Genomic DNA, 56845 nt, shown 5'->3' on the forward strand with positions numbered 1-56845 from the left:
CACTGCAATGCCCATGGCCTCGCGCATTTCAGAGCCAGCACCACTGGCCAAGACCAGGGGAACCACGCCGGCGGTAAATGCGATGGAGGTCATTAAAATCGGTCGCAACCGAAGGCGACAGGCTTCCACGATCGCTTGATAGTGGCTATAACCTCTCAGGTTCAAATCCCGGGCAAATTCCACCATCAGAATGGCGTTCTTGCTCGCGAGGGCTACCAGAACGATCAGCCCGATCTGGGTGAAGATGTTATTGTCCCCCGAGGTTAGCCACACTCCGGCCAGCGCTGACAAAAGAGTCATCGGCACAATCAGAATGATGGCAAACGGGAGCCGAAGACTCTCGTACTGAGCGGCAAGAACGATAAACACCAGCAGGATCACCAACGGGAATACGTACATCATGGTGTTGCCGGCCAATTCTTGCTGGTAGGTCACTTCCGTCCATTCGTAGGCCATACCGTCAGGCAGTGTTTCAGCCAGTACTCCCTCAATCGCAGCCTGAGCCTGGTCGGAGCTGAAGTTTGGTGCCGGTGAGCCGTTCAGTTCAGCTGTGGGGTAGCCGTTGTAACGCATAACCCGGTCCGGGCCGGTAGTGGCCTCGACATTCATAATCGCTGAGAGCGGAACCATCTGGCCCTGCCGATTGCGAACCTTCAGGTTCAGTATGTGCTCCGGATCAAGCCGCTTTTCAGCCTCCGCCTGGGCAATCACCTGATAGGTACTGCCAAACAGGTTTACGTCATTGACGTAGCGTGACCCAAGGTAAACCTGCAATGTGTCGAAGACCGACTCCAGGGGAATCCCCAGGAGCATCGCCTGCTCACGGTCTATGTCCAGGTCAAACTGGGGCACCTGAACCCGGAAGCTGGAATAAAGCCCGGTCAGCGCGGGGTGTTTGCGCGCCTCATTCAGAGTGGTCTGCAAACTAGCGAACAGTGCTTCGAACCCCTTGTTCCCGCGGTCCTCTATCTGCAGCTTAAAGCCGCCGGTGGTACCCAGGCCCAGAATTGGGGGCGGTGGAAACACCGCAACGAAGCCTTCGTCGATGCTGGCAAACGCTGCATTCAGCTTGCCTGCAATGGCGCCGGCGCTCAGTTCCGCACTCTTTCGATCACCAAAATCATCCAATGGCAGGAAAACTATGCCGCTGTTTGGGCTGTTGGTGAAACCATTGATCGAGAGGCCCGGGAAGGCAACCGTGTTGGCTACGCCCTCTGTTTTCAGAGCAATCTGTTCCATTTTGCTAACCACGGCCGTGGTTCGGTCCAGACTCGAGGCGTCAGGCAGCTGCGCAACAGCAACCAGGTACTGCTTATCCTGCTGGGGAATGAAGCCTCCAGGAACACTGTTGAACAAGTGGCCCGAGAAAGCGGTGAGGCCAATGTAAGCCACCCCGACAATAGCGCCGTAGCGAATGAGTTTCTTGACCAGCACTTCATAGGCTTCACCGGTCCGGTCGAAGAAACGGTTGAAAGGCTGGAACACGAAACGGCCGAATACCTTGTCCAGCGCGCGGGACAACCGATCCGGTTTTTCATCATGGCCCTTCAGGAGTAGCGCCGACAACGCCGGTGACAGCGTGAGCGAATTGATGGCCGAGATCACCGTCGAAATCGTGATGGTCAGTGCGAACTGCTTATAGAACTGGCCGGACAAGCCGGTGATAAATGCTGTCGGAATGAAAACCGCACACAGCACCAGCGCAATAGCAATAATGGGTCCGGTCACCTCATTCATGGCAACCCTGGTGGCCTCACGGGGCGACAGGCCGCGTTGAATGTTCCGTTCCACGTTTTCGACCACCACGATGGCGTCGTCGACTACGATGCCAATAGCCAATACCAGGCCGAACAGCGAGAGCGTGTTGATCGACACCCCAAGCCACTGCATCACCGCAAAGGTGCCTACCAGAGAGACGGGAACCGCCACCAATGGAATGATGGATGCGCGCCAGGTCTGCAGGAACAAAACCACAACCACAACCACCAGCAGGATTGCCTCGAGCAATGTGGTAATCACCGCGTCGATTGAGCCGCGAACAAATACCGTTGGGTCATACACGATGTCGTAGGTTACGCCCTGGGGAAATGATTCAGACAGCCGATCCATGGTCCCACGAACGCTGTCGGAGAGCTCGATGGCATTGGAACCCGGGCGCTGGAAAACCGGCATGGCAACAGCGGGATTGCCGTTTAACATGGCCCGTAGCGCGTAAGTGTTCTGACCCAGCTCAACACGGGCCACGTCCGATAACCGGGTAATCGCCCCACTCTCGCCAACCTTGAGCACGATATCCCGGAACTCTTCCAACGAGGTCAGGCGACCGCGCACATTCAGCAGAAGTTGGAACTGGCTATCAGTGGGCGCAGGCTGCGCGCCCAAGGTACCGGCCGCAACCTGACGGTTCTGTGCGCGTACAGCGTTAACAACATCCGATGCGTTCAGGTTGCGGGCAGCGAGTTCATCCGGCTGAAGCCAGAGACGCACCGCATACTCACCACCACCGAACAGCTGCACATCACCTACACCACCCAGGCGAGCTATTTCGTCTTTAACATTGAGCTCAGCATAATTGGACAGATAGGTGATATCGCGGCTGTCATCCGGCGAGTGCAGATGCACGACCATGGTCAGATTCGGTGATGATTTCTCGGTCACCACACCCAGGCGTTGTACTTCCTCTGGCAGACGTGGCAAGGCACTGTTGACGCGGTTTTGTACCTGGACCTGGGCTTTGTCCAGGTCGGTACCCAGCGCGAAGGTCACCGTTAGCGTCATGCGTCCGTCGGCGGTTGCCTGGGAGGACATGTACAGCATGTTTTCGACGCCATTGATTTCGTCCTCAAGGGGCGAAGCCACGGTTTCAGCGATAACTTTCGGGTTTGCTCCCGGGTAATTAGCGGTGACAACAACCGTTGGCGGAACCACTTCGGGATATTCACTGATTGGAAGCTGGAACAGTGAGATGCCGCCCCCGATCAGGATGACCAGAGACAGCATGGCGGCGAATATAGGCCGATCGATAAAAAAGTGGGGAAATTTCATGGTATCAGCCTCAGAACTCTAAGCCGGCAGTCTGCTGGACTTCCGGTGCGTGCTCTTCAAGTGTGAACGCAACGCCTGATGGCGATTCAGACAGCATGACCGGATCAATCGTCATACCAGGCCCTACCTTGGCCGTGCCATTGGCCACCAGTACATCGCCCTCAACCAGACCCTGCTCGACAACCCGGAAACTGCCGAATCGATCGCCAATTTTCACGGCGGTGTAGTTGGTTTCACCCTGCTCGTTCACGGTCAATACAAATCGGCTGTCCAGATCGGTGGCAATGGCACGTTCTGGAACCATGATCTTGTTTTCAGTTTCTGCTACGGCAATTTTCACCCTGGCGAACGCGCCCGGCACCAAGACGTCACCGGAATTGCCCAATACCGCCCTCAGCCGCAGAGTACCCGTGTTGCTATCAATGGTGTTGTCAACGAAATCAATCTGGCCGACGTGAGGGAAATCCTGTTCGCCGGTTAGTTGAATGCGAACCCGAGAGCCCAACGCTTTGTCTCGAGCAGTGAAGAACCGATACCAGGTGCCTTCGTCCATGTCGAAATAGGCGTAACGGTCTTGATCAGAGACAATGGTCGTCAGATGGCTCTGATTGGCAATTACAGTATTCCCAGCGGTAATGTTTGCCCGGGAGATCACTCCATCAATCGGTGAGCGGATGGTCGCGTAGCTCAACTGCAGCTGTGCTTCCCTAAGCTGGGCGTTCAAGGACGAAACCTCGGCTTCCGCCTGCTGCTGGACGGAGCCACGCAGTTCCGCCTGCTCTTCAGAAATGGCGTTGCTGAGCAACAGTCGGCCTGCACGCTCGGCTTCCGCTTTTGCCTGGTCAAGCGCGGCGCGCGAACGAGCCAATTCAGCGTTCAGTTGTTCAATGCGAGCTTTGAGATGGCGATCATCCAATTGGAGCAAGATGTTGCCCTTCTCGACCTTCTGGCCCTCGACGAAATGGACCTTGTCGATCACGCCCGACAGTCGAGGCCTGAGCTCAACACTTTCGGGTGCTTCAATGCGGGTTGTGTACGTTTTCTGGGGCTGAACCCGGGCACTGGCGGCGGCGATCACCTCAACCGACGGAGCCCTCGCTTCGCTCACAGTGTCCTGCGCTGCACTCTCGCAACCAGCTAGAACAAAAACTGCCGCACTCAGTACGGCGAGAATTCGATAATTCATCGGCTAGACCCTTTTTCTTTCATGATGGGGACTTCGGCGGGGACCTGAGAGAGGACACAGATCAGTGACTGCGAAAGCCCAAACCGGAGTTGTTCTTGCCGAGAATTATCTTTGCTTGGTGGATGTAGGAATAATCATCATGCCGTATTGGTTTTATCACTGGGCGTGATATTGCTCTAGCCCTGCCCACGACCGAAATCACCCATGCGCTTTAGGCCACAGTACCGAGCAGCTGGATCAAGCCAGAATTTCGGTTACTCGAACCCTTCCAGGACTATCTTGCCCACGGCCGTTCCGGCTTCCAGTTCAGTATGCGCCGAACGCAGATTGTGAGCATTGATTACACCAAGGTTCTTGCCAGCGGTGGTTCGAATATGGCCTTGGTCCACCAGACTGGCGACCTTTTCCAGCAGGTCGTGCTGAACCTTCATGTCATCGGCGTTATGCATGGAACGGGCGAACATGAACTCAATATGCAGCGACAGGCTTTTTGGTTTTATTTTCATTACATCCAGAGAGTCTGGATCGTCAATCATGGCGATCCTGCCGAATGGCTTAAGCACCGCCACATAGTCATCGAAGTATTGATCGGTCGCATTCAGGCTGGCCACGTGAGTGATCGAGGCAATTTTGCCCTCAGAAACCAGTTGTTGAATCTGCGCCTGCAGTGGCTCTCGGTGATTCACAACAAAATCTGCACCCAATGCTTCGACCCATTGCCGGGACTCAGGGCGAGAAGCGGTGGCCACCACCGTGGCACCCGTCAGGTTTTTGGCCAACTGAATCAGGATAGAGCCCACACCGCCGGCTGCTCCAACCACAAGGATCACATCGTTGGTCGGCGTTATTTCCCCTGCGGTCTGCTGCTCAAGGCCAAGATGATCAAAGAGCATTTCCCAGGCGGTGATGGTGGTCAGAGGAAGTGCTGCGGCCTCTGCATCGTTGAGGCTCGCAGGCTTGCGGCCGACAATGCGCTCGTCCACGGTCTGGTACTCTGCATTGCTACCTTGCCGGGTAACGTCACCGGCGTAGTACACTTGATCGCCCGGCTTGAACAGTGACACGCCCTCGCCTGTTGCCACTACTTCTCCAACGGCATCCCATCCCAATACCTTGACCTCACCAGGCTCCGGCGCAGCACGTTGACGTACTTTGAAATCAACGGGATTAACGCCGATAGCCCGGACTCGGACTAAAAGATCCCGTCCTTCAGCAACTGGCTGAGGCAGCTCAACGTCCTGCAAGGCGTTCGGATCATTGATGGGTAAAGATTCGGTATATCCAACAGCTTTCATGCTTGTCTCCACGGTGGTTGCTGGCAATTGGTCGCAATTACCAGTAGTTGAAAGTGGCGACCAGTGTGATCCCTCTTTACACTATGAAAAACAGCCTAATCCCATAAACATATTCAAAGATTTTTTGAAAATGAACTTTGACGATCTCACCGTTGTGCTCAAGGTGGCAGAGTTCCGCAATATCACTGCAGCCGCTACTAGCCTGGATATGCGTGCCGCAACGGCGAGCGCCGCCGTGAAACGCGTTGAACAGGAATTGGGGGTAGAGCTGTTCGTCCGCTCTACCCGCCAACTTCGACTGTCTGCGGCCGGTGAAAAATACCTGCCCCAATGTCAGCAGGCATTGGCTTTGATGGACGAAGCCCGCAAGAACATTCGTTCCGGAACAGAGGCAGTGGCGGGGGAAATTCGGCTATCGGTGTCATCCGATCTGGGGCGGAACCGGGTAGTGCCGTGGATCGATCAGTTAATGACATTGCACCCGGGGCTGAGTTTGCGGGTTCAGATTACCGACAGCAATGTGGATTTTTTCCGGGATTCAGTCGATATGGCACTTCGCTACGGATCGCCGAATGACTCCAATATTTACGGGTTCAAAATCTGTGATGTGCCTCGCCTCCTCTGCGCAACGCCGGATTACCTTGCACAGCATGGCACCCCGGTTCACCCGCACGACCTGGCAGGCCACAACGGTCTGTTTTACCAGTTGCAGGACATTCCCTTTGACTTGTGGACCTTTAAACGGAGTGGTGAGGAAGTTCGGGTAAAGATGAAAGGCAACCGGGCATCAAACGACGGCGATCTGGTTCGCCGCTGGTGCATCGCCGGCCAAGGTTTGGCGGTGAAATCTTGCCTGGATATGTCGGACGACCTGCTATCAGGCCGGGTGATGAACGTTATGCCCGACTATGCACCCCCGGTTTCGGAACTGTGGCTGATCTGCCCGACACGACAATCCATAACGCCGGCTATGCGAATGCTACGAGACCACCTGAAGCAGAGGTGTCAGGACTTAATAAACGCCATGACAGCCCGCGGCATATTCCCACGTTCTGATTAAACCGCTTCCAGGTGCCGACCACAGGGGGAATTGGCCATGATGTCTTGCCAGCGGTCCCGAAGCAGACGCTCGAGAAGTTCGCGCATCCAGATAATACCGGGGTCGCGATCATGGCGGGCGTGCCAGATCAGGTAAAGACTGGTGGGGTCAATCTCGAACGGCAACTCTCCCATCCAGAGGCCATTTACAAAGCCGCAATCCTGACTGATAAGCTCCGGCACCGCCGCGATCAGGTTCGTGTCTCTCAATATCTGCGGCACAATGGAAAAGTGATTTACCGTGGTGGCAATGCGGCGACTCTGGCCCTTCTGATCCAGGTAGCTGTCTACGAAGCCATGAGCTTCGCCTGACATAGACACCAGCAGATGGCGCGCGGACAGGAACTCTTCCATGGTGATGGGCCTGCCGGCCAACGGATGGTCCTCGCGCATCGCGAGAAAATAACCACCCTCGAACAGCCAGGTACTGCGCAGGCTGTGGTCATGCTGGGTCAAAACACCAACGGCCAGATCAATGTGCGCCTCTCGCAGATCGTCATGGCTGCCATCGGGAGTGTACGGAACCGCGTGCAGGTCCACGCCCGGCGCTTCTCGCTCAAGTAACTCTATGAGCGGGCGCCAGATCATTTCCACAATGACATCGGTCGCCGCAATTCGGAACTTCCGTTTGGAACTGGCCGGATCGAACTGGGTGGCGCTCACCGCGTTGGTTAAAGCGTACATGGGATTGCCAACCTGGTCCCACAGGCTCAGCGCGTAAGAGGTGGGCTCAATATTGCGCCTTTGCGCACGAACAAGGGGTCGTTCCAGATCTGTCGCATCCGGGAAATAGCATTCGACACCGCCGGCTGTGTCATGGCAAGGCGCTCTGCCGCACGGGTAACCGAGCGTTCAGTCATGATTGCATCGAAAATGTAGAGGAGTTGCAGCTCCTGCGTTTTCATCGTGTGGCTTCCTGGATGATGACGACTGTCGCCATTAAGTCTGCCCAGCAATTACATAGGGCGCAACTGAAACGCAAAAACGCCCTGTCGAAGTGGCAGGGCGGTCAAGCGGCTTGGGTTGTCAGATGTTGCCTTTAACGAAAGTTCGCAATTGCCCCAGGCTGCCAGCGCCAGTTTGCCGGGCGATAACCCCGCCGTCGCGGAACAGCGCCAGCGTCGGGATGCTCCGGATACCCATGCGGGCAGCCGTTTCGGGACTGTCGTCCACGTTCACCTTGGCTACAACCAATTCCTCGCCAAACTCATCAGCGATTTCCTCCACGATCGGCCCCACGGTTTTGCACGGGCCGCACCAGGGTGCCCAAAAATCCACCAACACCGGCTTGCCGTTTTGGCTAACTGCCGCCTCAAAATTGCTGTCGTTTACTTCAATAATGGCCGTCATTTCATTACTCCTTTCAATTTTCGACTTGCCCTAACCATGCAGTCTGGTTCGGATTAAAACCAATTGTTCAGACGTATACATGGCATTTCCTCAGATGATGACCGCGGCCACATCAACGACTACTCAGTCGTTTACTGAGCACCAGGCCACCCCACGCCAAGGTGCGATCCCCCGTGCCGCTTTTGATCTCCGAGCTCTGAACCCGAAGCACATAGCTCAGCTCCACACCGTCAGAGAGCGTGTGGGTATACCCGCCCCACACCTCGGCCAACAGGATATTCAGTCGTTAGCGCCAAGTTCATGGTCGGAATCCCGGAACTGCCCCTGTAAAAACGCGTTGTAGGCGCGGGCCTTTACCGATAACCCTCCCCAGAAATAGTTCTCCCGGCCGCCTGAGGCTGAAACACCTGGAGCCCGCTCCCCGTAGGCCATCAGCTCGGGGTTGAAGCGGTTATCAGGTGAGGAGATCAGCCCGTCACGAAACACCAGAGCGGCACCGAACTCGGTGAGATACCCCACGCTCCCGAAATAGGTCACCTTGAACTTGCTGTCCGGCTCGCTGGCATCGAGGTATTGATGGTAAGCGGCTGAGTAGCGAAGGGTCGGCTCGCCACCCTCTGAAACCTGATGGTCCCAGCCCTCCGCCTTGTCACTTCCAATGACCTTATGGATGGAATTCTGCCCGGATTCGAACAGATCCAGGCCAAGGGCGCCGACCGTCAGCGAGGTGGTCCAGCCTGACTTGCCGGTAAGTCCCTGATAGCTCTTGCTGGTCGACAGATACACCAGGCTACTGTAAGGACGGTCGTCATAATCAATCTGCCGGGCGGAGATTTCCTCGGGAGTAAAGCCATAAACGCCGAACTCCAGTGAGGTACTCGCCGCCTCCCCGGGAAATCCAGTAAAGCTGCCCAGCAAACCATGATCAATAGTTCCGGCCAGGCGCGAATACACGTTGTTGCCAAACTCAGGAGAATTCGATGCGTAGGTAAACGCCACGCCGGCGGTGTAGTCCCGGTCCGTTTGAGTTGGGGCAAACAGATCGTTGTCCGTAGACAAAGCGATCACCGAATCCACACCGGCAGCAAGACCAGTGGTTGAAACTGCGGCAAAACCGAGTGCAAAGGCGAGTGAAAGGTAACGCATGGCCAACTCCAGTACTTCGAGATCGTTAATCGAGTTGGCGGCTATTCTTGGGAGCTAAGGCGTCTAGGACTAATAAGAAGATCGTATTTGGAGTATCACTATTCGTGATGCGTACGTAGTTTTACTTGTTATTTTAAGGTAATTGAATTTTTTAAATCGTTAGGTCAGCGTGAAGAATGCGGCGTATCCTATTGTTTTAAAATTTATAATTAGTGAGATCAGCATGACGAATAAGTTCCAGCAGAAGACCGAGCGATCCAAATCATAACCTGGCGTGATATCACCCATATTGATTCCGAATTATTCAAGGCGCAACGCAGTCCGCATACTTCACTCCATCAGATAGCGACCTCCTAGTCGGTATCGATTGAAGCATTAACCAATTTGATTTCAGGAGAAGATGTTATGCGTAAATTTGCTCTGGTAACCCTCGCCTCACTTATCGCCGTAGCGGCCGTTCCTGCCCATGCAACTCTGGCAGACCGCAAATCCGACGAACTGAGTTCAGAAACTGCTCAGCCCGCGCCTTATAGTGGCCAAGTCGTCATTCGCGGCGAAGTTCGTTCTGAGGATGCCAAGAGGGACACTGCAGAGCCGGCACCCTACAGTGGTCAGCTCGTTATTCGTGGTGAAGTTAAGTCCGAAAGCCACGGTTAAGCTTTGAATATTTCATCTGCGTCTTCGCACCAGGGACGGTGCGTTTTTACGGAAACACTGCTTTTCGGTCTTCCCTCCAATCACCCACTCAGCCCTGCAACCATGGCGGTCTGCTCCCAATTCGTTCCAGCAGGAAATCAATGAACACGCGAACCTTCGCCGTCAACACATTGGACTTCGGATACACCAGCCAGAGCGCCGGTTCCGCATCCATCTGATAATCTGGCAGGACCTGAACCAGGGTGCCGTCAGCAAGTTCCCGATGAACGCTCCACAGAGCATGCATGGCAATCCCTGCCCCCTCCATGGTCGCTATCTTGTAGCTAAAACCGTCATCGATAATCAGCCGGTTCTGCGATGTGCGTGGATTAAATTGACTCTGCTCACTCTGGGGGCCGTTCAGGTTGATCGGAGCCTGGGATTTAAAAGCTATGATCTGGTGGGATCGCAAATCATCCGGGTGTTCTGGTGTTCCCCATTTCGCCAGATATTCGGGGGAAGCGCAGAATACCCGTTGATCGTCTGCCAGTTTCCGGGCTTTCAGGTTGCTGTCTGGCAGCACGGCATCTCTCAGGGCGAGGTCAAAGCTGCCCTGGATCAGATCCAGCTCCATGTCCGATAACCGCAAATCGAGATTAATGCCCGGGTGCCGGTCCAGAAACTCGGGTACCAACGGCATGATGTATTGCTGGGCGAAGGTGCTGGATGAGGCAAACCGTAAGGTTCCGGACACGTTTTCATTGCCAAACCCCATGGCCGCCAGCGCCGCATTCTCCTGCGCCAGAATTTCTTTTGCGAAGGGCAAAAACTCCGAGCCCTCGGTCGATAGTGCCACTTTTCGTGTGGAGCGCCGCAGTAGATCGGCTCCGACCGTTTTCTCCAGTTTGGCAAGCCTTGCACTGGCAACCGCCGGAGGCATGCCCAGTTCCCGCCCGGCGGCACTGATGTTGAGCTTCTCAGCGGCTAGCACGAACAGTTTAATTCCCTCAGTATCCATATGGATCAAGCCTCAGCAGGAACGCAGTCGATGTCCTTTTGGCCAGACTTCCGGGTCGACAGCCATGCCTGGGCAATACCCGACAAAATAATCAGCAGACATCCCGAAAGCTGCAACGTATTCAGGCTCTGGTCAAACAGGACCCAGGCAATTGCCACAACGGTGATGGGCTCGAGATAAGCGAGGGTACCGAACGTAGCTGCGGGCAACTCCCTTAAAGCGACAACGGCCAACATGATCGCGAGGAATCCTGGCACCAGACCCGCGGCAATCAGCCAGCCCCACTGCGCCATCGCAATGCCCTCACCTTTAATCAGCATCAGTGGCAACATGCACAAAGCCCCTGCCAGCATCTGGAAGGCGCTGCGACTCAACACATGGATACGATCGTCGATCAGGCGATTAGTTAACATAAACGCCGAGTAGCACAGCATGGCACAACCCGCGTAGACCAGGCCGATAGCATCCTCTGCTCTGCCACTCAGGCTGAAGTTAAACTCCATCATCATCGCGAACCCCAGTAACGCGAAACCAATCAGTCCGATACTGGCGGTGGTGAGACGCTCACCGAGGAAAAAATGGGCCACTACCGAAGCCGTCACCGGGGCCAGGTACATCACCATGACAGCGTTGGCCATACTGGTGTATTCAATGGCCAGTATGTAGAACATGACGAAACCGGCAAGGAAGGCACCGGTGACAAGTACCTTGCCTCCAGGCCACATCAAGACCTTACTGCGTTGTCCGCTTGCAAACAGGTAGGCCGCCATCAAAAGCGCACCGATGAAAAGACGATAGAAGGTGACGGTCTCAGCACCGGCACCAGCATAAAGAGAGATTGCACCGATGGTGCCCATAAAGATGGCTGACAAAGCTGCTGCCCAAAGAAAAACCACCGAACCCGACTTAACCCTCATATTCCCTCTCTAGCCAGAATAAACACGACGCCCATACGCTGAACCCAAACACGCCCATGGCCGCAGCGCACTGGGAATTATATTCATTTTCCGAACTCTGAAAACCATTATTGGCCATTTATTCTGATTTTACGAAGACCTAACCTGTTGGCTAGATACTTGGACAAACCACAGAATGAATTGGAGGCACACAATGAAAGCGATGGTTCTCAACCAGTACGGCGAGCAAGCAGCGTTTGAGCAGACGGAAATGACAGCACCCTCGGCGCAACCCGGCCAGGTGATCGTCCGCGTTGCGGCAACAAGCATCAATACCGTCGACACCATGATCCGCCAGATGGGCAAGGATCTCCCCCTCGCCCCGGAGCTACCTGCAGTACTCGGCATGGACTTCGCCGGAACCATTGAGGCCGTAGGTGAAGGCGTAACCGATTTTGCACCCGGCGACGAAGTTTACGGATGTGCTGGTGGCCTGGCCGATTTGCAGGGTGCCCTGGCTGAGTACATGCCTGCCGACGCACGGCTGATTGCCCACAAACCCAAGAGCCTGACGATGCGTGAAGCGGCGGCATTGCCGCTGGTCGGTATCACCGCCTTTGAAGGTCTGCAAAGGGCCGGCGTTAAAGCCGGACAAAAAGTTCTGGTGCACGGTGGCACCGGTGGCGTCGGCCATGTCGCGGTTCAGCTGGCCAAGCACCTTGGTGCCACTGTTTATTCAACGGCCTCCGGTGAACAGGCATTCGACATCATCAAAGGCTACGGCGCTACGCCGATTGACTACAAGACTGAAACCGTAAACGACTATGTCCAGGCCCACACCTCAGGCGCCGGTTTTGATGTGGTATTCGATTCAGTCGGTGGCGCAAACATGGCCAACAGCTTTGAAGCGGCAGCCTGAATGGGCACGTGAGCAGCACCGTGGCCATGGTTGATTTGGACCTGACCACAGCCCACTTCAAAGGGCTGTCTGTCCATGTTGTCTTCATGCTGATTCCCATGTTGCACAACCATCATCGGGAAGTGCACGGAGACATTCTGACTAAACTCGCGCAGATCGTGGATCAGGGTGGTGTTAAACCCCTCCTCGATGAACAGCGCTTTAACCTGGCCGAAGCGGGCAAAGCCCATGATCGACTGACTAGCGGCCAGGCCATCGGCAAGGTCGTCGTGGAGGTTTAACACATGCCGGCACTGAACGAGAGCACAGAGACATTTGCCAGGATCAATCGGGGCTACAATCAGGTCTTTCGGCCGAATCGATTGAGCATTGGCCTGGTAGCTCCGCTGGAGAGTTATACCAGTGGCCCCGTACCGTCGATGAATCGCCACCTTGAACGTGTGCGGTTGACCGAGAAGGCTGGTTTTTCCGCGGTATGGTTGCGCGATGTCCCATTCAATGTGCCCTCGTTCGGTGATGCCGGCCAAGTATTTGATCCGTTCGTTTACCTTGGCTTTCTGGCGGGGCAAACCGATCGGATCGCCCTGGGTGTCGCGAGTCTGATACTGCCACTCCGCCACCCTGCGCATGTTGCGAAAGCCGCAGCAAGTGCCGACCAGCTGTCCGATGGTCGTCTGATACTCGGGATCGCATCGGGCGACCGACCGGATGAATACCCTGCACTCAACGAGAACTACGCAAACCGGGGCGAGCGTTTTCGGGACAGTTTCGAGTACATTCGCAAGATGGCCGCAACTGCACCGGCATTTGAAAACCGTTATGGTCAAACGGACGGTGAGATGGACCTGCTTCCCAAGCCAGCGGCGGGAAAGATTCCGATGTTGATTACCGGCGGAAGCAACAGGAGCCGCAATGGGGCGCTCGCCACAGTGATGGTTTGATTACTTACCCGCGGAATATTGACGACCAGGCAAACGCCGTGAGGTCATGGCGTAACGGTATTCCCGATAAAACAGCGGGTTCAAAGCCCGTGATGCAATCCCTGTACATCGATTTGGTACCAGATCCCGATGCACCGCCTCAGCCCATTCATCTGGGCTTCAGATCGGGCATGAAGTTCCTCAAGACTTACCTGAAATCGTTGGAAGACATTGGTGTAAACCATGTGGCGCTGAACCTGCGGTTCAATCAGGCGGACATTGAGGAAACGCTGCTGTACCTCGCAGAAGACCTGCTCCCCGAATTCCCGGCATAAGGACACAAACCATGACCAAGAAAATCCTGATCACCGGCGCTACTGATGGCATCGGGTTGGAAACCGCAAAACGTCTCTACTCCGAGGGCCACACGCTGCTTTTACATGGAAGAAATGCAGAGAAGCTGGCGGCGACAGAGAGAACATTGGCGGACAGCAAAGGCGCCGGACTAATCTACACCTATAAGGCGGACCTGTCGCGTCTGGCCGAAGTGGATTCTTTGGCAGAAGCCATCGCCAAAGAACATGACCAGTTGGACGTCGTCATCAATAACGCTGGTGTCATGCGTGTTCCTGAAACCGTCACCCAGGACGGACTGGATGTCCGGTTCGCCGTGAATACGGTTGCACCGTATCTGCTGACAAAGCGCTTGCTACCCCTTCTGGCGCCCGATGCCCGGGTTGTGAACCTGTCATCCGCCGCACAGGCCACCGTGGAGCTTGACGCCCTGCGAGGTAAAAAACGCCTTCTGGACGACATGTCGGCCTACGCCCAAAGTAAGCTGGCGTTGACCATGTGGAACCATGCTTTGGCGCAGTCCACCAGCAATCAGGGACTCGTTTTCGTAGCGGTCAATCCCGGCTCCCTGCTCGCGTCGAAGATGGTTAAAGAGGGTTTCGGAATTGCCGGAAAAAGCTTGTCCATCGGAGCCAATGTGCTCGTCCGCGCCGCGCTTTCAGAGGAGTTTGCCAGCGCTTCGGGCAAGTATTTTGACAACGATAAAGGTGGGTTCGGAGCGCCACACGCGGACGCTCTCGATGACAGGAAATGCCGCGAAGTTGTAGCAGCTATCGAGGCGTTAATAGCCGCTCCCAGGTGAAATCATGACGAACAGCTGTAGTGCGACGACCCACCAACTCCAAAGAGTTCCAACGGCTTTAACCGGTAGTATTTTTCTTCCACGTCTTTCGATTGCTCGGCGTATGGTTGCGCAAAGACTTCCTGCAACTCTCGCAGCAAAGAATAGTCGCCCGCAGCCGCTTGTTGATAGGCAGGTACCACGAACCATTCCCTCAAACTGTATTTTGGATTAACCAGTTTCATCTGACGAGAAAGTTCCTCGCGAGACTGCAAAGCCGTCAGTGATTTCCATTTCCTAAGCCACTCTGACCAGGCTGCATCCATCGCTTCCGGATTGGCACCATTCCTCGCGCCAGTATAAAAGCTCTTCTTCAGGGGGGTAATATCATCAGGCACGCCGGAGAGCTCTCGAAAGAAAATGGTGTAATCAACAGGTGTGTTCACCATCAAGCTTTCGAGCTCGCTGAACAAGGTCGCGTCAAAGGTGGCAAGACCAAGTTTGGCCGCCCACATTAGCTCCATTTGCTCTGTCATCACCCTTGAAAAACCACTTTGAATCTCTCCGAGCTGTTGCAGATGCTCTGGATCTGCCGTCAGCAGGGGCCGGAGTGTCGAGCAGAACGTGTGGAAATTGCGCTCTGCTGCCGCCGGTTGATTCAAGAAAGAATAATGGTGTCCGCCACCCGTCCATGGCTGGTACTGCGGGTTAAAAACGTCACAGAATCCAAATGGACCGTAGTCGAGAGTGAAGCCCCCGGCGGCACAGTTGTCACTGTTAAAGTTGCCCTGGCAATAGCCGATGCGGATCCAGTTGGCCACAAGCGATGCGAGCCGGCCGCGGAACTCACGCGCGAGCAGTACCAGTTGTTCTGCAGTGGGCAATGTTTGGTCAATGACGTCACTGTACTCACGATCGATCAGATGCAGCACCATCTTCTCAAGCTCCTCCATGGCCTGAGGATGCTCATTCCTGCGAGCACGGCGACTAAAAAGCTCGAGTTGGCCAACCCGAATGAAAGAGGGTGCGACGCGGGTCGAGATGGCGACTGGTTCAGATATAAGTACGTCTGGATTCATCGAACGTGAAGCCTCTGAGTACCAGGGGCGCCTGACCTTCTCTGTTTTTGAAACGTACAAACTTAACGACCGCGACGTTGGAACCCCGAGCGCGTGCATATGCTCTTGTGCCAGGAACTCCCGAACACTTGACCGAAGAACTGCCCGGCCATCCCCACCCCGGCAGTAGGGTGTCCGGCCGCCACCTTTAAGCTGCATTTCCCAACTCTGTCCGTTGATAACCGCCTCAAGCACCGAAATGGCGCGACCGTCGCCGTATCCGTTGCCGGTTTGGAACGGGCACTGTTGGGTGTATTCGGTACCAAAGATGGAAAGAGCGTAGCCGCACGCCCACCCTACCCGACGCATCGGCTCCGAAACCTGCGATAGGTCGCCGGAGAATACGCGCACAAAGTCATCGGACTGCACCATGCTGTCAGCAAAGCCCAGTTCACGGAACAGAGTTTTGCCGTGCGCAATGTACTCGGGGTTCTCGATGGGTGTGGGATTTACCGGAACATAGTGGCCCGAGAACACTTGACGCGGCTCATGGTCCGCCCCGTTTGCTTTCGCCTCAGGGTCACAGTTGAGAGTGTCCATAAGGGAAAAATCTGCCAACTCTGCGACATCGTCGAAGTTCGAGATAAACGAATGTCTCTCCTGGGGAGATCGCTTTAGCATAGGGGCTCCTGGCGCGTAGATTTAATGACGGTCAGCAGTGTGCATGGATAAGTGAGTTCTGTCTTGCGTTGACTGGGTTATCTGACCTGCGTTTTTCATCGCCAACGCTTTGCCAAGGACTCTGTAGAAGACTAGATTAGATGGCCAAAGGAAGGGAAAACAAGACAGATGAAACCGCTCATTCTGATCGTCGGTTACCTGGTCGTTGTCACGTTGCCGTTGGCTATTTCCTGGTGGGTCGGAGGGCCGCCGCGCCAGTTCCAACAGGAGCTGGCATCCGGTATGGGCATTCTTGCCTTTTCGATGGTCCTCATAGAATTCATCTTGTCCGGCCGTTTCAAGGCCATTTCTAATGGCGTAGGCCTGGATGTAACCATGCGGCTCCACCAGATCATGGCCCGCACGGCACTGGTCTTCGCTCTGCTGCACCCGTTTCTATACCAGGGAACGCCCTCGGGTGGTCAACGCCCATGGGACCCCACGCGCGCATTGACGATCACGACTGATTTTTCCGCGCTTTCGAGCGGTATTGCAGCCTATCTGTTACTTCCGAGCCTCGTAGTGCTGGCCATCGGGCGCACCCAACTGGGCTTTAAATACGAGACATGGCGTCTTTTACATGGTGTCGGCGCGCTCTTGATCGCGATGCTTCTGTGGCACCACACCGTGAATGCAGGGCGATACGGATCGCAGCCCGTGATGAGCTGGGTGTGGCTGGCAATGACTGGACTGGCTATCGGGTCACTACTTTCTGTTTACCTCCTGGTTCCCCTTCTGCAAAAGGCCCGCCCCTGGCGGGTGACCTCCGTAGCCCGATTGACGCCCAGGCAGTGGGAAGTGACCGTAAAACCAGACGGTCATCGTGGTCTGGATTATAAAGCCGGGCAATTCGTCTGGCTCAATGTGGGAAACAGCCCATTCTCGCTGAAAGAAAACCCGTTCTCCATTTGCTCGGCGCCGGCGGCCGGACCGGAACTATCGTTCATGATCAAAGAACTTGGCGATTTCACACGAACAATCGGCCAGATAAGAACTGGAACAGTCGCCTATCTTGATGGCGCCTATGGCAATCTTTCTCTCGATGGTCGCACTGAACCTGGGGTCGCGCTCATCGCAGGGGGCGTGGGCCTTGCCCCGCTGCTGGGCATACTCAGGCAAATGCGCCTGACCGGCGATTCGCGCCAGGTAAAGGTGATCTATGGAAATCGCATAATCGATCAGATTGCCTATCGTGAGGAGTTAGATGCGGAGAATGTCTTTTATGTTCTTCAGGAACCGCCAGAAACCTGGCACGGAGAAACAGGCTTCATAGATTCGGCGCTAATCGATCGCGTATTTACAGAGATAGAATTCAGCGAATGGGTCTTCGTGATGTGCGGGCCGGCAATCATGATGGATACCGTTGAAGACCACCTGATTGAGAGGGGCACGCCCTCTCAACGTATCCTGTCGGAGCGGTTCAGCTATGACTAATCCAATCAAGCGCCTGAGCACCCGGCAAAGGGTTTCATGGATGATATGGGCCCTCAACATCACACTATGCTCGATACTTCTCGTTTTCGTATTGCGCTAGTGAGAATCTAGATCTTGACCTTAATAGCCAGCTTTCCCGAAAAGCGCTTGGCCATGAAGTCCTCCTGAGCCTGCACCACATCGCGCAAAGCGTAGGTTTTTGCTACCACCGGTCGAATTTCATTCCGCTCGATGTAGCCGATCAGGTTCTCGAATACTCGCTTTGGCTGCCAGGTAGACCCGAAAAAGCTCAGGTCCTTCAGGTACAGAGTGCGCACATCCAGTTCCACGATGGGGCCGGCGATCGCACCGGATACCACGTAACGCCCGCCTCGGCTCAGCACCTCCAGAAGCTCCGGCCACTGCGGGCCAGCAACCAGATCCGCCACCACATCAACACTGTCCTTCTCAAGCGATTCAAGCAGAGATTGACCTCTGGGGATCACCTTATCCGCTCCCAGCTCACGAACCTCATCGAACTTGGCTTCCCCACACACTGCGATGACCTCGGCGCCACGACGCTTGGCCAGTTGAACCGCAGCCGATCCGACACCGCCGGAAGCACCGGTAATCAGAATGCGCTCACCTGCCTTCAACCCGACTCTGTCCAGCATGCCTTCCGCCGTGGAATAGGCACAGGGGAACGAAGCCAGTTCAGTGTCAGTCAGATTGCTGTTCACCGCGAACACTTCACTGGCGCGTGCCACGGCGTATTCCGCGTAGCCGCCATTAAACTCCGAACCGAACGTGACCAAGTTGTAGGAAGAGGGATCATCAGGCGCCTGCTGCATAGGGCGAACGAGCACGCGTTCGCCAATCCGGCCCGAATCCACACCCTCACCTACGGCAACAATTCGGCCACAAGCGTCCGCGCCCTGAATCCGCGGAAAGCTCAGAGGCTGTCCAGACCAGCCACCGTCTTCCTCGTTGGCGGACTCAAAACCGGCTGCGCCCTGGTCCGTCCCGGTCGTCACACCTTTGGAGTACCAGCCAGTGCGGGTGTTGATATCGGTATTATTGATTGCGCTGGCACCCACTTCGATCAGCACTTCGCCTTTACCGGCCTTTGGTACTGCAAGATTGTCCCGGTACTCGAGCTTGTCCAGACCGCCATGACCTGTAAGTACCACGCCCGCCATTACCTCAGGAATGTCGCTCTGTTTCATGCTGTTACCCTCAATCATCGGTTTCCAAAAAAAGCCCGCAAGCGGGGAATGTCAGGCTGACATCATAAGAACGCCCAATAATTCATTCAAACGAATTAATCTGATACCGTAGTTCATTATTTGTGAACCATAACCGACTGCGCCGACTTTCCTTCAACCTCTTGCCTTGGACCATGCCATGAAGCCCTTGCTGGATCTTGAGTTACTGAACACCTTCTCGGTTGTCGTTGAAGTGGGCGGGTTCAAGGAAGCCGCTACCCGGCTCTACCGCTCGCAAGCAGCTGTGAGCATGCAGATCAAGCGTCTTGAGGAACAGCTGGAGCAACGTCTTCTGGAGCGAAGTAATCAGGGCATCAAACTGACCGATCCCGGGAAGACGCTCCTGGCCTACATCGATCAGCTGCTTCGCCTGAACAACGAGACTCTCAGTGCTCTCAGTGCAGAGCCTTTGCGAGGTCCGGTACATTTCGGCATTCCGACCGATTACGCCCAGACCTTTCTGGAACATTTCCTGCCGCGCATGCGGGATTCTTTTCCTGAGCTGGTTCCGCGCATCACCTGCGGCCGCAGCCGCAAACTTCGAGAGTTGGTAAACACCGGTGATCTGGATATTGCCATTGTGACCGGCGAGGCCCAATTTCCCAATGAAAAGAGCTTGTGGTCAGAAAGGCTATGCTGGTACGCGCCGACAGGGATGCCTCTTGAGCGACAAGGATCCCTGCCCGTGGCGTTACTGGAAAGCGATTGTGCACTGCGAGACCTTGCCCAGCTGGACCTGAAACAATCTGGTCTGGCACATCATTCGGTGGTCACAAGCCCGGATATGGCCAATCTTTATGCAGCGGTAGAAAGCGGCCTTGCGGTGGCGCTTTTGCCGGAGTCGTCAATTTCATTAGAGCGAGTCCGACCACTGCGTATAGACAGCATGCCGGACCAGCGCCTGTTCACCATGAACCTGATCGAGGCGGGAACACTGGGGAAGGCGTTTCTAGAGCCATTGGAGAACTGCATCCTCAATGCTGCCCAAGCTTTGCGTCAGCCCTAACAACTTTACCGCCTATGGATTGGCCTTCTGACCAAAAAGCAATTTTTTGCCCTCCTCTGTCACGGCTGGTCGACTGGACCAGGGAGCGCCCTTTTCATAGGCCTTGATGACGGCTGGGCGCTGTTGCATGGCGGTAAACCAGCGCTTTAGGTTTGGGAAGTCATCCAGCTTCTGTTGTTGAGCCTCATGGGGCACCACCCAGGGATAGATCGCCATGTCCGCAATGGAATACTCGTCTGCAACCCAGTCACGCCCTTCCAGCCGCCGATTGAGTACCCCGTAAAGCCGATTGGTCTCATTCACGTAACGGTCTATTGCGTAGGGGACCTGTTCAGGCGCGTAACGCACGAAATGGTGATTCTGGCCCGCCATCGGTCCCAGCCCACCCATTTGTCACATCAACCACTGCACAACCGAAACACGGGCGCGAGGCTCTTGCGGCAGGAAGCGGCCAGTTTTTTCTGCCAGATACATCAGAATAGCGCCGGACTCAAACACCGAAACAGGCTCCTCACCTGCTGACGGTGAATGGTCTACGATTGCCGGCATACGGTTGTTCGGTGCTATAGCGAGAAACGACGGCTTGAACTGATCCCCGGCACTGATATCAACCGGATAAATCTGATAGTCGAGGCCGGCTTCCTCAAGAAAAATTGTAATCTTGTGGCCATTGGGCGTCGGCCAATAATAAAGGTCTATCATGGTGTCTCACCCGCCTACAGTGTGTCAGTTGCCGGTTCATTCTCAGGGTAGTTTTGCGGATAGAGCGCCCGCTTGGCTGCCTCGTCCATCTCACTCTGGAAAGGGATATCCTGGCCCACTGTTCGTGCACGTGCGACAGCCGGACGGCTATTGATGCGGTCGAACCACTCTTTCAGATGCGGGAAGTCAGTCAGTTCTGGATCTCCAAGTACCGGGCCGGCTTTGTCTATCCAGCCCCAGGCCGCGATGTCGGCAATGCTGTAGTCATCCCCCACAATGTAGGTCCGATCAGACAGGTGGGTATTCAGCACGTCGTAATGCCGTTGTGCCTCACGTCTGTAGCGATTCATCGCGTACGGGATTTTCTCCGGCGCCGCGTGGTTGAAGTGAACGGACTGACCCGAATAAGGACCTAGACCAGACGCCAGGAACATCATCCACGACAGCAATTCAGCGCGGGTTTCAGGCGCCCCACCCAGCTGTCCGGTCTTCTCAGACAGGTAAAGCAGAATGGCATTGGAATCGAATACCCTAACACCGTCGTCTTCGATGGCTGGTGTTTTACCGTTGGGATTGATGGCTCGAAACTCCGGGCGGTGCTGTTCGCCTTTCAGGGTGTCGACAGGCACCAGCTCGTAGGGTGTGCCGGTTTCTTCCAGGAAAAGAGCGACCTTCATCGGGTTGGGTCTGGGGTGAAAATAGAATCTGATCATTGTGACCTCAGGAATCCATTGATATACGCCCGTCAGAGAAACCGAACGGCTCAATAGCGGGCATGAACCAACACCTTAGATATTTTTGAGTGATCACTCAACTTAATTGTCACAAATTTTCAAACACCGCTGTTCAGAGGCAGTTTCCCGGCTCTTGGCCATGATCAACAACAAGGCCCCCAGCACCATTGCTCCAGCAGCTGTATAAAGCCCCGCGGAGTAGTCTCCGTTGTACTCACGCAGTACCCCGGTGATCGCCGGTGCAATCATTTGGGCAATGCCATAGAAAATGGTCATCTTCCCCATGAATTTGGCGGGTCTGGAGGGATAGAAGCGGCCCGCCATGGTTAGCACCAGGCAGACAATGCCCACAAAGGTGCCTCCAAAAAGGATGGCGCCGATCATCGTGAACAGGAGATTGGGTTCAATAATCGGTAGCAGAATGCCTACAGCCTGCAGCAGGCTGGCGACAATCATCGCATTCAGATTTCCTATCCGACGTGCAATGAGATCCCAAAGCATGGCGCTCGGCGCTGCAGCGACCCCCATCACGAGAAACGCCCAAACGCCTTTACCTTCCAGTCCGGGTAATTCATCAACCAGCGCAACAATGAAGGTCGCGCTCACCACGTAACCAACGCCGGCACAGAAATAAGCAACGGCGAACAGTCTCATGAAGGCGGCACTGGGTGGCGAATCTTCCATGGATTTCTGATTCGACCCGACAGGTACAGGAACCGGTCGTGGCAGCCATCCCAATGCCGGAATCAGAATGACGGCACCAATCGCGGTCAACACAAGCCATTGCTCGCGCCAATCAAACACCGTGTTCATCAATTCAACGGCAGCAGCACACAAAACCATGCCCAGGCCAACGCCACTGAACTGAATACCCAACTCACTACGATGGTTGTTCCGCATCAGCCAGTTCAGCACCAACCCGGAACCTATCAGCATACCGGCGGCACAGCTCAAGCCAGCCACCAAGCGAAGGATCGACAAAAGCCAGAAGTTATCAGTCAGCCCCATGCCCGCGGTTGTAACCACTGCCAGGAAGAGGCCTATTCGATAAAGCCGGTCTTTCAGTTCCAGATCACTGATCATCGAGCGATTAACGCGCCACACAGGTAACCCAAATAGTTAATCGCCGCCAACCAGCCGCCTTCCGCCGCTCCCAGCTCCGGGCTCTCCAACATGGCCGGCAACAGCGGCGTGTAGGCAAAGCGGGAAATGCCCATTACCAGAATCAGGTTCAAAACCCCTGCGGTGAGGACCTTGTAACGTTGAGCTGAGTCATTCATGGGCACCTCAGGCATTGGCAAAATGGGACTGGTCAAAGCGTATCTCAGCCAATAACCTATAGGAAATAGATTATTTGGATGCTAACAACAATCAATGGCCAAGCCTCATCATGATCCCATAGAGCCAGTGTTGCATTGGTTGTTTTAATCGCTTTCAAAATTGATGCAGACTGAAACTTCTCAAGGGAAAAATCAGATGACAATGCAATTAGTCTGGCTTCATGGACCGCCAGCGGCGGGGAAATTGACCGTCGCCAAAGCCTTGCAGAGCAAGCACAACTTCAAGCTCTTTCATAATCATTTGGCGGTTGATCTGAGCATGGCGATCTATGACGCCTTCGGCGACAAGGATTTCCACCACTTCACTAATTCGATCAGGCGCCAAACGCTATCCAAGGCCAATGAACTTGGCGTTGAGCGCATGGTAATGACCTTCATGACGTGCGCGCAGGAAGATCGAAAGGAAATCCGTCGATATCTCGATTTCTTTGAATCAGAAGGCATAGAGGTATACCCGGTTCAGATACTTCCCAGGCATGACGTGCTATTCAGCCGTTCAGTGTCACCAGAGCGACAGCAAAGCCATAAGATCTCCTGCCACAAGCATCTTTCCGATTTGCTGTCCGAGTGGAAGTTCCTTCCCATTGAGCACAAGAATGCCCTTCAGATCGATAATTCTGAGCGGTCACCCGACGACGTGGCTCAACAGATCATGAGCCACTTGGCACGCCGTTGAACTCCACAGCAATTCAGGATTGGGTGATCATACCGGCCGTCATGGAGCCAAGAGCCACCAGGTGGATCAGCATGATTGCCTTGTCTTTCCAGAAAACCCCCACGGCAAACCACCCAACTACGCCGACAATGAATAGGTACAGATTCCACGGCGTCCAGCCAAAACCTGTCGCGGCATAGCCTAAGATCTGGATGATCGAAGCGACCCATTTCACAACGAAGGCCAATGAAACCGAGCTTTCCGAATTCAAAGGATTGAGCACTACTTTTTCTACAGTCATTCAGTTCTCCATTTAATTCGATGTGACTCTAATTGCGATAAGCGAGTTACTAATTTAAGGTGTTAATAGACGTTGAGCCATCCATCGGAGCTGCTTTAAGACTGCAGATTTACTACTGTGTCCACGAAACTGAATCTTCCATCAATGAACGGGTTACGTGCTTTCGAATCCGCCGGCAGACACCTAACGTTTCGTGCAGCAGCAGAGGAGCTTGGGGTCACTCAAGGTGCCGTCGCCCAGCAGGTGCGAGGATTAGAGAGCGATCTGGGCATTCGGCTTTTCCTCAGAGAATCTCGCGGTTTAGCACTGACCGCTCAAGGCCGTGACTACCATGCAGCCGTGTCCCGTTCTCTGGCCCAAATTTCGAGTGCAACTGAGCGCCTGCTACCTTCGCCTTCAAAAGTCACGATCAGCGCAACGCCGACATTTGCTTCCAAGTGGCTAATTCCACGCCTTGCCGAGTTCACCGAACAGCACTCAGATATTGATCTGCGCGTTACCGCAACTGAAAAAGTACTGAGCTTTCACACAGACGGAATAGATTTGGCGATTAGACAGGGGGAACCACCGCCAAGTGCCTACCATACAACTCACCTGCTCTTTCCACAGGAAATTGTTGCGGTGTGCTCACCTGCTCTATTTACTGACGGGCCAAAGCGATTAACTTTGGGTGAGCTTGCGAACTTTCCGCTCCTCCACGACACACACGATTTATGGCCCTCATTTCTTGAAATGCTTGGCGGACCAACAACGTCTCAGATTAGAGGGCTACGGCTCAGTCAGACAACGTTATGCATTGATGCCGCTTTGGCGGGACAAGGTGTTGCATTGGCAAGTCGGTTCTTGGTCGAGCGCGATCTTAACGACGGTCGGCTAATGCAGCCGGTTCTTGAGACGCTTAAGGGAGAGCAGAATTTCTATCTCTTGGCGCCTCGTCACGATCATTCCGTAGCGGCAAAAACAGTTAGTAATTGGTTAAAGAAGCATGTCTAACTCATTGATTAAAAGATCATAGGTGGCCCTTCAAAACTTCTTCGGCCCGGACACTCGCTTCATGCCTGGAAGAAACCGTCTCGGCCGGGGCACCACTGTTATCGTAGATTTGGATCAGTTGCTCGATAACGTCTTTTGGAATTCCCGGAGCCAGGATAATCACCTGCCGGATCATGCCACGCCTCACCGACCACTCGGCAATGTCCTTTCGGATATGCTTCAACTCGTCGGCGTACAACAAGCCCAAGAGATCGGACGTTTCGACGTAGTCAGTAAAGTCGATGATTTTGACCCACTCTCGGTGCGGGTGGTGGTTAACCATGGATTGGTAGGCGAGAAGATAATCGCTGACGCTGGTCTTCGCCCAGGTTCTGAAGAGAGTTACGACTAAGCTTTTGCCTTCCCACACAATCATGGTTCTTGGGCCTGTGGACGAGTCGTCAAAGATCCGTCTTATTATACGCTTGGACCAGGCAATCTGCTTGCATCTGATACCGCGTCATTTCACAACCAGATACAGGAGAGAGTGAGATGAGAGCGGCAATTTAGCCGCTCTCCGGCAGGATTTTACTGTTCGGCGGGCTGACGAATCCCAAGGGTTTTGTTCGCCGAATCACGAACCTCCCGGTAGCGTTCCGGGTTGTTAATCAGCGTGTCCAGATCATCCTCGGGGAAAATCTCTTTCTTCTTTTTCTGGGCCTCGTCCTTGGTAAAAATCGATGGCAACAGCTGCTCCAGGCAGCGCAACATAACCTCAGGGGAAACCGAGGCTCCGGGTGAAGCGCCCAGCAATGTCCCGTAGGTCTTGTCACTGGAAACCAGAATCTCGGTGCCCATCTGCAGATCACCGTCTTTGATGATTTGCACGCGCTGGCCAGCTTCGATGGCTTTCCAGTTGAACTTCTTGCTCATGCCCGGAGCGAAGCTCTCCAGCTCCTCGAACATGCTCTTCTCGCCTTTGAAGGTCTCAGACACCAGATACTTAACCAGCGGGAAATGCTCCAGGCGACGTTCAGCAGGCCAGGAATGTCATGCAGCCGCATGGATTTGAGGTAATCAAAGAAGCCTCGCCCCTTCTCCAGCACCGGTTTGAAGGAGGCAAAAGGACCAAACAGCAGATAGTGCTGGCCTTCGGCGACGCGTAAATCCAGGTGCGGTACCGACATAGGAGGCGCACCAACGGCGGCTTTGCCATAGGTTTTAGCGCGATATTGCTCGGCCTGTTCCGCGCTGATTGGCGCCTGCAGGAATCGACCGCCGACCGGAAACCCGCTGAAGCGGCTGCGGAACGGCAGGTGGCTTTTCTTCAATAGCGGGAAAGCACCACCCCCAGCGCCAACAAACAACACGTCGGCACGATGCTGGATTTCCGCCCCGTTCTGTTCGGCTTCAATCAGCCAGCGTCCAGTGGGGCTGCGGTGGACGCGTTTCACATGAGTGCCATACTCAATTTTGACGCCAAGTTCCTGCACCGCGTGGGCGGCCATCTGCTCAGTCAAGGCGCCGAAATTGACGTCGGTACCGGTTTCAATCACCGTCGCAGCCATTTTTTGGTCGCGCGGGCGCTCTTCCATCAGGTACGGGATCCAGCTCTTGATCTCGTCGAAATCCTCGGAGAACTGCATGTTTTCGAAGAAATGATGGGCTGACATTTCTTTGAATCGCAGTCTCAGCTCTTCAATCGATGCCTCAGACACAATCGTGCAGTGCTTGGTGCGGTTGATGAAGCTCTTGGGGTCTTTGATAGCGCCCTTTTCGATGAGGTGTGCCCAGAACTGCTTGGCAATATTGAACTGAGCGTGGATTTTTAAAGCCTTCTCAACCGAAATAACCTCTTCATCCACGGGGGTGTAGTTGAGCTCGCAGTTGGCCTCGTGGCCGGTACCCGCGTTGTTGAATACCCAGGAATTACCCGCCCCGGCATGATCCAGTCGTTCCAGAATGGTCACGTCCAGCTCGGGAGCCATCTCTTTCGCCAAGGTGGCGAGAGTGGTGCCCATAATACCCGCGCCGATGATGATCAGGTTCATAAACTTTATCCATCCGCCTGAATTTTTTGAGTTTGGTCCACGAAGGAGCCGTGCTAGAAAGTGCTAGTACCCGAAGGTACCATGCTTCGGCCATTCTCAGGGAACCTGATATGGCCGATACCCCAACAGCAACCAAACCACTTCGAAAACCGGGCGTAGAACTGTAGTGACCAGAGTCAGGAACAACTTCTCACCATGACCATTCCGCTGGTGTACCACCCGGATTACAGTTTCCCATTTCCTCCCCGCCATCGCTTTCCCATGGAGAAGTTTGCGCGATTGGCTGCCTACCTGCGTGGCCAGAATATCCTGACACCGGGCAACTGCTATCGTCCAGGCCCCTGCCGCCAGCAATGGCTGACACAAACGCACTGCCCCGAGTACCTCCAGCGCTTTTACCGCAACACTCAGTCCGACAAAGAGCGTCGGCAAATGAACCTGCCCTGGAGCGAGGGACTGGTAAAGCGGACCTTTCTGGCTCCCTCCGGTACTGTGCTCACAGCTCAGCTTGCCCTGCAGCATGGCGTTGCCTGCCATTTGGCTGGTGGCACCCACCACGCCCATCACGACTACGCCTCGGGCTTTTGCATCCTCAACGACTTGGCCATTGCCGCAAACGTGCTGGCTCGGCAGAACGAAGGTCTTCAGGTGTTGGTGTTTGATTGCGACGTGCACCAGGGCGATGGCACCGCGGCTCTTCTCCAGAACGAACCCCGCGCATTCACCTGTTCCATCCACTGCAAACAGAACTTCCCCTTCATCAAAAAACAGAGTGACTGGGACGTAGAGCTACCCGCCGCCACCCAAGATGAAGCCTATCTCGATACCGTTCGATCAACGCTGCTGGCGGCTATTGAACAGGTACAGCCCGACATTGTGCTCTATGACGCCGGTGTCGACGTGTTCGAAGGCGATCCGCTCGGCCAGCTGCGAATCACCGAATCCGGCATACGGCAGCGGGACAACCTGGTGTTGAGTGAGCTCAAAAAAGCACAAATCCCCGTCGCGACAGTGATTGGCGGTGGCTACGACGATGACCGGGCCACCCTGGCCCGCCGCCATGCCATTGTAATTGAAGAAGCTCAGCGAGTTTTCGGCCGCTAGAAATCCTTAAAATCCCGTCACAGGTCTACCCCATTTCGGAAGTTTACGTTAAGGTAAACGTGTTCCGATCCTGACACAGATCTCACCCGATCCGTCAGGCTGTCTTTCGAGACTTTAACTACACTCCCAAAAGGAGTGTTTTGTTCCTCAGGCCATCACCCCAGGAAGAGGATTATGACAACAACAAAATCCAAAGTTGTGTATTCCCCAGTATTTACCGATGGTGCGGAATTCCGGATTCCCACCTTCAAGTTACTGAAACAGGACGGGTCACTCTACAAGAGTGCCAAGGCTCCTGATCTTGATAAAGAGAAGGCCCTGCGTATCTACCGGGCCATGGTCACCACGCGGATTCTCGACGAGCGCATGCTTGCCGCTCAGCGCCAGGGGCGTTTGAGCTTTTACATGCAGTGCACCGGTGAAGAAGCCGCCGTTATCGGCAGCACCGCTGCGCTGGATGATGGTGACATGATCATGGCGCAATACCGGGAACAGGGAGCCCTCGCCTATCGCGGCTTCTCCATCGACGAGTTTATGAACCAGCTGTTCGGCAACGAGCTGGACTATGGCAAGGGCCGCCAGATGCCCGTTCATTACGGTTCCAAAAAACTCAACTACATGACCATTTCATCGCCCCTGGCCACTCAGATTCCTCAGCCACCGGCTACGCCTATGGCCAGAAAATGGCGGGCGAAGGTCATTGCACCATTACTTACTTTGGCGAAGGCGCCGCCTCCGAAGGCGACTTCCACGCGGCCCTGAACATGGCCGCAGTTCACCGCGTTCCTGTTATCTTCCTGTGCCGAAACAACGGCTATGCCATTTCAACGCCTGCCGCTGAACAGTTCGCGGCCGATGGTGTTGCGCCCCGGGCCTACGGCTACAAGATGGACGTAATCCGGGTGGACGGTAACGACATCCTCGCCATGTATCAAGCCACTCAGGAAGCACGCAAGCTCGCGGTAGACCATAACCGCCCCGTGTTGATTGAAGCCATGAGCTATCGCCTGGCGGCTCACTCCTCCTCCGACGACCCTTCAGGCTACCGCAGCAAAGACGAAGAGTCCGTCTGGCGCGAGAAAGATCCAATCCTGCGCATGCGCTTGTGGCTGGAAAGCTTGAAGTGGTGGAGCGAGGACGACGAAAAGCAACTCCAGGAAAACATGCGCCGCGAAGTTCTTGAAACCATGAAGCGCGCCCAGAAGCGGCCACCTCCCGCACTCGATACGCTGGTTACCGATGTTTACGACGAAGTTCCGCCGCACCTGGCAGAACAGTTCGAAAAGGTAAAAGCGCACATCCGCAAGTATCCGGATGAGTACCCAAAGAGTGCCGAACACGCGAAGGGAGGGGCCTGAGATGAGTAAGATGAACATGCTCCAGGCCATCAACAATGCCCTGGACACGGCCATGGCCGAAAACGAGAAAGTACTGTGTTTTGGCGAAGACGTCGGTGTATTTGGCGGCGTTTTCCGAGCCACCAGTAACCTGCAACAAAAGTACGGTAAGGCCCGCTGCTTCAACACCCCATTGGTGGAACAGGGCATTATCGGCTTTGCCAACGGCCTGGCCGCGCAGGGCTCGGTGCCCGTGGCCGAGATTCAGTTTGCGGATTACATCTTTCCGGCGTTCGACCAGATCGTTAACGAATCCGCCAAGTTCCGGTACCGCTCTGGCAACCTGTTTGATGTAGGTGGCCTGACCATTCGGGCGCCCTATGGCGGCGGTATCGCCGGTGGTCTTTACCACTCGCAATCACCGGAAGCCTATTTCGCTCACACGCCCGGTCTGAAGATTGTAGTACCGCGCAACCCCCACCAGGCCAAGGGTCTGTTGCTGGGCGCGATTCATGATCCCAACCCTACCCTGTTTTTCGAACCCAAACGGCTGTATCGCGCCTCCGTTGGCGAAGTGCCTGATGAGGATTACCGCCTGCCGCTGGGCGAAGCCGAAGTAATCAAGGAAGGCTCGGACATTACTCTGCTGGGCTGGGGCGCCAGATGGAAGTGATCGAGAAAGCCGTGGAAATGGCCGAAAAAGAAGGCATTTCCTGTGAGGTTATCGACCTGAGAACCATCCTGCCCTGGGACGTGGAAACCGTTGCCAACTCGGTGTTCAAAACCGGACGCCTGGTGGTCACTCACGAAGCTCCCCTGACCGGCGGTTTCGCCGGTGAAATCGCCGCCACCATACAGGACCGCTGTTTCCTGTATCTGGAGTCTCCGATTGCACGGGTTACCGGGATCGACACACCGTTCCCGCTGGTGCTGGAAAAAGAGCACCTGCCCAATCACCTGAAGGTCTATGAGGCCATCAGGGCGAGCGTCGATTTCTAGGCTGGTATCAGGACAGGAGAGTAACCATGAGCGATTTTATACTGCCCGATATCGGCGAAGGTATCGTGGAATGTGAACTGGTCAAATGGCTGGTCAGTGAAGGTGATCTGATCGAAGAAGATCAGCCGGTGGCCGAGGTAATGACCGACAAGGCCCTGGTGGAAATCCCCGCGCCCTACAAGGGCCGTGTAACTCGTCTTTACCACAAGGAAGGCGACATCGCGAAGGTACACGCCCCGCTGTTTGAGCTGGTTGGCGAAGATGACGAATCCGGCGCTGCCGCCGGGCAATCAAAGCCGGAAGCCAAAGAGCCTTCAGCGGGAGAAAAGCCGTCAGCGGGTAAAGAGCCCTCAGCGGGAGCAAAGCCGTCTGCCGAGCAAGCGCCCGCGGCCTCCGCAAATCAAGGCGATGATGCCACCGAAGACTTTATCCTGCCGGATATTGGCGAAGGCATTGTTGAGTGTGAAGTGGTGGAATGGCGCGTTGCCGAAGGTGACGAGATCGAGGAAGACCAGCCCGTGGTCGACGTAATGACCGACAAGGCAATGGTTGAGATCACCGCACCCAAGGCTGGCCGGGTCACCAAGCTTTATCATCAGCAGCAGGAAATGGCGCAGGTGCACTCGCCTCTGTTTGCCTTTATCCCTCGCGAGCGCGACGAGCCGGTCGAATCGAAGGCCAAGCCCAGCCAGGCTTCCGCCCAGGATTCAGCGCCAGCCGCTACGCAGCAACCGGCGGCGGCACAGAGCCGGCAACGCATTCCGGCCAGCCCGGCGGTTCGTCGACTGGTCCGGGAACACAGCCTGAATCTGGCCGACATCAAGGGTTCCGGCAAAGACGGTCGTGTACTGAAGGCCGATGTGCTGGCCCACCTTGATAGGCCGGCAACGCAGCCCGAAAGCCAGGCAGCTTCTGCGGAAGCCAAACCGGCACCCGCTAGCGGTCGCCGACAGGCAGCGGGCGAGCAGGAAGTTCGCGTTGAACCGATCAAAGGTATGAAAGCCGCCATGGCCCGCAACATGGTCACCTCGGCAACCACGATCCCTCATTTCATCTACAGTGAGGACATCGACGTTACCGACCTGTTGGCCCTGCGCGAGAAGCTGAAAGTAGAGGCCGAAGCCAAAGGCTCGCGCCTCACCCTGATGCCATTCTTTATGAAGGCCATGGCTCTGGCGGTGCAGGATTTCCCGCTGCTGAACAGCCGTGTTAATGACGACGTCACCGAAATTCACTACCTGTCCCAGTGCAACATCGGCATGGCAGTGGACGGCAAGGCCGGCCTGATGGTCCCCAACGTCAAAGGGGTTGAAAGCCTCACTATGCTGGGCGTTGCTGACGAAGTGGCGCGGCTGACCGAGGCAGCACGATCGGGCCGGGTCAGTCAGGACGACCTCAAGGGCGGCACCATCACCATTTCCAACATTGGCGCATTGGGCGGCACTTACGCCTCACCCATTATCAACGCGCCGGAAGTGGCCATCGTTGCCCTTGGCCGTACCCAGAAGCTGCCACGCTTCGACGCCAACGGCCAGGTCGTGGAACGGGCTATCATGACGGTAAGTTGGGCCGGTGATCATCGCATTATTGATGGCGGCACCATTGCCCGTTTCTGCAATCGGTGGAAAAGCTACCTGGAATCGCCGCAGTCGATGCTGCTGCATATGGGCTAACGGGCAATCATGACGCAGGCAAAACAGATTCAGCAGTTCTACATACCCGAAGAGCAATCTGTTTATCTGCTCAGTCATGACGATGCCAAAAAGCTCAAGGACTGGGTGGCGTTATGCGCTGCCCAGCTCCGCCAGCTTGGGTATCATGACATCGAAATGATCGGCAAAGGTGCCTACGGATTCGTGTTCTCTGGTCGCCTGACTCTGGCAGGCACGAGCGAACTGGAGCATGTCTTCAAGTTCACCCGCATCAATCTGCCCCAGCACCTGCAGGATCGGCTGGAAGATGAAGCCTATATACTCGAACAGGTTCGGCACCCGAGAGTCCCCCGACTGATTTCCTACCAACGCGCCCACAACCAACCCATTCTGGTGATGGAACGGGCCGCAGGTCTTAATCTTGAAGAAGTTTCCCTTCGTGAGGGTCGGCTGAAACCCCGGCTCATCATTCGAATTGCCGACCAGCTTGCGGACATTCTGCGCAACCTGCGGCGTGAATCCGGCCCAGCCGGACGCCCCATCGTGCACGGCGACATCAAACCCTCAAATCTGGTCTTTGACGCCAGCACCGAAAACATCGCCCTAATTGATTGGGGCTCGTCGGTGTTCGCCCAGCTGGATGCCAACCAGCAATTCATCACCGCCAACGTGATGGAACTGATGTCTGACAACCTCCAGCAGACCAATGCGCGGCTGGGCGATGTCTATTTCATTGGTTCGGAACAGTTGAACGGAGGTCTCTCCTCACCGCGTTTTGACGAACAGGGCGCGGCCGGCACCCTTTACGCCCTCGCCTCAGGCCAGTCCTGCCGGTTCGGGCACCAGGCTATTCCGGCGGCGTCCCTGGGATTGCCCATGGAATTCGCCCGCATGCTGGATGGCATGCTGTCACCGGACCCGGAAACCCGCCGCAAAGCCGGCGATTACTATCTGAATGAAATGCCGAGAATGGCACGCACGGTGATGATTGACCTGCCCGCCAATCCCGTCGCACCGCAGGTTCCGGTGTGGGTGCGGGCCTCGGATCAGGAGATTGATACAGTCGTTTACAGCTCTCGGAAGTCTTTTCTGAGAGAGGAAGGCGCGCCGGAAACCCTGAACGACGTTAACGACGTGCAGCTGGACCGTTACTACAAGAATTTCATGCAGGGCATGGGCGAAACCGAGAAAGCCTTCCTCGCCGCTGTCAGCCGATTGGGCCGATACCCGGTCGAAGGTGGCCTCGCGGTGCGCTGGGAGACCGACGGCGTGTACATCGACACCTCCCTGAACCTGCACGACCCGAGCCTGAAAACGGCCTTTGTGCGGGCGGTCAACAACATGGTGTATCTGGCCCAGGCAATCTATCGCAAGGGTATCTTCAAGAGCTGCCTGTTCAACGCCCGAAACACTCTGCACATTGATCGCGCCGACCCGGATCAGCCATTCCTGGTAACAGCCGACATGAGCCTGCACTACGAGGTCAGTGCGGCACCGGAGGTGGAAGACGAAACCCGCGTTCACTCTTACTTCGAGGACGGCCCCGATCCAGAAGAGTTCCTGGTGCTGCCTGAAACCATCATCCGGGCGTTGGAAGCGCTGAACAGAATCCACCACACCGGGATGATCATCTTCGAGGCTCTTCCCAAGCACCTGAAGATTCACAGCCATTACCGGCTGCTTGATCCGGATCAGGAGCCGGAATTCAGCCGGCTACTGGATGAAATTCTGTCGGCGGTGGAGGAGATCACCGGGTTGGGCGTGTCCGGCTTCATGAAAATGCCCTACAAAGACACCCGATTTTTCCCCCACATCGAGCACCTGCCCGAGAGTTATTACCCCCGGAATCCCAGATCCACCGGCGTTACTTCTTGACCGACTGCCTGCCTTAATGACCGGCCTGCCCTACAACTGTCCTGAATGAAGGACAAAACCTGTACGTAAAGCCGGACATTTGTATCCAGAATTCAGGACAAGTTTGCACGTGTTCACTGACAATCCCCTATAAATCATACACGTGCGAATATGGTGCAGTTTTTGAATAGTTTTTAGTCGCAACTGTTGGGATTTTCTGAAAATTCCAGGCACGCCTCAATAACAACAAGGAACATTGCATGCGACTACTTCTCCTGACCTTTTTGCTGTTCAGCCCGATGTGTTTTGGCAAAACCGTGGTCGTGATAGAAAGCTATCACGGCGGCTATAAATGGGATGCCGACTACGTTGCCGCTGTTAAATCGGTACTAGGAACAAAGCACGATATTCACGTTCTAGAATTGGACACCAAGCGGCTGAAAAAATCGGAATGGCCTCAGAAAGTGGCCGAGATTCAGCAGGCCGTTGCCAGCATTCAGCCGGATGTTGCCATTCTCGGCGATGACAACGCCTTTACCCTTATGGCCGAGCATCTGGTGAACCAGCACATTCCCGTTGTGTTCCTGGGTGTCAACGGCGGCCCGGAACAGCACCCGACACTAAACCACCCTCTAGTAACCGGTATCCTTGAACGGCCATTTTTCGCAGAGAGTATTCGACACCTGCGCAAGGTGCTGAAGAAGAATGAGCGCTTTCTGGTGCTGATGGATGATTCACCGACCATGCGCAATGCGGTGAACGAGTATTTCGGGGATGAACGCCAGCCTACCCTCTACGGTTCGCGACTCGATATTGTCCTGACCAATGACAAGCAAACCTGGCTGGAATCAGTGTTTAATGCCCATTACCGGTACGACGCGATTGTTGTCGGCACCTATCACACCATCCGCGACGAAAACGATAACTACGCGCCGCCGAAAGAAATCATGACCGAAGCCTACAACCGCGCCCAGGTACCGATCTTCTCATTCTGGGACATCTTTGTGGGTGAGCAGGCAGGCATAGGCGGCTTCACCGTATCTGCCCATCAGGAGGGGCTAACCGCAGCGCGCCTGGCGTCGATGATCCTGAATGGGATGAAACCGGATCGCATTCCGCAGATGAAATCCCTGAGCGGTCATTACGTGTACAGCCGCAGCGGTATGAAACACTGGGATCTGACGCTTTCCTCGCTGATCTCTAGCCAGTCCAATTTCGTGGATTAGACCGACCACCCTGCTCCTCGAATCTGATAGCCACTCATCATTGGGTGGCTTTCCATCAAGTCTGATCAGTCTGCCGGGTAGTTCGCTGGCTCTCCTTCGCCAACAACGCCTGTTTGCGCTCAAGCCCCCAGCGATAGCCTCCAAGCTGACCATCGCCCCTAAGCACCCGGTGACACGGAACCAGCAAGCCAATCCGATTTTTGCCGCAAGCTGTTCCCACGGCGCGGGTGGCCTTGGGCTTTCCAATGCCCTTTGCAACATCGCTGTAGCTAAGCGCCGCGCCCTCCGGAATCGTCTGCAAGAAATTCCAGACCTTGATCTGAAAGGCGGTACCGCGGATGTCGAGAGGGATATCAGGTTTTGGCGCCGCGCTATCAATGTGGCGATCCAGCGCTTCAATCCAACGATCCAGCTCCGGGGCATGTTGCGCCGACGAAGCACTCAGATTTGCCTTGGGAAATTCCCGTTGGAGCGCATCAAGCAGCAAATCAGCCGTATCGTCAAACTGGACAAAGCATACACCCTGGTCGGTAGCCGCCATCATCACCAGGCCCAGTGACGTGTTCCGATAGGCATAGCTGATGCGCTCGCCCTCGGCACCTGCCCGGTAAGCGGTTGGCGTCATGCCCATGCTGCGTTTGCCCTCGCCATAGACACGGCTTACAGAGCCATATCCGGATTCAAAAATGGCATCGGTTACGCCGCTGCCCTGCCTGAGCGATTGCTTGAACTGACGCATCCGGGCAGCGTCCTGATAGGTCTTCGGTGACACTCCCAGAACCTCCTTGAACACCTTTTGCAGGCGCGACGGGGACAGCCCCACTTCCCCAGCCAGACTTGCCAGGGTCAGTGGCTCGTCCGCTCGCTGTTCAATGGTGCGCGCCAGCTCAAACATCTGGGCGCGGCGCTTATCGGAGTCACCCCCGGAATTCGTCGTTTGCATTTTCATTTCACTTGGCATCGGCATCACCGGATCCTTTGTCCTGAAACCATACAACCATCAGAACCGGTTTCCTATGCTGATTCCATCCGATTCTTGCCCGATTCCTCGAGGCACAAATGCGCGAACCCGTCGCCATTGTTGGCACACTGTGTGGTGGTGCACCGAATACAGTAGAGATCTGTTCGATACTCAGCCAATTCACACAACCCCATCACATCCAGGGAGGGTTACCCGCATGAATTCCGCCAAACTCAGCATCGTCAGCAAGGGCCTGTTTTTGTCCGCTGCCCTCGCCGCCAGTTCTCACGCCCAGGCCCAGACCGACAGCGTTAATGTCATTTTTGCGGCTGAAAACGCCCTTTACGGCGCCGGCTATAACGTTGGCCGGGCCGATGGCTGGATGGACAAAGCCCTGCAACAGGCCGTTCGCGATTACCAGGCTCGCAATGGCGCACTGAAAGTCTCCGGAAGTCTGGACGCAGAGACGCTTTCCGCACTCGGAGTTTCGCACGGCTCAGGCCGGGCAGTGTCAGGCAATGTTGTTGCCAGCAAAACCGACGCCCTGGCGGCGCTGGGTATCTCTGAAACACGAACCAAGCTCAGACCCAGGCACAGACCCAACCCAAGGCTCAACCTCAGCGCCGTCTGCAACCCAAGCCACAGGTTCAACCCCAGAGCCGGCCCAGCAAACAGACAGAACCTGCTACTCCGGAAGCGACTCCCAAAGTGGCCTCCCAAACCAGCGTTACCCCGCCAGCCAAAGTAGTGAAAGAGTCGGCCCCAGTGCCCAAGGCAGAATCGGCACCTCAGTCCGTCGATAAGCCTGCGCCCAGTGCCGATATCGCAAAGGTGAAGTCCCCAGCCCCCGCAACTGCGGAGCCAACCAGCGCTGAAACCGTCGCCTGGATGAAGCAATTGCCAAACGAGGCCACTGCTTCCGAAAAGCCGGAAGACACGATAGAAAACGAGCCGGTTGCACAAGCTCCGAAAGCCGAAGCGCCGGAAACGGCAACCGCTGAGACCGCCCAGAAAGAACAACCCGCAAAGTCAGAGAATGACCGGAATATCTTCGGCAGCCTGTTCCACTTTTTGTTCGGTTGGATGGTTTAACGGTTTTGGTTTGTTCTGACGTACAGAGGTAGCACTTCAGGCTGACGATTTATCTGGCCTATCTCCTTCAGTTTGGTTCTAATCGGCCGTTAAGTTAGCAATCATTAGAAAAACTAGAAGGTAAAAAAATGGCTACCTCTGCCCTGGAATCTATTGAGCGAAAACTGGGTGTTCCCGGAAAGCTTCTCATTGCTCCCGTCTTCATTTTGTTGCTGTTTGCGTTCGTTACGTATTATTGCGTCCGTGAATTTCAAATACTTGATGAACGCATGAACACCGTAGCGAGAGATCTTGCTCCCGATACCGCCACTGCAACGGAAGCTTTGATTGATCTTTATCGCATGAGACTGCGAGTGTTCGACTACTACTCCACTGGCAATAGCGCGCTCCTTTCCTCTTTTGACGAGCTTGAAGAAGACTTTTCGGCCCGTATAGACGCAGCTCAGAAAAACATACAGAACCTGAGCGTGCCCAACTCGTTGATGACATTGACAGCTCGATGCGCCAGTACATTGCAGCCTTCAAAAATGAACTGGTACCTGCAAAAAAACAGGTCCTCTCCATTATCAGAGATGAGCTGGATGTATCCGGCCCTAACGCATCGAACGCGCTAAGGAGAGCGCTCGATGGTGTCGCTAACCGAGACCCGGAAAGCCGATTAAGAGCCGTGCTTGAGCAACTGATGGGCGATGCTCTAATGATGCGTATGGCCGCCCAACGATATTTTGCTGATGGTAACGAGTCTTCGCGCAAAGCTCTGGGCTACGCTATTGAGGACACCCAGGACGCGCTGGGGTTGATCGACAGCTCCGATGTTCCGGGTTTTGTCAGGGACTATTTTGACACTGCGGTGGCAGAATTGCGGAACTATCAGGCGTCGGTGGAGAAACTGTTGGTCCAGCAGGCAAGGGTCGTTCAGGTAAAAACCCAAACATTGGATACGCTTGGACCAGAAATCGCCGCCATGGCTCGGGATCTTGAGCACAGCGTTTTTGGCTCGCTGGAAGCAGTTGCAGATGACGCCGATGCTGAAACCGATAAGGCCCTGCAATTTACCGTCACTGCATTTGCAATTTCGGTTGTCCTAGGCTAATCGTCGCAGCACTAATGAGCAGATTAATGGGATCAAGCGTTAAACGCGCGCGCTCAGAAATCCTCGGATACCTTCAGGACATCGGAAATAATAAAGGTGATCTGTCCACCCGGCTGACCTCAGGCCGTCCTGACGAGGTTGGAGATTTCATTAACGCTGTCAATTCCTTCCTTGAAACACTTGAAGGCACGATTTCCAAAATCGTCACATCGTCGCGCCAGTTAACAAGCGAGTCCGAATCTCTCTCCAACATTACCGAGAGAACAACCGCCAACTCTGAGCAACAGAGGGACCAGATTACGCAAGTCTCAGCCGCAATGCAGGAGATGGTGTCCACATCTGAAGAGATTGCGTCAAACACCAACGATACGGACGAATCTGCGCGCAAGGCGGCGTCTTTGGCCGAAACAGGCCAAGAGACCGTGACAACTGCCATAAATGCCGTCTCCAACCTGGCAAGCCAAGTGGAAGAGGCGTCCAAACGCATACAAAAGCTGGAAAACGAATCCGGAGAAATCGGGAGCGTTCTCGAGGTCATTCAAAATATTGCAGAGCAGACCAATCTCTTGGCGTTGAACGCTGCCATTGAGGCCGCTCGTGCAGGTGAAGCAGGTCGCGGCTTTGCGGTTGTAGCCGACGAAGTGCGCGGACTGGCCAAACGGGTGCAGGATTCCACGGTTGATATCGAGCGAATTGTCTCTAACATCCAGCAAGGTGCAGCTGGGGCTGTCGTGGACATGAGCAGAGCCAAACAAATGGCAGGTGATGCATCGGAAGAGGCTGGTCAATCGGGTAAAGCGCTATCGGATATCTTGTCAGCTGTTCACCGGATTGTAGAGATGACCACACAGATCGCCAGCGCTACAGAACAACAACGCGCAACTGCTGCTGAAATGACCCAGAACGTTGAGGTTAGTAGTGGTGCGATTGATAAGCTCGCCGACGATATTGCGCAAGTAAACCAGTCCAGCACGTCGCTTGCAGATATGGCTGAAGATCTGACTGAATTGGTTCGTCGTTTCAAAGTCTGAGGGAGGAAGGCCGGAACTTTAGTTCCAAATCACGAATTCAAAGTCACGAATTCAAAGTCACGAGGCTGCCAAGCGTATCTGGCTTACCTAAAAGCGCCCGGAGCTGACTGAGGCTGTTGCCTCAAGTCCACTGAGTCCCCGGGCGCGACTGTCAGGGATTAAAACTTCCAGAAAGGTGTGTTCAACTTTTGATGAACCACGTCAGGTGAGAAGCCAACGTCATTCAGCAGGCGACGGTCAGTGGTCATCACCAAGTGAACGAAGTTGCGTTTCATGCGCCAGCCTTTGTAGAAAGAAGCAGCTCTTTTCATATCGTATCTCCAGTTTCAGTAGTCATGAGTTTCGAAATTTGAAACCCTATTTGAATAGGCACCTATTCTAATGACTTGACATTACAGTCTGAATACTTGGAAACACTTATCAGAGCCGTTTTACGGCCGTTTTTACCGCAATTTAATAAAAAAACCGGGCCTGAAATGGCCCGGCTTTACAGTGTTCGTGAGTATTCCTCAGGAAGCGTGTCCATTCTGCACCAGAGTCTGGTAAATCTGATCTTTCAGGTGTGCCCGTTTTTGCTTCAAACGATGGAGTTTGTCATCTCCAATTGGCGCATCACGCCTTTCCAGTCCCTCTATTTCCTGGTCCAGCTCTGAGTACTCCTTGAACTTGTCCCCGAACTTGGGGTCGTTGGCTTTCAGTTGGTCAATCAGATCGCTGTACTGAGGAAACTCTTCGTGAAGCTCGTGACTGGAAATTCCCATAACGGTTCTCTCCTCTCCGATTCTGAGTTTGGTTCGGTGGCTTCTTTATAATAGCTGAGGCTGCCATTTTCGGGGGGCCTTTGACAAATCGCTAATAACGCTCTGTGCTTGGTGGGTATAGCATGGGTTTACGAAATACAGCCATAGCTCGGGACACGCACGAATGACGTTTGCACGAATTGCCGGCACTGGTTCTTACCTGCCTGAGAATATCGTTACTAATCAGGACCTCGAAAAGATGGTCGATACCACCGACCAATGGATTCGGGAGCGCACCGGCATTGAACGTCGACACATTGCCGTGGAGGGTCAGACCACTGTTGATCTGGCCGAGCCAGCCGCCCGTCGCGCAATTGAAGCCGCCGGCATTGAGCCTGGCGATATCGATCTGATCATCTTTGCCACCTCGACGCCCGACAAAATCTTTCCCAGCTGCGCATGCATTCTGCAGGCCCGCCTCGGCATCCGTGGCTGCCCTGCCTTTGATATCCAGGCGGTGTGCAGTGGCTTTGTCTATGCATTAGCCACCGCGGAAAAGTTCATCAAGAGCGGAAGCAGTAAAAAAGCCCTGGTGATTGGCGCCGAAGTGTTCTCCCGCATTATCAACTGGGAAGACCGCGGCACCTGCGTACTGTTCGGCGATGGCGCTGGCGCGGTGGTTCTGGAAGCCAATGAGGAAACCGGCATTCTGTCCACCCATATCCACGCCGACGGCCAATACGAAGACTTGCTCCATGTGCCCTGCGGCATTGCCGATGGCTATGACCAGGTCAAAGCCGGAAAGGCCTTTGTAGAGATGAAAGGCAACGAAGTCTTCAAGGTAGCCGTAAACACTCTCGGGAAGATTGTCGACGAGACCCTCAGCGCAAATCAGATGCAGAAATCCGACGTTGACTGGCTGGTGCCCCACCAGGCCAATCTGAGGATTATCTCGCGACTGCCAAGAAGCTCAACATGTCGATGGATCGCGTGGTGGTGACCGTCCACGAACACGGCAACACCTCGGCCGCCTCGATTCCGCTGGCACTCGACGTTGCGGTTCGGGATGGCCGCATCCAGCGCAATGAAGTCCTGCTGCTGGAAGCCTTCGGCGGCGGATTCACCTGGGGTTCGGCACTGCTGCGTTACTGAGTTACGCCCGGCAAACCTGGTTTCGACCGGACTCCTTGGCCTCGTACAGCGCCTCATCAGCACGGTGCAAAAGGTCAGTCACATTCTGGTGCCAGGTCTGGGGGGTTAATACGGCAATACCAACACTGATGGTCACCACATCCGCAACCGTCGATGCCTCGTGTTGAATTCTGAGAGCTTCAATTGCCTGACGGCAAGACTCGGCAACCTCCGTACCATCGGCGGTGTCTGGCAGCACCAGGGCGAATTCTTCACCACCGTATCTAGCCGGCAAGTCGGCTGGCCGATGCACAACCTTAGCCAAGGCATCCGCAACCTGTTTCAAACAGGCATCACCGGTCGGGTGTCCGTAGTAATCGTTGTATTCCTTGAACTGGTCGATATCCAGCATCACCAGTGTCAGCGCCGTACCTTGCCTTACGGCTCGGCGATATTCCCGCTCCAGATAGGCATCAAACTGGCGACGGTTGGCAAGCCCGGTCAGTGAGTCTGTCAAAGAGATTTTCTCCAACTTCGCCTTGGCGTCACGCAGCTCAGCATTCCTGCGGTCGCTCAGCAGGACATACCCGAACACCAGTCCCGATAGCACGATACCCACCGAGCTGACGAAAAATGGAAAGACACCTCGCCTGCTTTGATAAAAGCTGATCGACGGCACTGCCCCAACTACCCACTGGCGACCGGCGATATCAAACACCGGTGATTCGTACCTTCCCTCTGAATGCCAGTTTTTATCCAATAGATTTTCGGTACTGAAAAGCAAAACATTATCGGAGCCTGAGCGATCATAGACTTCAAACAGAATGTCCTCGTGCAGCTCCTCACCGATCGCCTGGTCCACTAGCTCGCCGACCCGGAAGACACCGTTAATAAATCCGTAGTGCTGCACGCCGTCACTAAGCCCGCGAATGTCGGCTGGTTCCCGGTAAAGCGGTGCAAACACCAGGAAACCTTTCTGGTTATCCGGTTCCTGTACAAGGCGGATACCTGCGGTTGCCGCAATGTTACCCGAATCCCTGGCGGCGAGAAGCGCCGCTAGGCGCAGGGTTTCGCTGGCAAGGTCAAAACCCAGGGCGGAACGATTTTCGGACAGGGGTTCGATGTACTGAACAGGAACGTACCAGGGGCGTTCCTGTGCCTGCCGCAAGCCGGACCCAGAGACTTCCATGATGACAAAGTTCACGAATTCATCACGCTGGCGAAGCGTAAACGCGGGCACATCGTCATTCAGAACCAGTGGCGCCCATGCAAAGGCCTGAATCGCAGGCGAACGCTCAAGAATTCTGCGCGTGAGCAGTGCAAAGCGCTGGGAAGTCATCTCGGGCAGTACGGCGACTGCATCCTTGAGAGCATTCAGGATCTCAAGGTTGAGCAGCACTTCACGCTCGAAAACCGCTGACAGCTGGTTGATGTCGGCCTTGAACTCCTGGTTAATGGCGCGGGATTCTTCCGTGTACAAAGTGCGGCCCAATATGAGGCTCAGGCCAATTCCCGCAACAAGAGCAATTAGAGCCCACCATAGCTTGCTCGATTTCGTCATCGCACGATCACTTCATAGAACAGATTAAGCGCCAAAACCATAAATAGCCGAGCCCCCGCCCAACATTGAATTCAACCGAGCTCTGTACGTTTTAACTCTAGAACGGGATGTGAAATTTTGTAACTTCTAAATGACGACTTCAGCTCCAAAACTTTATTGTCGGGACCGCCCAGCTTCCTGTACACTGTATTTTTATACAGCATTACGCATTCACTGCGAGGAGTGACCATGGCGGTACAAGCAGTCTATTTTTCCGAGAGGGACGGCCTTGATATGGCGCTTAAACATCCTGACACCATGCTCTTTACGTCTAAAGCCGATGCAGATGCTCGGGATAAGATTCTGGAGCTGGCGGAAGAAATACAGGTATTTCTGAGCCGGAAGGTTGAAGGATTGAGCGATGACCAGGCAGAGCAATGCGCCATGGCCATCGCCGAAGAGCGGGATTTGTTTCAGAAAGCCCTGAAAAAGCCGGAACTACTGAACGCGGCCGAACAGGACTAAAAAACAAACGGCGGCCTTTTCCCTTTCCCAAAAGGCTGCCCACTAATCTCTCCCCATAGCCTCTCCCCCAGAATAGTCTCTCCCCAAATTTACTGCCGATCCGTCCCCATTGGTCGATCTGACTACCCTCGCTGGTACAAGAAGTCATCCAACCAATCTGAACAGCCCCGTATACTCAAGATCAAACAATTCCAACAAGAAACGTATCGGGCCCCTTACATGACCAGATCCAACACCGCGTCGTACCCATCCATTATTATCATTGGTGCCGGTTTTGGCGGGCTCGGAATGGCCATTAAGCTCAAAAAAGCGGGGATCGATTCGTTCACGGTGCTTGAGAAAGGCTCAAGTGTAGGTGGCACCTGGCGCGATAACACCTATCCGGGCGCAGCTGCGATGTTCAGTCCCACCTCTACTCTTACTCCTTTGAACCCAAACACGACTGGACCAGAAAATTCGGACTTCAGCACGAAATTCTCGGGTACATGGAGCATTGCGTTGAAAAATACGCACTGTCGAACCACATCCGCTTCAGCTGCCCGGTCCATAAGGCCCGTTTCGACGATACCCGCAATCAATGGAAAGTCGAGTTAGCCAATGGCGAGGAACTGACGGCGAATGTGGTGATCACGGCCACGGGGCAACTGAATCAGCCCGCCTGGCCCCGGATTGAAGGCATAGATCGATTTGCAGGAAAGCTGTTTCATTCCGCCCGCTGGGATCACAGTTACAACTTTGCCAACAAACGCGTCGCGGTAATCGGCACCGGCGCCAGTGCCATCCAGTTTGTGCCGGAACTGGCGAAAACCGTTAAATCCCTGAATCTGTTTCAACGTTCGGCCCCCTGGGTGCTCCCCAAACCAGACCGGCCTTTCAGACCGTGGGAGCAATCACTGTTCCGCGCCCTACCGGCCTGGGATCGCCTCTACCGTTATCTGATTTACTGGAAGAACGAAAGCCGGGCCCTGGCCTTTACCAAGTTCAACGGCATGTTAGAAATCTTCGCCCACCAGGCCCGTCGAGAGGCTAAAAATACGTCACCGATCCTCACAAACTGAAGCACGTAATTCCGGATTACCAGATCGGCTGCAAACGCATCCTGATTTCCAATGATTGGTATCCAGCCATCAACCAGACCAATGTCAGACTCGTGACCGATGCTATCGATCATATTGATACCGACGGTGTCGTCACCCGCGACGGCGAGCACTACCCGGTCGACGCCATTGTTTGCGGCACCGGATTCAAGGCCTCAGATTTTCTGGCGCCGATGGAAATCACCGGTCGCGCTGGAATCAACCTGAACGAGACCTGGGAAGCCGGTGCGTCGGCTTTCAAAGGCATTACCGTGAGCGGCTTTCCTAACCTGTTCATGCTCTATGGCCCGAACACCAACCTTGCCCACAACTCGATTGTGTTCATGCTGGAATCACAGATTCGCTATGTTGTGGACGCCATGGAGGCGCTGAAAAAATATCCCGGTTCCGCCATGGATGTGCGACAGGATCGGCAAGAGCGGTTTTCGTCAGTCGTGCAGGAAGGCTGGAGCACAGTGTCTGGAGCTCTGGCTGTACCTCCTGGTATCTCGATGCCAACGGTAAGAACACCGTGAACTGGCCCGGATTCACCTTCACCTACCGGCTGGCCACCCGCCGTGTGGACACCGCCGATTACCAGTTTATCGACCCGCCCCGAAACGCCTGAGCACGCGCACTGGTCTCATTGTTCCGATTCAGCATAAACGGCGGCTTGCAGACTCATATAATTCATAGGATGATTGGGCTATTGGTTATAGGATGATTGACACATGCTCGAAAAGATACGCAAAGGCTCGCTGGTTGATACCGCCATCGAAAGCCTCAGACAAGCCATTGAATCTGAGCACTGGCCCCTTGGCAGCAAGCTGCCGGTGGAGTCCGAGCTCTCCGAAGCGCTGGGTGTAAGCAGAAACACCGTGCGTGAAGCGGTTCGGGTTCTGGTTCATGTGGGAATACTGGAGACACGGCAGGGCGATGGCACCTACGTTCGCTCTACCCGCGATGCAGGCGAAACCCTGAGAAGGATTAGCAGGACTCACCTTGCCGACCAGCTGGAAGTGCGCCTGATGCTCGAGACCGAGGCTGCCAAACTCGCAGCTACGCGACGAACCGATCGGGACTTGCGTGTGATGGAAGAAGCGCTGGATGCCCGCGCGAAAGCGGGTGCATCGGTGGCGGACCGGGTTCGACACGATCAAGCGTTTCACCATGGCCTGGTGGCGGCATCCCATAACTCCGCCCTTTCTGAACTCTACGATTACTTTTCCCATGGCATCCGGGAAACCATCGAGCGCACGGAAACCGAAGCCGATTTGCCAGAGCCTCCCAGGAAGACCACGAACTCTTGCTGGCCGCTGTTCGTCGCCGGGATCCAGTAAAAGCAGAACAATTGGCCAGAGCCCTACTCCAACCCAGCCTTCAAGCATTGCAAGACCGGGAATCCTGATTCATGAAATTCAAGATCGACACCTTCACCCTACTGCTGCTTGGCGCCATCGTTCTTGCCTCAGTGCTGCCAGCCACGGGTGACTTCGGTGACGGGCTGGCAATTGCCGGAACCGTCGCCGTTGCCCTGCTCTTCTTCTTCCACGGTGCTGCGCTATCGCGGGAGCAAATTATTGCCGGAGCCATGCACTGGCGGCTCCACATTCTCATCACTGCCATGACCTTTGTATTTTTCCCGTTGGTGGTTCTGCCGATCAACGGCCTGAGTGACCTGGCACCGTCCTGGATGCCTAAAGATCTGGGACTTGGATTCTTGTACCTGGGCGTGCTGCCCTCGGCGGTTTCGTCTTCCATCGCCTATACCGCTTTGGCCAAGGGTAATGTTCCTGCCGCCATCTGCAGTGCTGCGGCGTCCAACGTGTTCGGGATGATGCTGACGCCGTTCCTGTTGTTATTGCTCGTCAGCACATCAGGCGCAGGTGATTTTTCTATTGCGGAGGCGTTCAAAGACATCATGCTGCAGTTGTTACTGCCCTTCGCCGTAGGCCACGCTATGCGGCCGTGGCTAGGTGGCTTTCTGGGGCGCAATGAGGGACTGATGGCTCGTTATGATAAATGCGTTATCTGGCTGATTGTCTATTCAGCGTTTTCATATTCCGTGGAAAGTGGGCTCTGGCAGAACCTGCCGGCGAAAGCATCATCCTGACGATTGTTCTCTGTGTCGCTCTGCTGACTTTATTCATGATCATAGCGAGGCTGCTTGTCCGCTATTTTGGGTTCAGCTTGCAAGATGAGGCGGCGGTTGTTTTTTGCGGGTCTAAGAAGAGTCTGGCTTCTGGTTTGCCGATGGCGAAAGTGCTTTTCTCCGGCCATCCGGGTTTTGGAATGATCGTGCTGCCGATCATGTGCTACAACCAGATCCAGGTGATTCTTGGAGCTATTCTGGCCCAGCGCTACCGGGCCAAAATGGATGCGCTGAACGGCACTGTGGAGGATTAACCTCCTCCACCTATGCCACCAAACAGACTGGCAAGGATAGCCAGACCAACAATCCAGCCGATCACCGCAGGCCAGAAGTTAACCAGTTGAGGGGGCTGATCTGCTTCCTCGGCATTCATCTCTGACTGTTCGGCTTGTGGCTCATCGGCTTGCTCAACCATGTCCTGAAGACTGGTCCAATCAAACCAGTCACCCAGAAACTGAGCTACCGGTGCCGGCAAGCTCCCATTTTCAGCCATAGGGCGAACCTGCGGCTCAAGTTGACGGGCAATTTCACGGCGCACCGGCGCCTGGTCTGCAGGTGGTTCACAGAGGATTGCCTTCCAGATCCCCACATCCCGACTTCGTCCTGAATCATTCAGCAGAGCGTTGATCTGAATCACAACCTCGCGAACAATCTGGCCCTCATTGGCATCCAGTGTGCGATCAGATTCCGGTATTTGATCGCTCACCGGAGCTTGCGGGGCTTCAGGCTTCGGCGCGCCTCCGGTGGCTTCCCGAAATGCGCGGTCCAGTTTTTCAGCTTCCTCGCCCGAGGCAAACTTCAGCTGCTGCTCGTAGGCAAGCTGTATTCTTTGGTGGTCTTCCGTCGGTTCAATTCCCAATACTTCCCAGCAATTCATAAAGCTGCAGCTCCCAGCTCTCAGATTCATTACATTTTTGAGAGACAAACCGTGTGTAGTCCCCTACGATAGACCAAAACATGATCACGGTGTGCCCCCTCTTTGGCTTGGCAGAGTATAGATCCTCACCCATGACCAGTTCGACAACAACGTCACCAAAAAAGCTATTCCTGGCTGCCAGCGCCGCCAGTTGCACGCTTTTCCTGTCTTTAAGCCTACCCGCCCTGGCCTGGGGACAGACTGAAGAACCCGAGTTGTACCCGGAATTACTGACCAAGGAAGGCGAGCAATCGCAGATCCCGGAGGTGCTGACAACGACCCGACTGCGCCAATCGAAGCTTAAAGTACCGGGCACCACAACCATTATCACCGGCGACATGATTCGTGATCTTGGCATCATGAATCTGGTGGAAGTGTTCCGACTTGTACCCGGCATGGTGGTCGGCGAGTACGGTAGCAACAATCAGGTGACCAGCTACCACGGAACCTCCCAATACGAACAACGACGGCTTCAAGTTCAGATTGACGGCCGAACAGCCTACCGCGCAAGCCTGTCTGACGTTGACTGGATTGCAATGCCGGTTGCGCTCGAAAACATTGAGCGAATCGAGGTTAGCCGCGGTCCGAATGCTGCTGCCTATGGTATCAATGCCTTTCTCGGCAGTATAAACATTATAACTCGCTCCCCATACGACACCGCGGGTGCCGAGGCATACACCTCAATAGCTCCCGGGGCCACCTGCGCACCTTTACCTCAGTCAGTGACAGCACTGAAGATGGCGCCTGGCGCCTATCCTATGAGAAACGCAAATCTGACGGGTTCGACCGGCAGAAGGATGAGGAGAAAGAGAAGTTTCACGACGGCTTCGACATCAACAATTTCAACTTTGACAGCATGCTGGCCATCGACAACATCCATTCAATCGACGTTCGGGCCGGCGTGGTCGACGGCGTAAATGAAGAGGACAGTGCGAAGTCGGGCAAGCTGCAAGCTACCACCAATCCAGACATCATTCTCGACAACTACTATCTGCAAACCCGTTTCAACGGCGCCATTTCTGACAACCACTTTTATCACCTCCAGGCCACCTATCAGAACCAGCGGCGGCGACAGCGATGGTCGGTCTCAGTGCCTGCCGACGAGTTTATCCAATTGCTGCCCCCGGGAGCACCATTCCCGACCGATCAGGGCCCCTTTGTGGCTGACCTCAATGAGGATGCCGAAGAATCGCGTCTCGAGTTCGAGCTGCAAAACACCGTCATTATCAACCTGAGTTCAAACTGGTGTCAGGCCTTGGCTATCGCAAAGACACTTTTGACTCCGAGACCTACTTCAACGGCCGCGGCAACAATTATCAGAGCCGGGTATTCGCCAATGCCGAGTACTCGCCGTTTAATTGGGTCACTTTTAACGCCGGCGGCAACTGGGAGACCACCACCACGACCGATGAAAGTTATTTTTCACCGAGGGTGGCGACCAATTTCATCATCAATGACAACCACGCCATTCGCTTTGTGTTCTCCCGAGCCGTGCGAACACCGGATGCCTTTGAGCAAGACCCGGATTGGTCCTACCGACCCCGCAATGTGCAGCCGCCATTCGAGGCCTTGGAGGGCGTCCGTTTCGAGGTTAAGGACCTTGTAGACCAGACCACCTCCACATTTGGCGAAGAACTGGAAGAAGAAACCATTACCTCTCGCGAGATCAGTTATTTCGGGCAGTATCATCTGGACTCGGCATTGATGAGCGTTGAAGTGCGGTATTTCAATGACTATCTTCGAGATATGATCAGCGGAGTGATCAACGAAGAGGACTGGTACATCGACAACAACGTCGCAGTGGATCAGGAAGGAGTCGAGCTCGAAGGTTCACTGGAGTTCTCAGGTACGCTGTTGCGCGCTACCTACGCCTATCTCGATCAGGAAAGCCGCTACACTGGCGATCCTGATAAGCTTCCCCCCAGCACCCAATCCCGAGCCGTAGCTTTGATGGGGCGACTTTCCGCTCGCCATTCAGGGAGCGTGGCATGGATCCAGGAGCTACCCTGGTCGCTGACTTCCTCCGCAGCGTTCTATCTCACACATGAGGTACGCAAAACCCGGTTCAAGCGCGCTGATTTCCGACTAGCCCGCCGGATAGACCGGCCCAATTTCAGCTATGTACTGGCATTCACCATGCAGCACTACATCAATATGGAGCCGTGGATGAGCCCCGACAACATCATTGATGAATCCAATCAGTATTTCGTTGAGGCCGGAATTCGCTTCTGAACATTGACCAAGGAAAGTATGTAACCCAGGATGGTATGACACCACACAGCAGATTCAGATGGCGAAGCTTGCTACACATGACCCGCTCTATTTACAGGCGGGCCGTGGGTACTCTTTTCGGCCTCGTTTTCCTGGTATCGGCACACGGCCAGGAAACGCCCAACCGCCTCGTATATCTAGCCGGATCTGGTAGTACCGCCCTTGATCAGCACATTCAATCGTTACTCACCGACCAATTAAGGAGTGATATCACCCTTACCCCGATTTCTCACGATCAGATCCCGATGATCAAGAATACCCCCATTATTTCCATTGGCCCTGCGGCATTCTCCCGAGTGCGCCAGGCCAATCGCTCGATACCCATTCTGGCCATGCTGGTGAACAAATCCTTCATCGACGGGTTTGCGGCCAGAAGCCCGGGCCAAATCTCCGGCGTCCTTTACGATGTCCCGCTACTGCGCCAGGCCCTGACGGGGAAGGCGATATTACCGCAATCGAACACAGTAGCAATCCTCGCCACCACGGCTCTGTCGAACTTTACGAACCCCTGATTGATGAACTTCCAGCACACGGCATGCGTGCACGGGTTTTCGTCGTAGACAACGAAGACGATCTGATTCCAACGCTGGTGAGAGCACTTGGCTACGGTGACTTCCTGCTTGCCGCGCCTGACGATGCCATCTATAACCCTCGCACTATCAAACACATACTTCTGACTGCTTATCGGCGTAACAAGATCGTTATTGGCCCGAGTCAGGCTTATGTCAAGGCGGGTTCATTGGCCTCAAGCTACGCGCCCTTTGCGGAAATGGCGGCCCTGGGCGCCAATATGATTGAACAGTATTTTTCTGCGGGTGAATTGCCCGCCCCGTCATACCCGCAAATCTATCGCGTTGAAGTTAACGATCAGGTTGCCCGCTCGATGAATATCCCGCTTCCTGAGCGAGCGTTTTTGAGCCGGACCATACAGCAGGAACTTACCGGACATGGGGGGCCATTGAATGAATAGTCCAGCGGTGACCCGACCGACCCTGACTCGCAAGCTCCTGCTACTCGGCGCTCTTCCTGCGATCGTCATGTTTATAGTGTTGATTGCATTTTTTACTTCGGCTCGACTGCAGGATGCCCGCCAGCAGTTGTCCGACAGCAGTCAGATGTTTGCCGACAATCTGGCCCCGGTTTTGGAGTACGCTGTGGTTTCGGGCAATAGTCAGGCCCTTGAGGAGGTTTTATCCAAGGCACTGAAACAGAGCAAAGCAGACTGGATTGAGGTGACCAACGTCTCGGGTGATCCAATCGGCTTTGTCGCAACCGATTCAACCAGCATCCCGATTAATCCGTATTTACGAGGTTTTTGACACGGAGATATTGCAACAACCGCTGGATCTGGATTCCGGGCGGACTACCGAGTGGTTCACGCCGGAGTCGGGGTTGCGGGCAAGTGCGTTGCGAGTGGGTACGGTTCACGTTGGGGTCAGCCGGGATCTGTTGGCGGACCGGCAAAGGGACATTCTCTGGACCTCTCTGGCGGTAGGAGCCTCGCTCCTACTGTTCACAATGCTGATAATTCAGCATCACCTGAACACCATACTCTACCCCGTTCGACAGATATCTAGCCGAGTTTCGCGCTTGATCAACCGGGACTATACCAAAGGGCCTACCGGCAACAGGAGTAGCGCGCAGGAAGTTGTCGACATTGAGCGACAGCTGAATGAACTGGCAACCCACCTGGCAAACCTGGAGACTTCCCGGGAGCAAACCCTGGCTGCCTCAGAGAGCGCGCGCCAGAAAGCGGAATCAGCCAATCAAGCGAAGTCGGAATTCCTGGCAACCATGAGCCATGAACTGCGCACCCCGCTCAATGGTGTGCTAGGTATGATCGACCTGATTCAGGAGGACCCCCTTACACCTCGTCAGCGGGATTACCTGACCACCGCCCGTCAATCTACCGAGGATCTCCTCACGGTTATCAGTGACATCCTTGATTTCTCCCGTATGGAAAGCGGCGTTCTTAAACTATCCAACCAGGAATTCGACCTTCAAAATCTGATCCGCAACTGCACTGCGACCTACCGTCAGGTCGCGGAGGAACGGGGATTATCACTCAGCGTGAAATTCTTTGGCGATTGGCCCGACAAACCTCTGGTGATAGGGGACGCCCCCAGACTGCGCCAAATCATCGCCTGTTTGATCGACAACGCCATCAAATTCACCAGCGACGGTTCTATTATCATTCAGGCAGGCTGCTTTGGGCTGGAAGACCACTGCATCGTGCTTAATTGCGCGGTGAGTGATTCAGGATCGGGCATTCCCATAGAAAGACTGCCAGATATCTTCAACTCCTTTGAACAGCTGCAGCACGGCGACGACCGGAGCATGGCGGAACCGGGCTCGGGCTGGCCCTGGTGCAGCGGCTCGTGGAGCTGATGGGTGGCCACATTAAAGTTGAAACAGACCTTGGAAGAGGGTCGTCTTTCCGGTTTGAATTACCATTTGAACTTGCAGCCAGTAAGGACGCCCCGTCCCATGACAGCCAGCCAACCATAGAGCGAAGGTCTGGTGTGGCCCACGCCCTGGTTGTAGAGGACAACCTTGTTAACCAACGCGTAGCAAAAGCCATCTTAACCAAATTGGGTTACCAGGCCGATTCGGCGAACAATGGAAAAGATGCCCTTAATATGATTCGCAACAATCATAGGGGTTACGACGTGATTTTGATGGACTGCCAGATGCCTGTGATGGACGGCTACGAAACCACCCGTCACATTCGTGAGTGGGAGCAGAGCAGCGGGCGGTCGGGCACTCCCATCATTGCACTTACCGCCGACGTATTGCCGGGTACTGACAGAAGCTGCCTGGAGAGTGGCATGAACGATTACGTAGCCAAGCCGGTAAGAAAAGAAATGCTAAAAACAGTTTTGGGACGCTGGATCCCGAACTGAGGCCGAGAGTACCCACAAAGAGAAGCAGCGCCCTTCCCTGGGCGCTTGAAGTTGTCAGCCCACAGCTTCTCTCATGGTCACAAATTCCTCGGCAGAGGTCGGATGAATCCCCAGGGTTGAGTCGAACTGAGCCTTGGTCGCACCGGCCTTGATAGCCACTGCCAGGCCTTGGGTAATTTCGCCAGCGTCCGGTCCCACCATGTGAGCCCCCAGCACTTTGTCGGTCTGGTCATCCACCACGAGCTTCATCAAGCTGCGCTCGTCACGACCACTCAGGGTGTATTTCATCGGCCGGAATTCGGAACGATAGATACGCAGCGAGTGACCGGCAGCACGGGCCTCATCTTCCGTCCAACCCACGGTGCCGATATTGGGCTGGCAGAACACCGCCGTCGGAATAGCCGAATAGTCCATATCGCCCTGGCCATCACCGAACAACCGGCGCGACAGGACCATACCCTGGGCCAGAGCCACCGGCGTCAGCTGCGGTGTGCCAATTACGTCGCCCAGTGCAGTGATGGAGGGTACTGCGGTCTGAAAATGATCATCCACGACCACATGCCCGGATTCACTCAGCTCCACGCCCAGCTCGGTTAATCCAAGCCCTTCCACCAGCGCTTTGCGGCCGGTTGCCGCCATCACCAGACCCGTCTCCAGGGTTTCGCCGTTGTTCAGATGCACCCGGTACTGATTGCCTTCAGGCTCCACCGAATCGATGTTGACCCCAAACTGAAGATTGATGCCCTTCTTGCGCATCTCCTGTTCGGTAAAGTTCCGGATGTCGGTGTCAAAGCCTCTGAGGAACAATTCTCCGCGATACAGCAGCGTTGTCTCAACGCCAAGCCCGGCCAGAATGCCCGCAAACTCAACGGCAATGTAACCACCGCCCCAGATCACGGCGCGCTTCGGCAGTTGCGGCAGGTAGAACATTTCATTGGAGGTAACCACACATTCCTTGCCGGGAATGTCCGGAACCACCGGCCAGCTTCCGGTGGCAACGGTTACATGTCTTGCGGTGTAGGAGGTATCGCCAACCACGACTGTATTGGCATCGGAGAACGACGCCGTGCCTTCAATGATGGTTACGCCCGCGTTCTGCAGCATGCGGCCGTAAATTCCGTTCAGCCGTTCGATTTCCGCGTTCTTGTTAGCCACCAGTGTCGGCCAATCAAACGTCACGTCTGAAGTGGGCACGTTCCAACCGTAACCGGCGGCGTCTTCGAGCTCGTCGTGGACATGGGCGCCATACACGAACAGTTTTTTGGGGACACAACCCACATTGACGCAAGTGCCGCCCAGATACCGTGATTCAATCACGGCAACCCGTGCACCCCGCTGGGCCGACATTCTCGCCAGGCGAACGCCGCCTGAGCCGGCTCCAATTACAATCAGATCAAAATCGTGGTGTTCAGACACAGTGTCTCCTGTAAGTCATTCAGATTCGGTGGCAGCCTTCCCAGTGGCTAATTTGGTCTCAGGATGTACTTCGCGGAACAGAACATGGTCCTCGAAGTCACCGAGCCTAATTTTGCCCAGACTGCGAAACCCCTCGGACTCGTAAAACGGCAGGTACCGGCTGTTTCCGGTGTCGAGTACCAACCCACTGCCGCGAGGATTCTCCGAGCAGAGTTTTTCGACGGTTTTCAGAAGCAGGCGGCCGTAGCCACGGTTCTGGTATTTCGGGTTTACTCCCATCAGGGGCAATTGGTGCGCCAATGGCTGCGGCAGCATATTCCGGATTTTCTCGTGATAATCGAGGTAACGCCGAGTGGACGCAAACCCCGTTGTCAGAACCATACGAATGCGCCAGCTAAACTGATCTGCCAGATTCATCCGTAATTCAGGGTCGCCGATGAAGGCCACGGCGACCAGGGTATCATCGACCATGACGCCAATGGCTTCCTGATCAAGGTCGAAATACAGATCAATCAGCTCCCGGATGGTGGCCCGAATTCGCTGATCGTAACCCGGGCGCCGGTAATCAAACAGATACTGAAACGTGGGCTCATTCCGGTAAGCATGATACAGAATAGAGCGCGCCTCGTTGGTCGCGGAGCCATCAAGACGCACAATCACGGGTTCTGATTGACTGCTGTTGCCACTGCCGTTAGCCATTCTCACACTCTCCTGCCGGAACTACCCATTCAGATGGTCAGTGTTAAACGAACAGAAACCCGGCCTGGTTCATCGGCCCGGTCCATGGCCGCCTGATCAATGATGACGCCATTGCCGGATTTCAGCTGCTCCAACCAGGCCGCAACTTCAGCAAAGGGGGCATCCTCAAGCCAGACCCGGATTGCGTTTTCTCCACTCGGCTCAAACCTTTGCAGCGCCAGCCCGGATTCCCGTGCTGATCGAGTGACCAGCGCCATAAGCGCTCGGCCATCTGGCAGATCGGAGGTGCCCGCGGAGCCATCGCTACTAGCGCTGCTCAGGCGTTTGATGGTGGATTCATTGGCCTGCATCCAGGCCAGAAGCTCAGCCGCATTTTCACGATCAGCAACCGCCGAATCATGGAAGGTGGTGGCCGGGCGCCAAATCGCGAAATAAAGCAGGCCAACCAAGACTGCCACTATCAGCACCAGCAATGCCTGCTGATCACGCTTTGCCAGCTGGTCGTATTGGGCGATCAGTTTGCCAACCGAGGGTTGGTCCTTAAGTTTCTCAAACATTGCCTTAACCTCCGGAAACCGTCAGTCGGCCACGGGCGCCACTGGACTCATTAACCACCGAACCGATCTGGCTTCAAGCCCCTGATTGGCTAACCCATTGCGTAGCGCACTCAGGCGGTCATAACTGTCGGCCCTGACATCCACCACCAGTTCGCCCCGAGACTGGCTGAAATTCACCGAATTGAAGGTCACCGACTGGCCTCCCGGAAGCTCCGCGTATTCCTGACCGGTGTATTTCATCAGGGTGATAAAATCCAGATCCGGGCCATCGGAGCCCGCGACCCGCAGCTGACCCTGGATAACCCGCCGGACATTGCCCGCATGGGTGCGCCGATCGCCAGGAAACGCTTCCTGGTAGATTGCCATTGCCCGCTCCTGCAAATCACTGGCTTTGCGCTCGTGATACATCCCCATACCCACTTCCAGCGCAATCTGGACGCCGAACCAGACCGCCGCAACAGCGATCAAAGGCTTCCAAGGCTTGAACGGGCTCGCCGTGTCTGACCGGTTGGAAAACCGGCTCTGGCAGAGATTAATCGGGTGTGAGAGATGGTGATGATGAGCATGAGCCAGCAATTCCAACGGCATCAATTCAAGAGTCTCGCGACGCACCAGCAATCGCCCTGGCGCCTTGAATTCGCTCACGATGGTCTGCTGCGCATCAAACTCCTGCTCGGTGGCATAGAGAGTCACCGGCACCTCTGGGACCACTTCCTCTGAGGGCGGGACGGCAAGCGTGTGAGCGAACATGCCCAGATTGACGGAGTGCATACTTAGCCACTCACCACGATCACTGACCATCAGCGCAATTTCGCCATCCAGACAGGCGGTCCAACCGCCTTCGGTGACCGGCAGCAACGACGCATCCGGGTAAATCGCGTCCAGACGAACGTGTTCCCAGTTGCTGAACAGACTGACCCAATTGCGCATTCGCTCTTCATCAATGGCAGCCACACGATAGCCATCGTCGGTGTGCCGGCCCAGGGCCAAGTGCACCGAATCAATGTCTTGGGCAATCTGCTCTTCCACGGCGTAAGGCAGGGCCTGCTGGATGTATCGGCTTTGCTTGGCCGGGATGTCCGCCAGGCAAAACAAGGCCTCATCGCCAGGAATCAGACCAATCAGCAAGACGTTGTCGAGGGCGTTCTGCCCCAGTGTTTGCTCAATTTCCCGCTGGGTATCCCCGGTGCCGCGCGCCTGGGTATCGCCGCTGGCATCATGCAGCACCCAGTTATACGAGAACGCCTCAGGGTTCTGCGCGGGGTCGGCCAGTGGTGGTACTGGCCGCACGTATAGGCGATAAGACATGGCTATCCTTCTGAAATGGTGAACGGCTCTTTGGTAATTCGGTTTTTTTGGCCGGTATCCCGTCGAACCGTCCGAATTTCGCCTTCCGGGTTTCTGAAAACAGTGCTGACCATGTTCACAACCCGGTCATCGTAGGTAATCCTGGAAACGACTTCAAAAAAGCGCGTTTGCAGCCCAAGCCCTGCTGAGGTTAACCCTAGCCCGGCAAATTCTGGTAGCGCGAGAAAGTCCTGGAGGTTCACAAATGGCTCCTCCTCTCTCTTTTCCAGAATAGCGGCCGCCTGCGCATCCGTCAGCTCTTCACTGAGCGAACGTAACACCGCAGCGGTGGCAGTGTTCACGTTTATCCCCAGCCCGGAAACCGGAAGTGTCGCCACATGGGGGCGTAGTGCCTGGTAGAT

55 protein-coding genes and 10 pseudogenes (2 of these 65 only partly in view) are annotated in these 56845 nt (G+C 55.0%); 37 read left to right on the forward strand and 28 right to left on the reverse strand.

The genetic code is table 11. The features are described 5' to 3' along the window. From AU14_RS02070 to AU14_RS02080, 3 genes are all read right to left on the reverse strand, one after another. Nucleotides 1-3045: the 5' portion of an efflux RND transporter permease subunit gene (locus AU14_RS02070; protein ID WP_041338494.1), read on the reverse strand. It extends 147 nt beyond the left edge of the window; 3045 of the gene's 3192 nt are visible here — the first part of the coding sequence; its start codon is at nt 3043-3045; its stop codon lies off the left edge, out of view. Nucleotides 3046-3055: 10 nt separating this feature from the next. After that, nucleotides 3056-4231 (reverse strand): efflux RND transporter periplasmic adaptor subunit, encoded by a 1176-nt coding sequence (locus tag AU14_RS02075; protein WP_041338497.1) that lies wholly within the window; start codon nt 4229-4231, stop codon nt 3056-3058. A gap of 254 nt (nt 4232-4485) precedes the next feature. After that, nucleotides 4486-5526, reverse strand: a complete 1041-nt coding sequence (locus AU14_RS02080) for a zinc-binding alcohol dehydrogenase family protein (RefSeq protein WP_041338500.1) — start codon at nt 5524-5526, stop codon at nt 4486-4488. 130 nt (nt 5527-5656) lie between these two features. Here AU14_RS02080 and AU14_RS02085 point away from each other — a divergent pair, with 130 nt between their 5' ends. Further along, nucleotides 5657-6586, forward strand: coding sequence for a LysR family transcriptional regulator (locus AU14_RS02085; RefSeq protein WP_041338503.1), 930 nt, complete (start codon nt 5657-5659; stop codon nt 6584-6586). Here the strand turns inward: AU14_RS02085 and AU14_RS02090 are convergent. The 4 genes and pseudogenes from AU14_RS02090 to AU14_RS02100 form a co-directional block, all read right to left on the reverse strand. Beyond that, entirely contained in the window at nt 6583-7308 is a 726-nt protein-coding gene (locus AU14_RS02090) for a LysR substrate-binding domain-containing protein (protein ID WP_236744293.1), read from the reverse strand. The two genes, AU14_RS02085 and AU14_RS02090, sit on opposite strands and share 4 nt — an antisense overlap. A gap of 26 nt (nt 7309-7334) precedes the next feature. Next, the gene (locus tag AU14_RS20240) at nt 7335-7529 is read right to left on the reverse strand and encodes a LysR family transcriptional regulator (protein WP_236744294.1); all 195 of its coding nucleotides are present in this window, start codon (nt 7527-7529) and stop codon (nt 7335-7337) included. A 121-nt stretch (nt 7530-7650) separates the two neighbouring features. After that, a complete protein-coding gene (gene trxA / locus AU14_RS02095) occupies nt 7651-7974 on the reverse strand; it encodes a thioredoxin (RefSeq protein ID WP_041338508.1) in 324 nt (107 codons plus the stop codon). 112 nt (nt 7975-8086) lie between these two features. Continuing rightward, nucleotides 8087-9120, reverse strand: a pseudogene (locus AU14_RS02100) (lipid A deacylase LpxR family protein). Between the two features lie 405 nt (nt 9121-9525). Here AU14_RS02100 and AU14_RS02105 point away from each other — a divergent pair. Continuing rightward, nucleotides 9526-9777, forward strand: a complete 252-nt coding sequence (locus AU14_RS02105) for a hypothetical protein (RefSeq protein WP_041338511.1) — start codon at nt 9526-9528, stop codon at nt 9775-9777. Between the two features lie 88 nt (nt 9778-9865). On the opposite strand, the gene AU14_RS02110 is transcribed toward AU14_RS02105, so the two are convergent. Together AU14_RS02110 and AU14_RS02115 are read right to left on the reverse strand one after the other, a co-directional pair. Further along, nucleotides 9866-10774 carry a LysR family transcriptional regulator gene (locus AU14_RS02110; RefSeq protein ID WP_041338514.1) on the reverse strand — a complete coding sequence of 303 codons (909 nt, stop codon included), beginning with the start codon at nt 10772-10774 and terminating at the stop codon, nt 9866-9868. 5 nt (nt 10775-10779) lie between these two features. Then, the gene (locus AU14_RS02115; protein ID WP_236744297.1) at nt 10780-11646 is read right to left on the reverse strand and encodes a DMT family transporter; all 867 of its coding nucleotides are present in this window, start codon (nt 11644-11646) and stop codon (nt 10780-10782) included. A 238-nt stretch (nt 11647-11884) separates the two neighbouring features. Between AU14_RS02115 and AU14_RS02120 the strand changes: the two genes are divergently transcribed. The 5 genes from AU14_RS02120 to AU14_RS02130 all read left to right on the forward strand — a co-directional run bounded on the left by AU14_RS02120 (nt 11885) and on the right by AU14_RS02130 (nt 14665). Further along, on the forward strand, nt 11885-12589 hold the full coding sequence (locus tag AU14_RS02120; RefSeq protein WP_236744298.1) for an alcohol dehydrogenase catalytic domain-containing protein: 705 nt from the start codon (nt 11885-11887) through the stop codon (nt 12587-12589). Nucleotides 12590-12597: 8 nt separating this feature from the next. Further along, entirely contained in the window at nt 12598-12870 is a 273-nt protein-coding gene (locus AU14_RS20250) for a zinc-binding dehydrogenase (RefSeq protein WP_236744299.1), read from the forward strand. 3 nt (nt 12871-12873) lie between these two features. Further along, the gene (locus tag AU14_RS02125) at nt 12874-13530 is read left to right on the forward strand and encodes an LLM class flavin-dependent oxidoreductase (protein WP_201773500.1); all 657 of its coding nucleotides are present in this window, start codon (nt 12874-12876) and stop codon (nt 13528-13530) included. An 89-nt stretch (nt 13531-13619) separates the two neighbouring features. After that, nucleotides 13620-13844, forward strand: coding sequence for a hypothetical protein (locus AU14_RS19750; RefSeq protein ID WP_201773501.1), 225 nt, complete (start codon nt 13620-13622; stop codon nt 13842-13844). An 11-nt stretch (nt 13845-13855) separates the two neighbouring features. Continuing rightward, nucleotides 13856-14665 carry an SDR family NAD(P)-dependent oxidoreductase gene (locus AU14_RS02130; protein ID WP_041338520.1) on the forward strand — a complete coding sequence of 270 codons (810 nt, stop codon included), beginning with the start codon at nt 13856-13858 and terminating at the stop codon, nt 14663-14665. 2 nt (nt 14666-14667) lie between these two features. Here AU14_RS02130 and AU14_RS02135 read toward each other — a convergent pair whose 3' ends face one another. Continuing rightward, nucleotides 14668-16383 (reverse strand): protein adenylyltransferase SelO, encoded by a 1716-nt coding sequence (locus tag AU14_RS02135; RefSeq protein ID WP_041338523.1) that lies wholly within the window; start codon nt 16381-16383, stop codon nt 14668-14670. A gap of 168 nt (nt 16384-16551) precedes the next feature. Between AU14_RS02135 and AU14_RS02140 the strand changes: the two genes are divergently transcribed. Continuing rightward, nucleotides 16552-17856 carry a ferredoxin reductase family protein gene (locus AU14_RS02140; RefSeq protein ID WP_041338526.1) on the forward strand — a complete coding sequence of 435 codons (1305 nt, stop codon included), beginning with the start codon at nt 16552-16554 and terminating at the stop codon, nt 17854-17856. 107 nt (nt 17857-17963) lie between these two features. On the opposite strand, the gene AU14_RS02145 is transcribed toward AU14_RS02140, so the two are convergent. Beyond that, the gene (locus AU14_RS02145) at nt 17964-19061 is read right to left on the reverse strand and encodes an alcohol dehydrogenase family protein (RefSeq protein ID WP_094191269.1); all 1098 of its coding nucleotides are present in this window, start codon (nt 19059-19061) and stop codon (nt 17964-17966) included. Between the two features lie 178 nt (nt 19062-19239). Here AU14_RS02145 and AU14_RS02150 point away from each other — a divergent pair, with 178 nt between their 5' ends. Continuing rightward, a complete protein-coding gene (locus AU14_RS02150) occupies nt 19240-20106 on the forward strand; it encodes a LysR family transcriptional regulator (RefSeq protein WP_041338531.1) in 867 nt (288 codons plus the stop codon). A gap of 12 nt (nt 20107-20118) precedes the next feature. Here the strand turns inward: AU14_RS02150 and AU14_RS02155 are convergent. The 4 genes and pseudogenes from AU14_RS02155 to AU14_RS22535 form a co-directional block, all read right to left on the reverse strand. Further along, nucleotides 20119-20808 (reverse strand): annotated as a pseudogene (locus AU14_RS02155) (glutathione binding-like protein). Between the two features lie 14 nt (nt 20809-20822). Further along, entirely contained in the window at nt 20823-21521 is a 699-nt protein-coding gene (locus AU14_RS02160) for a glutathione S-transferase family protein (RefSeq protein ID WP_041338534.1), read from the reverse strand. A 102-nt stretch (nt 21522-21623) separates the two neighbouring features. Then, nucleotides 21624-22625 (reverse strand): YbfB/YjiJ family MFS transporter, encoded by a 1002-nt coding sequence (locus AU14_RS02165; RefSeq protein ID WP_269079084.1) that lies wholly within the window; start codon nt 22623-22625, stop codon nt 21624-21626. Then, complete coding sequence (locus AU14_RS22535; protein ID WP_269079085.1) at nt 22622-22822, reverse strand: YbfB/YjiJ family MFS transporter; 201 nt, start codon at nt 22820-22822, stop codon at nt 22622-22624. The genes AU14_RS02165 and AU14_RS22535 overlap by 4 nt, the downstream gene beginning before the upstream one ends. A 196-nt stretch (nt 22823-23018) precedes the next feature. Here AU14_RS22535 and AU14_RS02170 point away from each other — a divergent pair, with 196 nt between their 5' ends. Beyond that, complete coding sequence (locus AU14_RS02170) at nt 23019-23558, forward strand: P-loop NTPase family protein (protein ID WP_201773502.1); 540 nt, start codon at nt 23019-23021, stop codon at nt 23556-23558. Between the two features lie 13 nt (nt 23559-23571). On the opposite strand, the gene AU14_RS02175 is transcribed toward AU14_RS02170, so the two are convergent. Beyond that, nucleotides 23572-23838 (reverse strand): DUF6552 family protein, encoded by a 267-nt coding sequence (locus AU14_RS02175; protein ID WP_041338537.1) that lies wholly within the window; start codon nt 23836-23838, stop codon nt 23572-23574. 117 nt (nt 23839-23955) lie between these two features. Here AU14_RS02175 and AU14_RS02180 point away from each other — a divergent pair, with 117 nt between their 5' ends. Continuing rightward, complete coding sequence (locus AU14_RS02180; protein WP_041338540.1) at nt 23956-24831, forward strand: LysR substrate-binding domain-containing protein; 876 nt, start codon at nt 23956-23958, stop codon at nt 24829-24831. A gap of 16 nt (nt 24832-24847) precedes the next feature. On the opposite strand, the gene AU14_RS02185 is transcribed toward AU14_RS02180, so the two are convergent. Beyond that, the gene (locus AU14_RS02185) at nt 24848-25246 is read right to left on the reverse strand and encodes a hypothetical protein (protein ID WP_041338542.1); all 399 of its coding nucleotides are present in this window, start codon (nt 25244-25246) and stop codon (nt 24848-24850) included. 152 nt (nt 25247-25398) lie between these two features. Next, nucleotides 25399-26861 (reverse strand): annotated as a pseudogene (locus AU14_RS02190) (malate:quinone oxidoreductase). A 195-nt stretch (nt 26862-27056) separates the two neighbouring features. On the opposite strand from AU14_RS02190, the gene AU14_RS02195 reads away from it, so the two are divergent. The 6 genes and pseudogenes from AU14_RS02195 to AU14_RS02220 all read left to right on the forward strand — a co-directional run bounded on the left by AU14_RS02195 (nt 27057) and on the right by AU14_RS02220 (nt 35033). Next, nucleotides 27057-27965: a histone deacetylase family protein gene (locus AU14_RS02195; RefSeq protein ID WP_041338544.1), complete on the forward strand. Its 909-nt coding sequence runs from the start codon at nt 27057-27059 to the stop codon at nt 27963-27965. A gap of 174 nt (nt 27966-28139) precedes the next feature. Then, nucleotides 28140-29323 (forward strand): annotated as a pseudogene (locus tag AU14_RS02200) (thiamine pyrophosphate-dependent dehydrogenase E1 component subunit alpha). Between the two features lies 1 nt (nt 29324). Next, a pseudogene (locus AU14_RS02205) lies at nt 29325-30301 on the forward strand (alpha-ketoacid dehydrogenase subunit beta). 26 nt (nt 30302-30327) lie between these two features. Beyond that, nucleotides 30328-31974 (forward strand): dihydrolipoyllysine-residue acetyltransferase, encoded by a 1647-nt coding sequence (locus tag AU14_RS02210; protein ID WP_041338547.1) that lies wholly within the window; start codon nt 30328-30330, stop codon nt 31972-31974. A gap of 9 nt (nt 31975-31983) precedes the next feature. Continuing rightward, nucleotides 31984-33828 (forward strand): protein kinase domain-containing protein, encoded by a 1845-nt coding sequence (locus tag AU14_RS02215; protein WP_041338550.1) that lies wholly within the window; start codon nt 31984-31986, stop codon nt 33826-33828. Between the two features lie 239 nt (nt 33829-34067). After that, nucleotides 34068-35033, forward strand: a complete 966-nt coding sequence (locus AU14_RS02220; RefSeq protein ID WP_041338552.1) for an ABC transporter substrate-binding protein — start codon at nt 34068-34070, stop codon at nt 35031-35033. Nucleotides 35034-35088: 55 nt separating this feature from the next. On the opposite strand, the gene AU14_RS02225 is transcribed toward AU14_RS02220, so the two are convergent. Further along, complete coding sequence (locus tag AU14_RS02225) at nt 35089-36000, reverse strand: bifunctional transcriptional activator/DNA repair enzyme AdaA (RefSeq protein ID WP_052471938.1); 912 nt, start codon at nt 35998-36000, stop codon at nt 35089-35091. A gap of 211 nt (nt 36001-36211) precedes the next feature. Between AU14_RS02225 and AU14_RS19490 the strand changes: the two genes are divergently transcribed. The 5 genes from AU14_RS19490 to AU14_RS20275 all read left to right on the forward strand — a co-directional run bounded on the left by AU14_RS19490 (nt 36212) and on the right by AU14_RS20275 (nt 39210). Continuing rightward, a complete protein-coding gene (locus tag AU14_RS19490) occupies nt 36212-36742 on the forward strand; it encodes a peptidoglycan-binding domain-containing protein (RefSeq protein WP_041338555.1) in 531 nt (176 codons plus the stop codon). Nucleotides 36743-36759: 17 nt separating this feature from the next. After that, the gene (locus AU14_RS02235) at nt 36760-37086 is read left to right on the forward strand and encodes a hypothetical protein (RefSeq protein WP_041338558.1); all 327 of its coding nucleotides are present in this window, start codon (nt 36760-36762) and stop codon (nt 37084-37086) included. 128 nt (nt 37087-37214) lie between these two features. Then, nucleotides 37215-37700: a hypothetical protein gene (locus AU14_RS20265; RefSeq protein ID WP_236744304.1), complete on the forward strand. Its 486-nt coding sequence runs from the start codon at nt 37215-37217 to the stop codon at nt 37698-37700. Nucleotides 37701-37753: 53 nt separating this feature from the next. Continuing rightward, on the forward strand, nt 37754-38179 hold the full coding sequence (locus AU14_RS20270; protein ID WP_236744305.1) for a hypothetical protein: 426 nt from the start codon (nt 37754-37756) through the stop codon (nt 38177-38179). A 26-nt stretch (nt 38180-38205) separates the two neighbouring features. After that, nucleotides 38206-39210, forward strand: coding sequence for a methyl-accepting chemotaxis protein (locus tag AU14_RS20275; RefSeq protein ID WP_236744306.1), 1005 nt, complete (start codon nt 38206-38208; stop codon nt 39208-39210). Between the two features lie 158 nt (nt 39211-39368). Here the strand turns inward: AU14_RS20275 and AU14_RS19600 are convergent, their stop codons facing one another. Together AU14_RS19600 and AU14_RS02245 are read right to left on the reverse strand one after the other, a co-directional pair. Continuing rightward, entirely contained in the window at nt 39369-39521 is a 153-nt protein-coding gene (locus AU14_RS19600) for a hypothetical protein (RefSeq protein WP_169745954.1), read from the reverse strand. Between the two features lie 198 nt (nt 39522-39719). After that, nucleotides 39720-39971 carry a YdcH family protein gene (locus AU14_RS02245; RefSeq protein WP_041338560.1) on the reverse strand — a complete coding sequence of 84 codons (252 nt, stop codon included), beginning with the start codon at nt 39969-39971 and terminating at the stop codon, nt 39720-39722. A 163-nt stretch (nt 39972-40134) separates the two neighbouring features. On the opposite strand from AU14_RS02245, the pseudogene AU14_RS02250 reads away from it, so the two are divergent. Further along, nucleotides 40135-41102: pseudogene (locus AU14_RS02250) on the forward strand (beta-ketoacyl-ACP synthase III). A 1-nt stretch (nt 41103) separates the two neighbouring features. Here AU14_RS02250 and AU14_RS02255 read toward each other — a convergent pair. Beyond that, a complete protein-coding gene (locus AU14_RS02255; RefSeq protein WP_041338563.1) occupies nt 41104-42573 on the reverse strand; it encodes a diguanylate cyclase domain-containing protein in 1470 nt (489 codons plus the stop codon). A gap of 297 nt (nt 42574-42870) precedes the next feature. On the opposite strand from AU14_RS02255, the gene AU14_RS02260 reads away from it, so the two are divergent. The 8 genes and pseudogenes from AU14_RS02260 (at nt 42871) to AU14_RS22555 (ending at nt 46628) form a co-directional block, all read left to right on the forward strand. After that, the gene (locus AU14_RS02260) at nt 42871-43146 is read left to right on the forward strand and encodes a YebG family protein (protein ID WP_041338566.1); all 276 of its coding nucleotides are present in this window, start codon (nt 42871-42873) and stop codon (nt 43144-43146) included. A gap of 219 nt (nt 43147-43365) precedes the next feature. Next, nucleotides 43366-43557 (forward strand): annotated as a pseudogene (locus AU14_RS23610) (NAD(P)-binding domain-containing protein); the annotation flags it as partial. 62 nt (nt 43558-43619) lie between these two features. Further along, on the forward strand, nt 43620-44204 hold the full coding sequence (locus AU14_RS23615; protein WP_407942843.1) for a flavin-containing monooxygenase: 585 nt from the start codon (nt 43620-43622) through the stop codon (nt 44202-44204). A gap of 92 nt (nt 44205-44296) precedes the next feature. Next, nucleotides 44297-44758, forward strand: a complete 462-nt coding sequence (locus AU14_RS23620; RefSeq protein WP_236744307.1) for an NAD(P)/FAD-dependent oxidoreductase — start codon at nt 44297-44299, stop codon at nt 44756-44758. A 195-nt stretch (nt 44759-44953) separates the two neighbouring features. Beyond that, nucleotides 44954-45112 (forward strand): annotated as a pseudogene (locus AU14_RS23625) (FadR/GntR family transcriptional regulator); the annotation flags it as partial. A gap of 18 nt (nt 45113-45130) precedes the next feature. After that, nucleotides 45131-45630, forward strand: a pseudogene (locus tag AU14_RS22545) (FadR/GntR family transcriptional regulator). Nucleotides 45631-45633: 3 nt separating this feature from the next. Continuing rightward, nucleotides 45634-46335, forward strand: a complete 702-nt coding sequence (locus AU14_RS02275; RefSeq protein WP_269079087.1) for a bile acid:sodium symporter — start codon at nt 45634-45636, stop codon at nt 46333-46335. A gap of 35 nt (nt 46336-46370) precedes the next feature. Then, nucleotides 46371-46628, forward strand: coding sequence for a bile acid:sodium symporter (locus tag AU14_RS22555; RefSeq protein WP_269079088.1), 258 nt, complete (start codon nt 46371-46373; stop codon nt 46626-46628). On the opposite strand, the gene AU14_RS02280 is transcribed toward AU14_RS22555, so the two are convergent. After that, nucleotides 46625-47251 carry a hypothetical protein gene (locus AU14_RS02280; protein WP_041338569.1) on the reverse strand — a complete coding sequence of 209 codons (627 nt, stop codon included), beginning with the start codon at nt 47249-47251 and terminating at the stop codon, nt 46625-46627. The genes AU14_RS22555 and AU14_RS02280 overlap by 4 nt on opposite strands. A gap of 131 nt (nt 47252-47382) precedes the next feature. Between AU14_RS02280 and AU14_RS20295 the strand changes: the two genes are divergently transcribed. From AU14_RS20295 to AU14_RS23630, 6 genes and pseudogenes are all read left to right on the forward strand, one after another. Next, nucleotides 47383-48207, forward strand: coding sequence for a TonB-dependent receptor plug domain-containing protein (locus AU14_RS20295; protein WP_236744308.1), 825 nt, complete (start codon nt 47383-47385; stop codon nt 48205-48207). A 328-nt stretch (nt 48208-48535) separates the two neighbouring features. Continuing rightward, entirely contained in the window at nt 48536-49522 is a 987-nt protein-coding gene (locus AU14_RS20300; protein WP_236744309.1) for a TonB-dependent receptor plug domain-containing protein, read from the forward strand. Between the two features lie 77 nt (nt 49523-49599). Next, nucleotides 49600-50073, forward strand: a complete 474-nt coding sequence (locus tag AU14_RS20305) for a hypothetical protein (RefSeq protein WP_236744310.1) — start codon at nt 49600-49602, stop codon at nt 50071-50073. Nucleotides 50074-50096: 23 nt separating this feature from the next. Beyond that, nucleotides 50097-50531 (forward strand): hypothetical protein, encoded by a 435-nt coding sequence (locus AU14_RS20310; protein WP_236744311.1) that lies wholly within the window; start codon nt 50097-50099, stop codon nt 50529-50531. Continuing rightward, a complete protein-coding gene (locus tag AU14_RS20315) occupies nt 50524-50880 on the forward strand; it encodes a hypothetical protein (RefSeq protein WP_236744312.1) in 357 nt (118 codons plus the stop codon). Before AU14_RS20310 ends, AU14_RS20315 begins: the two co-directional genes overlap by 8 nt. A gap of 508 nt (nt 50881-51388) precedes the next feature. Next, a pseudogene (locus tag AU14_RS23630) lies at nt 51389-52461 on the forward strand (sensor histidine kinase); the annotation flags it as partial. A gap of 57 nt (nt 52462-52518) precedes the next feature. Here the strand turns inward: AU14_RS23630 and gorA are convergent. The 5 genes in view from gorA to gspK are tightly spaced (at most 29 nt apart) and all read right to left on the reverse strand, a layout consistent with a single transcriptional unit that may run on beyond the window. After that, nucleotides 52519-53880, reverse strand: a complete 1362-nt coding sequence (gorA, locus tag AU14_RS02305) for a glutathione-disulfide reductase (RefSeq protein ID WP_041338575.1) — start codon at nt 53878-53880, stop codon at nt 52519-52521. A 15-nt stretch (nt 53881-53895) separates the two neighbouring features. Next, on the reverse strand, nt 53896-54579 hold the full coding sequence (locus AU14_RS02310; RefSeq protein ID WP_041338578.1) for a GNAT family N-acetyltransferase: 684 nt from the start codon (nt 54577-54579) through the stop codon (nt 53896-53898). Nucleotides 54580-54608: 29 nt separating this feature from the next. After that, nucleotides 54609-55136 carry a type II secretion system protein GspM gene (gspM, locus tag AU14_RS02315; RefSeq protein ID WP_041338581.1) on the reverse strand — a complete coding sequence of 176 codons (528 nt, stop codon included), beginning with the start codon at nt 55134-55136 and terminating at the stop codon, nt 54609-54611. 21 nt (nt 55137-55157) lie between these two features. After that, nucleotides 55158-56444, reverse strand: coding sequence for a type II secretion system protein GspL (gene gspL, locus AU14_RS02320; protein ID WP_330217947.1), 1287 nt, complete (start codon nt 56442-56444; stop codon nt 55158-55160). A 2-nt stretch (nt 56445-56446) separates the two neighbouring features. After that, nucleotides 56447-56845 carry the end of a type II secretion system minor pseudopilin GspK gene (gene gspK, locus AU14_RS02325; protein ID WP_052471939.1) on the reverse strand. Its footprint extends 555 nt past the window's final position, so only the last 399 of its 954 coding nucleotides appear in the window; the start codon falls outside the window, past its right edge — the gene reads right to left on this strand; the stop codon is at nt 56447-56449.

It is taken from the genome of Marinobacter similis, assembly GCF_000830985.1.
GTDB lineage: Bacteria > Pseudomonadota > Gammaproteobacteria > Pseudomonadales > Oleiphilaceae > Marinobacter > Marinobacter similis.

What these genes read in the sequence shown, in the direction of transcription:
- AU14_RS02150 (WP_041338531.1), top strand. Translation starts at nt 19,240, where the DNA reads ATGAAGCCCTTGCTGGATCTTGAGTTACTGAACACCTTCTCGGTTGTC.
- AU14_RS20275 (WP_236744306.1), top strand. Translation starts at nt 38,206, where the DNA reads ATGGGATCAAGCGTTAAACGCGCGCGCTCAGAAATCCTCGGATACCTT.
- AU14_RS02280 (WP_041338569.1), bottom strand. Translation starts at nt 47,251, where the DNA reads ATGAATTGCTGGGAAGTATTGGGAATTGAACCGACGGAAGACCACCAA.
- AU14_RS20265 (WP_236744304.1), top strand. Translation starts at nt 37,215, where the DNA reads ATGGCTACCTCTGCCCTGGAATCTATTGAGCGAAAACTGGGTGTTCCC.
- AU14_RS22535 (WP_269079085.1), bottom strand. Translation starts at nt 22,822, where the DNA reads ATGAATGACTCAGCTCAACGTTACAAGGTCCTCACCGCAGGGGTTTTG.
- AU14_RS02125 (WP_201773500.1), top strand. Translation starts at nt 12,874, where the DNA reads ATGCCGGCACTGAACGAGAGCACAGAGACATTTGCCAGGATCAATCGG.
- AU14_RS02165 (WP_269079084.1), bottom strand. Translation starts at nt 22,625, where the DNA reads ATGATCAGTGATCTGGAACTGAAAGACCGGCTTTATCGAATAGGCCTC.
- AU14_RS20295 (WP_236744308.1), top strand. Translation starts at nt 47,383, where the DNA reads ATGACCAGTTCGACAACAACGTCACCAAAAAAGCTATTCCTGGCTGCC.
- AU14_RS02090 (WP_236744293.1), bottom strand. Translation starts at nt 7,308, where the DNA reads ATGTACGCTTTAACCAACGCGGTGAGCGCCACCCAGTTCGATCCGGCC.
- AU14_RS02170 (WP_201773502.1), top strand. Translation starts at nt 23,019, where the DNA reads ATGACAATGCAATTAGTCTGGCTTCATGGACCGCCAGCGGCGGGGAAA.
- AU14_RS19600 (WP_169745954.1), bottom strand. Translation starts at nt 39,521, where the DNA reads ATGAAAAGAGCTGCTTCTTTCTACAAAGGCTGGCGCATGAAACGCAAC.
- AU14_RS02220 (WP_041338552.1), top strand. Translation starts at nt 34,068, where the DNA reads ATGCGACTACTTCTCCTGACCTTTTTGCTGTTCAGCCCGATGTGTTTT.
- AU14_RS19490 (WP_041338555.1), top strand. Translation starts at nt 36,212, where the DNA reads ATGAATTCCGCCAAACTCAGCATCGTCAGCAAGGGCCTGTTTTTGTCC.
- AU14_RS02120 (WP_236744298.1), top strand. Translation starts at nt 11,885, where the DNA reads ATGAAAGCGATGGTTCTCAACCAGTACGGCGAGCAAGCAGCGTTTGAG.
- AU14_RS02075 (WP_041338497.1), bottom strand. Translation starts at nt 4,231, where the DNA reads ATGAATTATCGAATTCTCGCCGTACTGAGTGCGGCAGTTTTTGTTCTA.
- AU14_RS02160 (WP_041338534.1), bottom strand. Translation starts at nt 21,521, where the DNA reads ATGATCAGATTCTATTTTCACCCCAGACCCAACCCGATGAAGGTCGCT.
- gspM (WP_041338581.1), bottom strand. Translation starts at nt 55,136, where the DNA reads ATGTTTGAGAAACTTAAGGACCAACCCTCGGTTGGCAAACTGATCGCC.
- AU14_RS02080 (WP_041338500.1), bottom strand. Translation starts at nt 5,526, where the DNA reads ATGAAAGCTGTTGGATATACCGAATCTTTACCCATCAATGATCCGAAC.
- trxA (WP_041338508.1), bottom strand. Translation starts at nt 7,974, where the DNA reads ATGACGGCCATTATTGAAGTAAACGACAGCAATTTTGAGGCGGCAGTT.
- AU14_RS02245 (WP_041338560.1), bottom strand. Translation starts at nt 39,971, where the DNA reads ATGGGAATTTCCAGTCACGAGCTTCACGAAGAGTTTCCTCAGTACAGC.
- AU14_RS20315 (WP_236744312.1), top strand. Translation starts at nt 50,524, where the DNA reads ATGAATAGTCCAGCGGTGACCCGACCGACCCTGACTCGCAAGCTCCTG.
- AU14_RS02130 (WP_041338520.1), top strand. Translation starts at nt 13,856, where the DNA reads ATGACCAAGAAAATCCTGATCACCGGCGCTACTGATGGCATCGGGTTG.
- AU14_RS02310 (WP_041338578.1), bottom strand. Translation starts at nt 54,579, where the DNA reads ATGGCTAACGGCAGTGGCAACAGCAGTCAATCAGAACCCGTGATTGTG.
- AU14_RS20310 (WP_236744311.1), top strand. Translation starts at nt 50,097, where the DNA reads ATGCGTGCACGGGTTTTCGTCGTAGACAACGAAGACGATCTGATTCCA.
- AU14_RS20240 (WP_236744294.1), bottom strand. Translation starts at nt 7,529, where the DNA reads ATGAAAACGCAGGAGCTGCAACTCCTCTACATTTTCGATGCAATCATG.
- AU14_RS20305 (WP_236744310.1), top strand. Translation starts at nt 49,600, where the DNA reads ATGACCCGCTCTATTTACAGGCGGGCCGTGGGTACTCTTTTCGGCCTC.
- AU14_RS02145 (WP_094191269.1), bottom strand. Translation starts at nt 19,061, where the DNA reads ATGAAACAGAGCGACATTCCTGAGGTAATGGCGGGCGTGGTACTTACA.
- AU14_RS02085 (WP_041338503.1), top strand. Translation starts at nt 5,657, where the DNA reads ATGAACTTTGACGATCTCACCGTTGTGCTCAAGGTGGCAGAGTTCCGC.
- AU14_RS02135 (WP_041338523.1), bottom strand. Translation starts at nt 16,383, where the DNA reads ATGCTAAAGCGATCTCCCCAGGAGAGACATTCGTTTATCTCGAACTTC.
- AU14_RS02195 (WP_041338544.1), top strand. Translation starts at nt 27,057, where the DNA reads ATGACCATTCCGCTGGTGTACCACCCGGATTACAGTTTCCCATTTCCT.
- AU14_RS02275 (WP_269079087.1), top strand. Translation starts at nt 45,634, where the DNA reads ATGAAATTCAAGATCGACACCTTCACCCTACTGCTGCTTGGCGCCATC.
- AU14_RS02105 (WP_041338511.1), top strand. Translation starts at nt 9,526, where the DNA reads ATGCGTAAATTTGCTCTGGTAACCCTCGCCTCACTTATCGCCGTAGCG.
- AU14_RS02225 (WP_052471938.1), bottom strand. Translation starts at nt 36,000, where the DNA reads ATGCCGATGCCAAGTGAAATGAAAATGCAAACGACGAATTCCGGGGGT.
- AU14_RS02175 (WP_041338537.1), bottom strand. Translation starts at nt 23,838, where the DNA reads ATGACTGTAGAAAAAGTAGTGCTCAATCCTTTGAATTCGGAAAGCTCG.
- gspL (WP_330217947.1), bottom strand. Translation starts at nt 56,444, where the DNA reads ATGTCTTATCGCCTATACGTGCGGCCAGTACCACCACTGGCCGACCCC.
- AU14_RS02185 (WP_041338542.1), bottom strand. Translation starts at nt 25,246, where the DNA reads ATGATTGTGTGGGAAGGCAAAAGCTTAGTCGTAACTCTCTTCAGAACC.
- AU14_RS02140 (WP_041338526.1), top strand. Translation starts at nt 16,552, where the DNA reads ATGAAACCGCTCATTCTGATCGTCGGTTACCTGGTCGTTGTCACGTTG.
- AU14_RS02110 (WP_041338514.1), bottom strand. Translation starts at nt 10,774, where the DNA reads ATGGATACTGAGGGAATTAAACTGTTCGTGCTAGCCGCTGAGAAGCTC.
- AU14_RS02210 (WP_041338547.1), top strand. Translation starts at nt 30,328, where the DNA reads ATGAGCGATTTTATACTGCCCGATATCGGCGAAGGTATCGTGGAATGT.
- AU14_RS22555 (WP_269079088.1), top strand. Translation starts at nt 46,371, where the DNA reads ATGATCATAGCGAGGCTGCTTGTCCGCTATTTTGGGTTCAGCTTGCAA.
- AU14_RS02260 (WP_041338566.1), top strand. Translation starts at nt 42,871, where the DNA reads ATGGCGGTACAAGCAGTCTATTTTTCCGAGAGGGACGGCCTTGATATG.
- AU14_RS02215 (WP_041338550.1), top strand. Translation starts at nt 31,984, where the DNA reads ATGACGCAGGCAAAACAGATTCAGCAGTTCTACATACCCGAAGAGCAA.